We start from the raw sequence: 57,671 nt of genomic DNA, 5'->3' as shown, positions 1-57,671 counted from the left end.
AAGGCGAAACTGGTCCTTATGTGCAATACACAAGAGCACGTGCGGAAAGTATTTTAAGAAAGTCGGATCATAAAGTGAAAATTACCGACTTGAACTTAGCAGATCCTAATGCTTGGGAAACATTGAAGTTCTTGCAAGCATTTCCAGAGACTATTTTACGGGCAGTAAAGGAATATGAACCTTCAGTTATTGCTAAATATGCGCTACATTTAGCTAAATCTTTCAACCAATACTATGCCAATTCAAAAGTGTTAGTTGAAGACGACGATTTAAATGCGCGCCTTGCACTTGTTCAAAGTGTCAGTGTTGTGCTAGAAATTGCTTTGAGCCTTTTGGGTGTCCAAGCACCATCAGAAATGTAATTTACAAAAAATCGTAAGTTAGGTAAAAGTGAGGATATTGATCATGTTTTACCTAATGAAATTCATAAAAAAGAAGAGGTTGGGGAAAAAGTTTCCTCAACCTCTTAAATATAGGCCAAAATAGCCGAAAATGAGAAGAATTTCTCATTTCAAAAGTAGGGAATCTCGAAGCATGCAAAATTAAGACCTGATACAATAGATATGTTGAGGTATTAATTGAGTCGAATTATATTTGAGGAGGAAACAAAGATGGAAATCAAAGGCTTTGGTGTCGAAGAATGGCTAAACAAAAATGAAAAAGCGGCTCAATTTGATATCTCGCAGAGCACAATTAGTTCACTAACTTTGGGGGAATTACTTAGTTTTGATAGCCAGGATCCGACAGCGACATTTACTAAATATTTAAACACTAAATTAAATTATGGTTGGATCGAAGGATCACCAGAATTTAAAAAATTAGTTGCGCAACTATACGACCAGGTTGATAGTCAAAATATTTTACAGACAAATGGTGCTACCGGTGGAAACTTTTTGGCACTCTTCAGTTTATTGAACCCCGGAGATCACATCATTTCCTTATATCCCAGTTACCAGCAACTGTATGATTTGCCCAAGTCTTTGGGCGTGAAAGTTGATGAGTGGGATTTAAAAGAGAGTTTAAATTGGCAACCTGATTTGGCTCAATTACGACAGCTTATTTCGCCAAAAACCAAGATGATTTGTTTAAATAATGCTCAAAATCCAACTGGCAGCCTCCTCAATAAGGCGTTGTTGGAGCAGGTCGTTTTGTTGGCTAGAAAAGTTGGCGCTTATGTCTTAGCTGATGAAGTCTATCAGCCGGTGGATAAAATTGATGAATTTCCAGATATCGCTGATTTATATGAAAAGGGAATTTCTGTAAATAGCCTTTCAAAAACGTATTCTGTTCCTGGATTACGAATTGGTTGGATTGCAACTCAGTCTAAAGAACTTGCCGACATATTTAGAAAATATCGGGATTATACAATGATTTCAGGCGGTGTGGTTAATGATACATTGGCTTGTATGACATTGCGAAACCGAAAGGCCATTTTACAGCGTAACGGAAAATTAGTACAAAGAAATCATAAAATTTTAGAGCAGTGGGTCAAGAATCAACCCAAAGTAGAAATAATTATGCCAGAACAAGTTTCAACAGCCTGTGTCAAACTAAATATTCAAATGCATGATGAAGAATTCTGCGAAGAGTTGTTGCAAAAGACTGGCGTATTAATTGTTCCTGGATCTAGATTCGATATGCCAGGGCATGCTCGTATTGGCTACTGTACAGATACAGAAACGTTAAAGATTGGATTGAAAAAATTAGGTGATTTCTTAAATCAGTGTGAGTAAAAATCACGTCAAACTATTTTAAGAATAATTCTTGGCTTTTATATCTGTTTCTGGGATAATAGATACATTATATTTTTTTGAAAAGAGGCTAACTATATGATTAACCCCAAGCAACAAAGAATTTTTGAGCGTCATCTAGCACATGTCCCAGGAAGTCATATTCTTAAAGCTTCCGAATATAAAAAGGTGGTAAGTTGTCTGCATTACAAGAAGATTGCCAAGGGTCAGAATTTGGTTGATCAGCACGATGATCGAAATTACACGTTTATATTAAAAAAGGGTTTTTTAAAAATCAGATCATTCGATGCCAAAGAGGACGCGTCCTACGTGAGCTTTCTCAGTCCCAATATGCTGTTTCCGTTACGGGGGATGTTTGTTGACAGTCGTTATTGTTATACAGTTACAGCGTTGACTAACGCAGAAGTCATTTTTATCCCAACAAAAACGTTTGAGGGCTTGCTGAAAAGTAATCACAAATTTTCATTAATGATTATTAAAAAGATGCAAGAAGTCGTTTCAGAAGAGGAGATTTTTATTCAGAGGGCGTTGACTCCATCTGCAACAAAAAGAGTGGAGCAGGTATTAAAGTACTTGAATAATCATCATGGTATAGAATTGGAAGGCGGCAGACAAATCCCGTTTCCGTTAACAATTAAAGAAATTGCCACAATTGCGGGCACTACCCGAGAAACAGCTGGCCAAGTTATTCACGAATTAGTTGATGAAACTGAGCTGGAGTATTCACGTAAATATCTTTTCTTTCCAGAAATCTATACCGAAGAAGCCTAGACTGTTATGTGTTTTTGAATTTTGGTATACTTGAGAAAGTTAATACGGGAGTGAAGTGCAGTTATGAAAAAAAGTGAACGTCAAAAGATCATTAAAGACCTTATTGCAAATCAACTAGTTGCGAAGCAAGATGATTTGATGACCTTGTTGAAAACTCATCAAGTTGTGGCAACGCAGGCTACTATTTCTCGTGATATGCGCGAAATGCATATTGTAAAGGGAACCGATCATGAAGGTCATCAAAGGTATATGATTTTTGAAACCAATGATGAAGATCCAGCAGAAGCTCTTTTTAAAACCTTTAAGCAAACGGCACAACAAATTGATCAAATTCAGTTTGTTAATATTATTAAAACAACACCAAATGATGGTAATCGATTGGCAGCTGTTTTTGATGATACACAGATGCCAGAAATCGTTGGAACTTTAGCGGGATTTGATACGATTGTGGTTTTTAGTCCCGATGAAGCATTAGCAACTCAATTACATCAAAAGTTAGCTCATTATTTATCTGCTGAAGGCTAATAAGAATACAGAGTAAAACCAGAAGCTTTGACGACGGCTCAATTATCGTTAAAATCTAGTTTTGCTCTGTTTTTGTGGTTTCAAAAAGAAAAATTATTCAGCCGCTTTTTAAGGGTCTTTTAAAATTCGATGAGGATTTAAAAGGGGTTCTTAAACTGTGATACAATACAGCTAACATTCTATTTAAACGGAGACTTTTATGAAAACTAATAATTTCCTTTCTTCGGTTTTAACGGTAATTAAACGAATTGGTCATTTTTTAGCGCCATATTGGCGTCAATTTAGAGTCCTTTTTGGTCGTTACTGGCGAAGATTTCAATTAACGCGATGGTTGATTATTTTGTTCTTAAGCTTTTTTTTGGTGATGAGTGGTTATCTGACTTACCGGGCCAAAACGGCTAATGTTGCTGACCTAAAGACAGAATTAGAAAAACCAACGGTCGTATATGATGCAAAAAATAAAAAAGCCGGCTCCTTGTATTCTCAAAAGGGAACTTGGGTCAGCTTAAGCAAGATGTCAATCAATGTGCAAAATGCAGTAATATCAACTGAAGATAGAGGCTTTTATAAAGAGTATGGTTTCTCTGTTAAAGGAATTGGTAGGGCGGCATTGTTGTATGCAGTGAATAAAGTATTAAGGCGGAATTATATAAGTGGTGGTGGTAGTACGTTAACTCAACAGCTGGTTAAAAACGCTCTATTATCACAACAACAGACCTTTACGCGCAAGGCAAAAGAACTGTTTTTGTCGATTGAAGTCGAAAATGTATACACTAAATCAGAAATTTTAGAAATGTACTTGAATAATGCTTACTTTGGGAACGGTGTCTGGGGTGTTCAAGATGCTTCTAAACGCTATTTGGGGGTTTCTGCAAGTCAATTAACAGTCCCCCAAGCAGCTGTTTTAGCGGGGATATTGAAGTCACCTAGTGCATATAATCCGGCCGATCACCCCGCGGCTTCAAAACAACGACGGAATGTCGTTTTAAGCTTGATGGCCGAAAATAAAAAAATAACGACTTCTCAAGCAAAAACGTATGAAAGAACGGCTTTAACAACCGCGAATACTTTTTCAGATACCAGTGGCTATAAGTATCCGTATTACTTTGATGCCGTAATCAACGAGGCAATTAGTCGCTATGGTTTGACTGAATCTGATATCATGAATCGTGGTTACAAAATTTACACGTACTTGAATCAGAGCGATCAAACAAGTATGCAGGAAAAATTCAAGAATTCTAGTTATTTTCCTGCGAATGCATCAGATGGGACAAAAGTACAAGCGGCTTCAATTGCGATCAACCCTAAAACGGGGGGAGTGGCCGCTGTAGTCGGCGGACGTGGCAAGCACGTTTTCAGGGGCTTTAATCGTGCAACCCAGATGAAACGTCAACCTGGATCAACATTGAAGCCGATTGCCGTTTATGCACCAGCATTGTCTAGCGGATATTCCTACGATTCTACTTTGACGGACAAGTTACAATCCTACGGGACAAACAAGTATCGCCCAGAAAATTATAACAATGAGTATGTGGGTTCGTTGCCAATGTATAAGGCGTTGGCGGAGAGTCGTAATGCCCCAGCAGTCTGGTTACTTAATAAGATTGGTGTGGCTAAAGGGTATGCGTCTGTTCAAAAGTTCGGTTTGAATATTGATAAAAGTGATAAGAACTTGGCATTAGCTCTGGGTGGATTAACGACAGGTATTTCGCCTTACCAGTTGGCAAGTGCTTACACGGCTTTTGCGAATAATGGTGAACTGGCGCAAACCGGTTTTATTCGAAAGATTGTGGATTCTTCTGGAAAAACTATTGTGAATAATACGACACAAACCAAACGTGTGATTTCCAAAAAAGTGGCTAAAGAAATGACAAGTATGATGATAGGTGTTTATAGTGATTCATATGGGACTGGCGTGAATGCGAAACCTGCTGGGTACACAATTGCCGGTAAGACCGGTAGTACTGAGGTAGATGGTGCCTCAACTAGCGACGCAACCACTGATGAATGGATGATTGGCTATACGCCAGATACGGTGGTAGCCACATGGGAAGGCTTTGACGATACCACCAAAACGAACCATTTGGAAAACCTAAGTGGAGTTGGTTTAAGCTCCTTGTTTAAGGCGGAGATGGAAGGCATTTTACCAAATACTGCTGGCACGAGTTTCAATACCACCAATGCGTCTACTTTAGCTACCGCGGAAAGTTCCAGTTCAGGTTCTAGTATTTGGGACAGTATTCAAAATGGTACTTCTAGCGCAGAAAAAAGCTTTTCAAAAGGAACAGAATCCTTTAAGCAAAAGGCAAGTGAATGGGTTGATAAAGCCAAGAATTTTCTTGGTGGTAATTAAACTTTATTGAATGCGCGTATCAAACCGGCTTTGGTATGATACAATATCAGTATAAAAGCGTAAACATCTAGGAGGAAGACAATGGCTGTTAATATTTACGATACTGCAAACAAAATGGAAGAAGAAATTCGCCAAACAACTGAGTATACGAGTTTGAGTGCAGCATATGCAGAAATGAAGAAAGATCCTAAGGCATATGAACTTTTTAAAGATTTTCAAGAAGTTCAAGTTAATTTGCAGCAAAAACAGATGAATGGTGAAGATCTAACTGACGATGAGATGAAGCATGCACGCGAAGTTGCGAGTCAAGTTGGCAACGTGGATGTCATTAAGGCGTTGATGGACAAAGAACGCAATTTGAACCAACTTTTAAATGATATCAATCAAATTATTACTAAACCGATACAAGAATTGTATCAAAATTAAGATGAATAACGCTTCAAAAAGCGTATTTTAAATACAAACAGGGTTAGTGCAAATGATGATTTGTTCTGGCCCTTTTTTATGAATCAAGGAGTTAAACTATGAAATTTATTCATTCAGCAGATATTCATTTGGATAGTCCGTTTAAAGGATTACGAAAAGCACCAGATCAAGTGTGGCAGCTTATTCATGATTCTACGTATCGGGCGTTTTCTAATTTAGTCACGACGGCCATTAAGGAAAATGTGGATTTTGTCTTAATTGTAGGAGACTTATTTGACCAAGTTCAACACAGCATTAGGGCGGATTTGTTTGTTAACGAACAATTCGAACGCTTAAATCAAAAACAAATTCCGGTCTATTTGAGTTATGGTAATCATGATTATTTAAATGACAATACGGAAATTATTAATTATCCGAAAAATGTGCATGTCTTTTCAAGTAATCCTCAAAAAGAGCAGTTGACGCTAAAGGATGGGACGACCGTTTCTATCATTGGCTTTAGCTATGATAAACAGGCTGTGAAAGAAGATATTGTGGCCGAATTTCCAGGACGTGATCAAGCTGATTTCGAAATTGGTACGGTTCACGGTAGTTTGGATTCTTTAAATGCACCAGAAGCGAACTACGCTCCCTTTTCCGAAACCGAATTATTAAACTTACACTATGATTATTGGGCGCTTGGCCATATTCACAAACGTCAGGTTCTAAATGAAGATCCGGCCATTATTTATTCTGGTAATTTACAAGGACGGCATAAAAATGAACCAGGAACGAAGGGCTTTTATTTGGTTTCAAGTGAGGGGGAAAAACTCATTCCGAAATTTAAGGAAGCCTCAGTGATTAATTGGCAAAAACTCACGATTGAGGTGACGGCGGCCGACACGTTTGATGAGATTGTGAAAACAATTTTACATCACATCGAAATTCTGCTTGATAAGCAACCTAACTTTATTGATGTCAAAATAAAAAATGTCCAGACCTTATCTGGAGCGGTTTTAACAAGAATTAAAGATGGTAGTTTATTAGAAGTTGTTCAGCAAAAGCTTCTTAAAAATAGCCAATCTTGGGTTTATGAAATTACACCAGTACCAGCTCAAGAACTATCCAATTTGAGTGCTTTGGATAGTGGGTTTTGGGAGCAAAGTCGCAAAAAGATTTTTACTGAAGAAAACGTGACTCAAATTGCGGGGAAATTACTGAATTATTCATTTATTACTGAAGCCCTAAATGAAAAGTCTCAAGATACACAACTCCAGGATTTAGCGGAAACTTTACTACTTGAAAATGGTGGTCGTGAGGAGCAAAACGATGAAGATACTAAAGATTAATGTTTATGGGTTTGGCAAATGGCAAGACCAACAGTTTGATTTAACGAATGGCTTAACTGTGTTTTCAGGTCCCAACGAGGCCGGAAAATCTACCTTACGCCAGTTTATTTTAAGTGTTTTGTTTGGCTTTCGCACCAAAAGAGGAGCTGACCGTTATTTGAGGTATGAACCCAAAAATGGGTCCAAATACGGCGGTGAGCTATTAATTGAGAACCATGATGAGCAGTACTTGTTGACCCGTGTAAAGGGAAAAAGTGGCGGCAAGCTAACCATAACAAATGTGGCAACACAAGAAGTTTTGGCAAATGATGAGTTGAGCAATTTGTTGGGTTCGGTTGATGAAACACTTTTCAATGAGATGTTTAGTTTTAGTCAAAGCGAATTAGCCGAGGTGCGCCAATTAGATCGGGATGAATTTCGTAAACGAGTTTTAAAAATTGGGGCAGTTGGCAGCGATGAATGGATTGGCCTCCAGAGTTCCTTTGAAAAGAGTGCCGATAAAATTTATGCTCCTAAAGGACGAGTGCGGCCATTAAATAAGTTACTCAAAGAATATGATTCACTTAGTCAGTCGGTTCAAAAAGCGGCAAATGAAACTGAATTGTATAAACAATACGCGACTGATATGAATTTGAACCAAACTAAGTTGTCGCAATTGCAGGTAAAAATTGAAACTAGCAAAGCCCAACTAGATAAGCTAAAACATGATTTGTCTGGCTGGGATGCTTATCAAAAATATCTTGAGCTTGCGCCTAAACTAAACAGCCATTTTGTGGAAATATCTTCCGATTTAATGCAGGCTGTTGAACATAATCACCAGCAGATTAGTGAAGCAGCACAAACACTTCAAACTCTGCAAGAAAAAATTTCCGACCTAAAACAAAAGGAACAACAAAATCCGCGAATCTTATTTTATAGTAGCCATGAACAAGAATTTGAGAACATTCGTCAGGATTTAAATAAGATTGAAAATGTTGTGATTCAAGATGAGCAGTTGGGAAAAAAGCAGGTTGAAATTGATGCGGAACAAAATCAAATTCGGCGTCAACTGGGGATTCAAGAAACAGTTCCGGAGCCTTTTAGTGAAGAGGAGTTTGATCAGCTTCAACGTGATTTAAAGCAAAAAAGTGAGCGAACTCGCGAAAAGCAAAATCTGCAAAACCAAGTTGTTGAATTACAAGACAAGCTGCTTAAAACGTCCAATCCTAACTCAAATAACTCAAAAGACAAGCTAAAAATGAGCTTTTCAGTAATTGGTTTTATAATTATCATTTTGCCTTGGGCGCTTAGTTTGTCAATGGGTGTCAAAATAGGTTTATTAGTGTTAGGATTACTCATCATTCTAGGTGGATGGTTGATCAATCCAAATGAGAACAAGACAGATCATGCTGAAGACGATTTACAAACTCAAGTGACAAGTTTGCAAAAACAGCTACAAGAAATCACAGAGCAAAGCAAGGACGTGAACGAGCGGATTCAAAAATTTGGTGTGGCTAAAGGGATCTCGCAGACTGATCCACAAACCTGGTTGGCAATGCAAAATGATTTAAAACGATTTGAGAGATTATCTGAAGATCAGCGAGCTAATCAAAGTCAGCAACATAACAATCAAGAAATCATTGCGGTGTTTAATGAAAGAACGAAAATATTGGCCGATTGGGTAGTTTTAACAGGATCAATTAATCAGCAATTAAAGAACCTAGCAGACTATTTCAAAAAAATTGAACAAGAACAAAAGATTACTCACCAAAATAAACAAGATCTAAAATATTATCAGGATCGTTTTAATCAAGTTGAACTGGAAAGTAAAAAAGCTAAGCAAGCTGAATCAGAATATCTCCAGAAACTTTCTTTGAAAAATTGGGAAAGTTTTGAGACTGCTAAGAAAGCCCAGTTTGATCAAGAGGCTATGATAGGACAAGTTGCCCAGCTTAAACAGCAATTAGGGGAAAGTACTTTAACAGACTTGCAACACTTTTCTGATCAGGAAGAAATTCAATCCCAATTGCACAGGCAAGAAAATAATTTGACCCAGTTGCGTGATGAACAGGAAAAATTAGTTGAACAAAAGACAGTTTTGAACACACAAATGCAACAATTAGCAAATGATGAAACCTACGCTAATTTGCAACAACAACAGGCTAACTTAGAGGCTGAGATCTTGGCCCAAACACGTGATTGGTTGACCGAAAAATTAGCAGCTCAATGGATTGATGAAACTTTATCAGTAGCTAGTCAAGGCCGATTACCAAAGATTATGAACTATGCTGAACAATATTTTTCTTTGTTAACCAATAAACGGTACAATAAGATTAGTTTCGATGACGAGACAATTGTTGTATTTGATTCCGATCACCAAAGCTCCGAAGTGGGGGAACTTTCTCAAGGAACCGCCGAACAGTTGTATGTTTCAATTCGGTTGGCGTTTGTAAAAGTGATGGCTGATTTAGTCAGTTTGCCAATTATTATCGATGATGGTTTTGTCAACTTTGACTCAAACCGGAAGCAAAATGTGATGGCGCTACTTAATCAGATTAGTGAAGAACATCAAGTTATTTATTTTACAGCTGATGATCAAATTGATGATTTAGATACAAAGTCTCAAGTAATTCGGCTTAAATAAGCATAAGGAGCGGTTAATAATGGATAGTAAAAAACTTTTTGACTTTGCAGTTGATGATACCTTAAACATTTTTGTTTTGATTAAGAGTGCTGAGGTACGTGTGGCCAAAAATGGTAAAGATTTTCTCGCAATGGTTTTTGAAGACCGATCCGGCGATATTGGTGGTAAATTTTGGGATGCTAGTTCCCAAGATATTAAGAACTTTGAAGCTGGAAAAGTTATTTTTTTAAATGGTAAACGAGAAAACTACAAGGGAACACCGCAAATTAAGATTTTGGGTATGAGACTGGCAACAGAAACAGAACCTAGTAACCCCAGTTTGTATACAAAAAAAGCACCAATGACGGTTGCTGATATGAAAGAAGAGGTCAGCAAACTTCTCTTTGACATCACTAACCCAAATTGGAATAGAGTCGTCCGCTTTTTACTCCAGAAGTATGATGAACAATTTTATACGTATCCGGCCGCAAAAACAAATCACCATGCCTTTCAGGGTGGACTAGCATTTCATACAATATCTATTTTGCGACTTGCCAAAAGTGTCAGTGATCAATATCCTCAAGTGGATCGGTCGTTATTATACGCCGGAGCCATTTTACATGATTTAGGTAAAACAATTGAATTATCAGGGCCAGTTTCCACAACCTATACCGTTGAGGGAAATCTGTTAGGTCATATTGTTATCATGGACGGCGAAATTGTCAAAGCCTGCCAAGAACTGAAAATTAGTGATAGTAGTGAGGACATCTTACTGTTACGGCACATGATCGTTTCGCATCATGGGTTGAAAGAATATGGCTCACCAATTGAACCCTTATTATTAGAAGCGGTTGTCTTACATGCGTTAGATGATTTGGATGCGTCCATTCAGATGGTCACCGGGGCACTTAGCCATACTAAAGACGGCACTTTCTCAGAACGTATTTTTGGAATGGACGGACGTAACTTCTATAAACGAATTGGCCATCAATCAGAATAAGCGCAAAAAAAGATCAACCAAACTTCAAAACTTGAAGTTGGTTGATCTTTTTACTTTGGAACTTATTTAGATGAAGAACTTGAACTTGATAGATAATCTGAAAGTACATTCTTCAAATCGCTATCTTTGATTGAAACATTACCCTTTTTGAGAACCTTAGCAACAACAGCTTTTAACTTAGAGCTACTGCTCATATCAGCAGTCCAGATACGTTCTTTAAGTGCCTTAGTATGATCACTCATCTTACCTTTAGAAGGATAGTCGAGCATCTTGATTACTTGGTAACCATAAGTTGTCTTAACAGGAGTAGTGGTGTATTCGCCTTCTTTAAGAGCAAATGCAGCTTTAGTAAAGCTGGAATCTAAAGAAGTATTAGTATCGTCAAATGCTGAAAGTTTTCCGCCTTTGTTCTTAGTAGAACTGTCGGTAGAATATTGTTTGGCTAGCTTAGTAAAGCTTTCGCCCTTTTTAAGCTTTTTGATAACTGTTTCTGCAGTTGATTTCTTTGAAACAAGGATTTGCGCGACCGTAACTTTTGGTTCATAGGTCTTCCATTCTTTCTTAAGATCAGCATTAGTGATTGTAGCATTATCTTTTACGGCTTCCTTCAAAAGTAAATTAGAACGAATTTCTTGTCTAAAACTTGAAGCTGTCATTCCGTTTTGTGTCAAAACACTCTTGAATGAGGTACCGTATTCTGTCTTATAAGCATTGTATTGCTTAGTAACAGTTTTCTTAGAAACTTTGCTACCATAGTCCTTTTCGAGAACTTTATTCAAGATCATTTGTTGAAGCACTTGTTTACCACTTGAAGTTGACTTCAAGCTACTATAATAAGCACTTTCGGTGATCTTACCACCCTTTGTTGTTGCAACTGTTTTACTACATGCAGCTAAACTCACTGCCATAAAAACGCTGGCTAATGCAATTAACCATTTCTTCATCCATAAACACATCCTAACTAAATTGTTTGAAAAACTTCAATTACCATCATAACATACAAACCGTTTGTTTTATAAGCCTACATGAATCTTTAATAAAAATTCAAACTATATTCATGAATCATTATTTTGTTGGTTTATCAGAACCAATAGAATCTAGTTGTTTATTAATATCTTGAGTCAGCTTTTCAATTCTTTCTAATCGGGGCTGTAATTTATATTGAAAGTGGTCAACATCTTTTTGAATGGCATTTAAAGTGGGTTGACTGTCGGCAACAGCTTGCTGTAATTTTTGAGTGCTGTCCTTTAATTTGGTGACTGCTTGGCCGAAATGATGGATACTTTCAATGGTTTCTGTAAAACTTTGCTTAATACTAGTTAAAAAATCGGGGTGGGACAGAACATATTTACCACCACGATATCCTAGCAGGGACAAAATGGTGAACTTGAGTAAACGGTGGTTCTTTTTTTTGGCCATTTTTAAGCCTCCAGTTCAGATTTTATTTTTGTTTGAATAGCAACAAGTTGTTCTTTCGAGTAGGAATCTGTGTTGTCACCGAAGATCATTTTGAAATCATCATTTTCAGAGTAACGAGGAATAAGATGAAAATGAGAGTGAAAAACTGATTGGTAGGCGATTGACCCATTATTGTTAACAATGTTCATACCAATGATGTTGGGGTTACTAGCCTTAATAGCTTGTGCAATTAAAGGAATCTTAGCAAAAGTTTTAGAAGCTAACTCGGGATCGTATTCGAAAATGTCCTTTACGTGAGTTTTGGGGACAATGAGTGTATGACCTGGAGTTGCTTGAGAAATGTCTAGAAAGGCCTTAATGTTTTCGTCTTCGTAGATTGTATAACTAGGAATTTCACCATCAATAATTTTACAAAAAATACAAGATGCATCACGTTTGTTAGCCATATTGATTACCTCTTTTTCTTAATTGATTTCATTATACCAATATTTAGAGGTAAGCCCAAAAGAACATTGCTCATGAAACCTGTGAAAACGGGAAGATCATGATATAATCGAATCAAATCAAGTATTGAAAGAGGAAGAAACTAGAATGGTTTTAAAAATTGAGCATTTAGTCGGCGGATATTCACAAATCCCTGTTTTAAAAGACATTAATTTTGAGGTCCACGAGGGTGAACTAGTTGGATTGATCGGGTTAAATGGAGCCGGAAAATCAACAACTATAAATCACATCATTGGGTTGTTGACGCCACAGAAGGGTAGAATCACGATTGATGGGAAAACAGTTTATCAAGATAGTGATGCCTATAAAAAACAAATTGCTTATATTCCCGAATTACCCGTTTTATACCCAGAATTGACTTTAAAAGAACATATCAACCTTACGATTATGGCATATCGTTTAGATGCAGCTCGAGCTTGGCAACGGTCAACCGAATTGCTTAAGACATTCCGGCTTGCTAACAAATTGGATTGGTTTCCTGATAATTTTTCCAAAGGAATGAAACAAAAAGTGATGATTGTTTGTGCATTTTTGACAGATGCCAAACTCTACATTATTGACGAGCCTTTTTTAGGACTTGATCCATTAGCAACCGATGATTTATTGAAATTAATTAATGATAGAAAATCGCATGGTGCAGCTGTGTTGATGTCCACCCATGTTTTGGATACGGCAGAGAAATACTGTGATCGATTTATCTTGCTTCATAGCGGTAAAATTCAAACTCAAGGTGATTTGGCTTCCTTAAGAAAACAGAATCCAACTTTAGGACAATCTTTGACAGATATCTATCTTGGATTGGCAAGAGAGGGTGAATCACATGACTGATCTTTGGAAGAAAAGACAACGTGCTCACTTTCTGGAGATGCTGAAATATTTACGATACGTTTTAAATGATCATTTTGTGATTGCTTTGATGTTTTTGGTAGGTGGTCTTGGATATGGATATTCCAATTTCTTGAAAGGTTTTAAAACAACAAGTTGGTGGGCAGGACCGGTTACCATTTTATGTTTAGTGGTAATTCTGCAAATAGGCAATTTAGCGACCTTATTAAAAAAAGCTGACCCAGTTTTTTTGCTTCCTAGAGAACATGACATGCATGCTTACCTAAAACAAGCCCGTGTGCATAGTGCAATTTTTAGTGCCTGTGTTGAAATTGTTGGAATAGCAGTTTTATTTCCATTTATGGCTATTGCGTTTCATCTTTCCGGCTGGCAAATTTTGGGCTTTGGGATTACCGTGGTTATTCTAAAATTTGGTCAACTTTCTATGGCATTAAATCAGTTATATCAAAATCAAGTTTTTTTGTGGTGGCAACGCCTAGTAATGGACTGGATTTTACCCATATTATGGATGATCATGGGCATTTATTTGAACGTTTGGATTGCTATTGGTTTGTCAATTGTACAGAGCCTGATTGAAGTACTTAGAGAAAACAGTCAGTGGCAACAAAGATCGTTAAGCTGGAATTTAGCCGTTAACGTTGAAGAGCAGCGAATGTTAAGGATTTATCGTTTCTTTAACTTGTTTACAGATGTACCGAATGTCCACGGAACGGTTCATCGGCGTAAATATTTAGACCGGCTGCTCACTATGGTCGATCGTCATTCAAAAAATCCATATGTTTATTTGTTTTCCCGCGCACTCATGCGGAGTACGATTTATAGTGGCTTATATTTTCGTTTGACTATTTTGGGAATGGTGCTATTGATTTTTGTGCCAAATATGTATTTGTCGCTGTTTTTGCAAATCCTGTTTATCTATTTAATCAGTTTTCAATTGTTACCTTTGTTAGTCAATTATAATGAAAATGTCTTCACACATTTATATCCCATTAAGAATGCAATCAAAAATGCAGGTTTTAATTGGTTAGTCAGTCGTTTGCTGGTGGGGACAGTTATTTTATTTGCGTTGGTTGTCGGCATCGCAAATACTTCTATAGTGCAAGCCGGCTTGAGTTTTGTACTAGGAGTAATTGAAGTTTGGCTCTTAGTTAAGCTTTATTTTCCTAGTCGAATTAAGAAAATGAATTCTTGACGCGTGTGGGGACAATCTATAGAATTAATTGATGACGGAATTTTGAAGAGAAACTTGAGGAAAAATAATGAGAGTTAGAAATAAACCATGGGCTGAACCGCTGATTGCGGCTCACCCTGAAGTGATAAGTACCAATCCTATTGAATTTAAGGGAAATTGGCAGGCTCGATTTAAAAAGCCACAACCAATTCGGATTGAAATCGGCATGGGGAAGGGCCATTTTATTGTCGAAATGGCTTTAAAATATCCGGAAATTAATTTTATTGGTATTGAAATTCAACGTTCAGTGGCAGCAATTGCCTTGAAAAAAGCCTTGGCCAATGGCTTACCAAACCTACAATTGGTTTTAGCTGATGGGGCCGATTTGAATGAATATTTTGAGGATGGTGAAATTGACCGTATTTATTTGAATTTTTCTGATCCTTGGCCAAAAACAAGGCACGAAAAAAGACGACTGACTTACAAAACCTTCTTGCAAGTTTATCGCACAATTTTGGTGGAACATGGAGCTATTGAGTTAAAAACTGATAATCAGGGCTTATTCGAATACTCCCTTTTAAGTATGAATAATTTTGGCCTGGTATTTGACGGTGTTTATTTAGATTTGCATCATAGTGATGAAGCACTGGAGAACGTTGAAACCGAGTATGAACACAAATTTAGTGAAAAAGGACAGCGCATTTACAAACTAAAAAGTCATTTTTAGAGACGATAAATATCAATAATTGTGCCTGTTTTTGCGTCTGCTAAAAACTCGTATTGAATTAGGTCCCCGTCTTCATAGCGAGTAATCCCGCCATAATAGACGTTTGTTTTGATTGCAAATTTTTGCAAGGGTGCTTGTTTCATTTCTATCCAGGAACCTTCAATCGGACCTTCTTTTAAGAAAGCCTTGCGAACAGTTTCCAAAATAGCGTTGGCGGAAACCCGTTTTTTATGAAATAAAAACCAGCTTGCCAAGGCGCCAGTTGTTAAACCAATTGAGCCGATTGCAACTTGTGTAATGACGGTTTCTTTTTTGGACATTATGAGTCACTCCTCTTTTAGTTCCTATTTATAGTTATAGTATACCAAGATCGTTTAAAATAATATATCAGAATGAGTTAAAACAGAAAGGAAACGCTATGTTAATCAGTAGTTATAATCCCACAGAGTTAGGCGACGTCTTAGTTTGCATTTTAAATCCAGATACAGAAACGCAATCGGTTGCCACAAAAGAAAATGTCACCCGGATTTATGATCCCAAAACCAATAACACTTTAGGTTTTAATTTTAAAGCAATCTCTGAGCTATTAGGTAATTTAAAGACCCGGGGTCAAGTTTTTCTAACAGTTGCACAAGTTGAAAAATTAAATGCGTATTTAAAGTCAGTTGGTTTTGATCCAGAGTTAAAAGCAGATACTAAAAGCAAATTTATAGTTGGGTTTGTTGAAACGGCTGAGCCACATCCAGATTCAGATCACTTGCTGGTTACCCAAACTCTTGTTGACCATGATGAAAAGGTTCAGATCGTAAGTGGGTCTCCTAATATGAAATCCCAAATTAAAGTTGTCGTAGCTAAAGTGGGGGCAATGATGCCGGACGGATTAATTATTTGGCCTGGTAGTCTCCGTGGGGTTGATAGTTTTGGCATGATTTGTTCTGGTAGAGAATTACATCTGCCAAACGCTCCTCAAAAGAAGGGCGCATTAATTTTACCCGATAATGGTGAATTTAAAGTTGGGGCGCCGTTTGATTTTTCACAGGGTGCCAAGTTGTTTAAGACTAAATAAAGTTGGGTGAACGAAATTATGAGGCATTATGATGGTCCTGCTTTTTTTCGAAAAGATCAGGATTCGCTAAATAAACAAGTGAATAAGAAACACGGAAAACGACGGAAACCATTAATTGAAAAGCATTCAAAAACGAATATTCCCTTTTTAAATAATCAGGATGCTAGATCGGCGGTTAATTTAGAGCAGCCAAAAGCCATAGATAAACGCACAATTTTGCGTTCTGCGGCAATGGCAAATGATCGATCGGAAGATCAAAGTGAAGCTGTGAAGGCAGCACCAACGGTTCAACCTGATTCGGCCCCTGAGACGAATTATTCGCCAGCTAGTGAAGAACCTTCGATAAGTGAAGATCACGGTTCATCGGCGGAAATTAAGATGTCCATGAGTTCAAGTGTGGCACCAGTCCAGATGGCGCATTCACAAATTGATAATGAAGCAGACCCGGCATTTTCCAGTGAGCGTCAGTTTGAATCACGTCAGATGACACCACAAAAGCCGACAACCACAGCACTTGGATCTTCAGAAAATTCAACGGCGATGGGATATCAATTTCCGTCAGTTGACTTGTTGAAACCTCCTGTTAAACTGGATGCGGACTCCCAATCAGAGTGGTTAAAGGATCAGGTGCAAAGTTTGGACAGCGCTTTAAACGCTTTTGGGGTAGATGCAAAGGTTGTGGATTGGACGGTCGGGCCAACTGTCACCCAGTTTCAGATTGAACTGGGACGGGGAGTAAAAGTTAATAAGATTACCAACCTAACGGACGATTTGAAATTACAGTTAGCAGCTAAAGACATCCGAATTGAGGCCCCAATACCAGGTAAAAGTACCGTTGGTATTGAGGTGCCAAATTTTAAATCGCGACCAGTTATGTTGTCAGAAGTATTAAACTCAGCTGCCTTTAAGGAAAGTCAGTCACCGTTAACAATTGCCTTAGGGGTGGACTTGTTTGGTCAACCACGCGTTTATGACTTGAGAAAAATGCCGCACGGCTTAATTGCGGGGGCAACTGGTTCAGGTAAAAGTGTGTTTATCAACAGTTTATTGATTTCAATTCTTTATAAGGCGACGCCACGGCAAGTACGGTTACTCTTGATTGATCCCAAAACAGTTGAATTGGCACCATATAATGAATTGCCGCATTTGCTTGCTCCTGTCATTTCGGATCCTAAGTCGGCGTCAGCAGCTTTAAAATGGGTCACCAACGAAATGGATGAGCGCTATGAAAAGTTAGCAGCCGCTGGAGTGCGTAATATTGAACAATTCAATAAGAAAGCTGAAACATCAGGTCATGCTGCAGATTATTTGCCTTACATCGTAGTTGTCATTGATGAATTAGCTGATTTGATGATGGTCGCTTCCTCTGAAGTTCAAGATTATATTGTCCGGATTACCCAAAAGGCTAGAGCAGCAGGAATTCATTTAATCATCGCGACGCAACGACCTAGTGTGGACGTGGTCACCGGGTTGATTAAGAATAATATCCCAACGCGAGTGGCATTCATGGTTTCTAGCCAAATTGATTCGCGCACAATTTTGGATCATAGTGGGGCAGAACGGTTGTTGGGCCGTGGAGATATGTTATTTCTGGGTAATGGGGCAAGTACGCCGATTCGGCTGCAGGGATCTTATGTCGATGGCGAAATTGATGAAATTACTGAGTTTATTCGTTCTGAATCGCAACCCCATTATGAATTCGATCTAGATTTATTGAAAAAGCAGGTTGAACAAATTGATGAACAAGATGAGTTACTACCAGACGTTTTAGAGTATCTGGCTGATGAGGATACCATCTCCACATCCAAGTTGCAGCGGGTCTTTTCGATTGGTTATAATCACGCGGCAACCATTATTGACCAACTTGAAAGTCAGAATTACGTTTCGGAAGCTCGCGGGTCAAAACCACGTGAAGTTTATTTTACTCAAACAGATTTGAAAAAGATTCATGATGAACAGCCCTGATTTCGATAAAAAACGGGTTTTTATTGTGGTAAACTGTTAACAAAACTGATAAAGAGGAAGAGAAAAATTGGATAACAAGACGACATATTACTTTATAGGTATTAAAGGTTCGGGAATGAGCTCGCTAGCGTTAATTCTTCATGATGAAGGGTATACAGTAAAAGGGTCTGACATCGAAAAATATACTTTTACACAGCGCGGATTAGAGCAGGCCGGCATTGAGGTTCTTCCTTTTGATGAAGCTAATATTAAAGAAGGATTGACGGTCATTGCAGGTAATGCATTTACAGATGATCATCCTGAGATTAAAAAAGCAAGAGCAATGGGATTGTCCGTCACTCGATATCATGACTTCTTAGGAAAAATGCTGTCTGGATATACCAGTATCGGTGTTGCTGGTGCTCATGGCAAAACAAGTACGACAGGCTTACTTTCTCATGTGCTAAGCGGTGTGGCCCCAACCAGTTACTTGATTGGGGATGGAACTGGTAAGGGAACTCCGAATGCCCGCTTCTTTGTTTTTGAAGCTGATGAGTATCGGCGGCACTTTATGGCCTACCATCCAGATTATATGATCATGACCAACATTGATTTTGATCATCCAGATTACTATACCGGTATTGAAGATGTTTATCATGCTTTCCAAGACGTTTCTCAACAAGTCAAAAAAGGAATTTTTGCATGGGGTGACGATGCAAATTTACGTCGCTTAAAGGCTGATGTCCCAATTTATTATTACGGGACTGGCAAGAATGATGATTTCCAAGCTCGTGATATTAAACGGACAACGCTGGGTTCTGAGTTTGACGTTTATCATGAAGATGAATTTTTAGGTCATTATCAAATTCATTTATATGGCGAACATAACGTGTTAAACAGTTTAGCTGTCATTGCAGTGGCTTACTTTGAAAAAGTGGATTTAAACGAAATTAAAGATGAATTACTAGATTTTAAGGGTGTTAAACGGCGTTTCTCTGAGAAAAAAGTGGCTGATATGACAATTATTGACGATTATGCCCATCATCCATCGGAAATTAAAGCAACACTTGATGCTGCCCGACAAAAATATCCTGAAAAAGAAATTATCGCCGTTTTCCAGCCACATACTTTTAGTCGGACAATTGCTTTGTTGGACGATTTTGCCAAAAGCTTGAATTTAGCTGACAAAGTTTATTTGACCGACATCTTTAGTTCTGTTCGTGAAAAGAATGGTAAAGTCTCATCAGCAGATTTGGGTGCCAAAATTAATAAAGGCGGCGAGATTCTAAAGGTCGATAATATGTCGCCACTTTTAGATTATCATGATGCGGTAGTTGTATTCATGGGTGCTGGGGATGTACAACGCTATGAAAAGGCTTATGAGGAACTCCTTAGCAATTTAAGTTTTAAAAATAATTAAATAATTTGACTAATTCTGACCTTTTTCCTTGATTGAAATTTTTAATCTGATAGAATGTATTCAAAATGAAAGAAAGAGGGAGTTTGGTATGCAAGAACCACGAAATCTTGTTAACACTGAAGTAGGTCTCAGTACCTTTATGACAAGAATGTATGGATTTATGGGATATGCCGTTGCGCTTTCAGCACTTATTGCCTATCTGAGTGGCGTTGTGTTTAGAGCACAGATGATGCCAATCCTTTCAGGACATCCGTTTATTTTCATAATCGTCTTAATTGGGCTATTGGTTTTCAGTGGCACGGCAAGTAGAAAAGCTCTTCAAAATGCTAAGACTGGCTTTTTGATGTTAACGTTGTTTGCTTTATTCTTTGGGTTAGAATTTTCGGTTATCTTTTTAACCTTTAATTTACCCACCATTGCTTCGGCGTTTATTGCGGCCGCAATTACTTTTGTTTCCATGTCGGTAATTGGCGCAACTACACACAAAGACATGACACGAATTGGCAATCAATTGTTTGCCGCATTTATTGCGTTGTTTGTCGTGATGATTATAAACATCTTCTTACGAAGTGCAGTGATTGATTATCTTTTTTCGTTTATTGGCGTGATCATCTTTGCCGGGCTATCAATGACGGACACTAACAAAATGAAGGCTATTTATTTACAATATGGGGATCGGGTTTCCATGAACGGATTAGCTACTCAAGGTGCTTTGCAGCTTTATGTAGACTTTTTGAACCTATTCCAATTCTTATTACAAATCTTTGGTGGATTTGGTAGTCGTGATTAACAGTTTTTAGAAAAAGCAACTAACTTGTGCGTTATTACAGGTTGGTTGTTTTTTTTAGAAAATTTTTAAAACGGCTGGAATCAATCTAAATTAAAGAAACGATTCGTAACAATAAGTGTCTGGAATTTGTTAAAATAAAGCTATGAATATAAAAGGAGAATAAAATGGCCAATAAAAAATTACTTTTGATTGATGGAAACAGTGTGGCCTTTCGTGCGTTTTTTGCGCTCCATAATGCTTTAAGCAAATTCACAAATCAGGATGGGCTCCATACTAATGCGATTTATGGATTCAATAAAATGTTGGATCATATTTTAGAAATTGTCCAGCCAACCGATGCGTTGGTTGCATTCGATGCAGGCAAAACAACCTTTAGAACTGAAATGTATGACAATTACAAGGGTGGTCGGTCAAAGACACCACCAGAGCTTTCTGAACAGATGCCTTATTTGCGTGAACTGTTAAAAGGATATGGCATTAAAACATATGAGTTGGCTAATTATGAAGCTGATGATATTATTGGGACCCTTTCAAAGCAAGCAGAAGATGCCGGCTATCAAGTAACTGTGGTCACTGGTGATCGAGACTTAACGCAACTATCAAGTGAAAAGACCACGGTTTCGGTTACAATTAAAGGGGTTAGTGAAGTTGAGGATTACACCCCCGAGCATGTTCAAGAAAAGTTAGGCTTGAAACCAGCTCAAATTATTGATATGAAGGGCCTTGCTGGCGACACTTCGGATAATTACCCTGGTGTCACTAAAGTGGGCGAAAAAACAGCAATAAAACTGCTTCAACAATACGACTCGGTTGAGGGTGTTTATGAACATGTTGATGAGATGAAAACTTCCAAACTTAAGGAGCATTTGATTGAGGATCAAGATAATGCTTTTCTCAGTAAAAAACTCGCAACAATTAACCGGCAGGCGCCAATTAAAGTGACTTTGGCAGACTTGAAATATACTGGGAAGAATACGGCTAATTTAGTTGATTTTTATGAACGCATGAATTTTCAATCATTTTTAAAACAAATGCGATCTACAGAAGGATTTGAGGATTCGCAAACTCTTCAAGATATATCATACGTTGAATTGACAAAAGAAGATTTGACTGAAGTGGCCAAGTTACAGGGTGAAATTTCGTTTTACTTAGAATTGCCTGATAAGAATTATCATACTTCAGCATTTGCCGGTTTTGGCATTGGGTGTGATGAAAAATGGTACGTTACGCGTAATGTTGACTTGTTATCAGAGCCGGTGATTAAAGACATTTTTACAAATTCCGATAAACAACTCAACGTTTTCGATCTCAAACGGACTTATGTTGGCTTGAATCGTTTGGGAATTTTATTTACAAATGGTAAAAATGATATTTTGCTGCAATCCTATCTTTTGGATACCAACGATAATTCCAATGATTTGGGTGCATTAGCGCACCGCCATGGCTACCAAGACATTCAAACTGATGAAGAAGTATATGGAACGGGAGTCAAACGGGGTATTCCTGAAGATGATACTGTCTTTTTTAAACATTTGGCAACTAAATTGCGGGCAATTCAAAAATTAGTACCCCAATTACAAACAGAACTTAAGCAAAATGAACAAAGTGAGTTGTATACCACTATTGAATTACCATTAGCTTTAGTTCTTGCTAAGATGGAAATTGCGGGGATCAAGGTTGATACTGGCCGTTTAGAACAGATGCAAAGTGAATTTACGGAACGCTTGAGTGAAATTGAACAGACCATTTACAATGAAGCTGGCGAAAAGTTTAATATTAAGTCCACCAAGCAATTAGGCACCATTTTATTTGATAAACTCGGGTTACCAAGTTCTAAAAAAACAAAAACTGGGTATTCAACTGCCGTGAGTGTTCTGGAAGGCTTACGTGGACAAGCTCCGATCATTGACAACATTTTAGCTTATCGACAAATTTCAAAAATTCAATCCACTTATGTGAAGGGGTTATTGAAAGTTGTCCATTCTACTGATCAAAAGGTGCACACAACCTATTTACAGACATTGACGCAGACAGGACGGCTTTCTTCAATTGATCCTAATTTACAAAACATTCCGATTCGGTTAGAAGAAGGACGCAAGATTCGGCAGGCATTTGTACCTAGCCAAGCAGATTCACAAATCTTTTCGTCTGATTATTCTCAAATTGAACTCCGTGTTTTGGCTCATATTACAGGAGATAAGAATCTCCAAGCGGCGTTTCAAAACGATGAAGACATTCATGCAAGTACGGCTGTCCGAATCTTCGGATTGAAGGATGCTTCAGAAGTAACTCCTAATATTCGGCGCCAGGCCAAAGCGGTGAACTTCGGAATTGTTTATGGAATTAGTGACTATGGATTGTCACAAAATATTGGTATTTCACGAAAACAAGCCAAGACATTCATTGATACGTATTTTCAAGAATTTCCTGGTGTCAAAAATTATATTGAAACGATTGTACAAAGTGCAAAAGAAAAAGGTTACGTTGAAACCATTGCACATCGTCGGCGTTATTTACCTGACATTAATTCCAGCAATCATAATCAACGTTCATTTGCAGAACGAACCGCAATGAACACCCCCATTCAGGGAAGCGCGGCTGATATTATTAAAATTGCCATGATTAGAATGCAAAAAGAGTTAGAAACACGGAAACTTAAGACAAAGATGCTGTTACAGGTCCATGATGAATTGATTTTTGATGTTCCTAATGATGAGTTAGAAGAAATTAAGAAATTAGTTCCTAGTGTGATGGACTCCGCAATTAAACTTGATGTTCCGCTGAAAGTTGAAAGTGCTTATGGCAAAAGTTGGTATACTGCTAAAAAGTAAAAGTTAGAAGGATTGCTATGCCTGAATTACCGGAAGTTGAAACAGTGAGACGTGGGTTAACTGCGCTTGTAGTTGATAAAAAAATAAACAAAATTGATATTTATTATCCAAAAATGGTTCTGCCAAATGAAAAAGAATTTGTTAAAGCATTGACGGGAAAAACAATTGTAGAAATTCAGCGGCGTGGAAAATACTTGATTTTTCATTTTGACCAAGGTATTTCAATGGTTTCACATCTACGCATGGAGGGGAAATACTCGGTTCAAGCGCATGAAATGCCTCTCAACAAACATGATCATGTGGTTTTTGAGTTTACTGATGGGACGGAATTACGGTACAACGATACAAGAAAATTTGGTCGAATGGTGGTAGTGCCTACTGGCGAAGAATATTCGGTTGCTGGACTTAAAACGATTGGTCCCGAACCGACGCCGGAAACGTTGAGCATTGATTATTTAACAACCACAATGAGAAAGCATCACAAGGCAATTAAAGCATTTTTACTTGATCAAAATATGATTGCCGGGTTAGGAAATATTTACTGTGATGAGGTTTTGTGGTTGGCCAAAATTCACCCTTTACAACCGACTAATACAGTACCGGTTGGCAAAATTGTGACTCTTAGGCAAAAAATCTTTGATGAACTGGACTTAGCCATTAAAGCAAAGGGAACAACCGTTTTTTCATATTTGGATGCTAGTGGTCATGCAGGAAGCTTTCAAAATCAACTCCATGTTTATCAACGTACTGGCGAACCTTGTGAACGTTGCGGAACGCTAATTAAACGAATTAAGGTTTCTCAACGTGGTACCCATTTTTGTCCGTTTTGTCAAAAATTGATTGAAGTTGATAACTAATGGCAATTGTATTAGGTCTAACTGGTAGCATTGCTACAGGTAAATCCACCGTCAGCCAGTATTTGAAAGAATTAGGTTTCCCGGTCATTGATGCAGATATAGTTGCGCGCAAGATTGTGGCACCGGGGCAGCCAGTAACACAAAGATTGCGACAAACTTTTGGAAATCAAATTTTTGAAGGCGATGTCCTCAATCGAAAGAAACTTGGAAATCTAGTTTTTTCTGATTCTGAAGCTCTGAAAAAACTAAATGAGCTTATGCAACCAGCAATCAGAGTTGGAATTGAATTTCAAATTCGAACGCTCAAAAAAGGCTCCGACAACCTAATTGTTTTAGATGCTCCGTTACTTTTAGAGCAAGGGTACCAATCATTAGTTGATCAAATCATGGTTGTCACCAGTTCGTCAGCTGTTCAGTTGGAGCGGTTGAAACAACGGGATGGTCTTTCAGATAAAGAAGCTCGGCAAAGAGTTTTGAGTCAATGGTCACAAAAAAAGAAGATTGAAATGGCTGATATTGTGATTGACAACGGTCGGTCTATTGAAGAAACCCACCGTCAAGTGTTAAAATGGCTTGACAATAGGAAGTTACGTTAGTAAGTGGAGGTAAAAGGTTCATGAGATGTCCACACTGTCACCATAATGGTTCACGTGTCGTTGATAGCCGTCCTACTGATGATGGACGAGTTATTCGGCGTCGAAGAGAATGTGAAGCATGCGGATTTAGATTTACAACATTTGAACGAATTGAAGCTTCACCGTTATTGGTGATTAAGAAAAATGGTACCCGAGAAGAATTTAATCGAGAGAAGATTCTTCGTGGGCTTATTCGTGCGGCTGAGAAACGACCAGTCGGTGCGGATGAAATGTCGAAAATTGTTGATGAGGTTGAAAATAAAGTTCGTGGTTTAGGCGAAAATGAAGTTTCTAGTCAAATCATTGGTGAGTATGTGATGAATATACTTGCTAAAGTAGATGAAATTGCCTATATCCGGTTTGCGAGCGTTTATCGACAATTTAAAGATATGAATGTGTTTATGAAAGAACTTAAAGATATGATGGCAAAGGACAAGAAAGTGAAGAAACCAACCACGCATAAAGATAAAGATGATGGTGGCGAGGCGTAATGAATGAGGGATGGGCAAATTTAAGTCCTAAGGATGGCTTTTTAGTTACCCAGCAGGCGTATTTGAGTAATTTTGATCAAAAAGTGCTCACTTATTTATATCAACCAATTATTGGTGCCAAGGCGTTTAGTCTGTTTTTAACTCTCTGGACTGAAATGAATCCAGTTGGAATGCGTTCAGAAAGAAAGTCTCATTTGGAATTATTAGACATTCTGAACTGTGATTTGCCAGAGTTCTATACAAGTCGGCAAAAGCTTGAAGGAATTGGTTTATTGAAGTCCTATGAGGGTGAAGACTCGCTTGGACACTTTTTTGTATACCAACTTGGAAAACCGGTTTTGCCGGATAGTTTTTTCAAAGATGATTTATTAAGTAGCCTACTGCTAGAAGCAGTGGGAGAACGTCGCTTTTCTGAATTGGCTGATCACTTTAAGTTAATTCAAACGAATGTCAAAGACTTAAAGAATGTTTCAACCGATTTTTTAACCGCGTTTCATATTTCTGAACAAGCACTTAAGGAACCAAACTCTTTGATTCGTGAAACACAAGCTGAATTTAAGAAGGCGGGCCAAGATAGTAAGCCAGCACAAATAAATTTGGGCAATCCAAATTTTGATTTTAGCTTATTAAAAGAGTTACTCAGCAAGGGATTTACCAAGTGGGACTCTGTAGATGAGGCGCAGAAACTAATTTTAAGTGAGCATCTTTTGTATGGACTTGATGAAGTGGAAATGGCGCGTCAAATCGGACAAGCAACTGATTTGGTAACGGCTGAATTAAATACCAAAAAACTGCAACAACAGATTGCCAAAAATTTTACTGCCCATCAGAGTCAAAATCAAAAATATGTCGATACTCCAGGGCCATTGGAAAAAGCAAAAGCTAATAATAACACCGGTTTAACTAAGGAAGATCAAGAACTTATCAAGGCCGCAAAAGCCTATGCACCGGCCACTTATTTGGAAAATTTGAAACGCTCGATTCACGGGGGCTATGTCACGTATAGTGAACGTCAATTATTGAAAAACTTAATTGATCGTAATCTGTTTCCGATTAGTGTGATCAATATTTTGATCTCATACATTGTTATTGATCGAGAAATTACCACATTACCAAATAAATTGGTAGATACGATGGCCAATAACTGGAGTCGGGCACATGTGACTACACCTGAAGGAGCAATTCTACAAATTAAGAATTTTGCCAGTGCTAAGGCCACAACCAGAAAACAAGTTACTCAATCAAGAAGGGTTGTGGCTAAAGAAACGCTTCCTGACTGGGCCAAAAGTGACAATACAGCAACTACTACTAAGGTTAATAAGGATGATCAAGCGCGGCTTAATAAGCGTTTAAATGAGCTTCGCAAGCAGCATAAGGAGGATAAGTAGATATGGAAAACGTACGCAAGGTCTTAACAGAACTTATGAGCAAGCGCAAATTAGATACTAAGTTTCAGAATCTGATGTCCTCCGTATATGAAGACGCCGATGTTTTAGCTTTCTGTGAGGCCCACAAAGCAGAATTATCCTCTGATAGTGTGGCACGATCAGCTTCTAAATTATATGAGTATGTGCAAGAAAGAGATAAATTTAACCGCCATGAACCCACGCTAATGCCGGGATATCAGCCAGTTTTGATTGTGAATAATCATATGATTGAAGTTTCGTATAAGCCTAGTAAACAGCTTTTGGCAGATGAAAAGCAACGAGAATTCAATTCACGTGTCAAATCGGTTAATATGCCTAAAATGATTAGACGAGCTCACTTTGAAGATTTTTACCCAGATGAAAATCGGCAAAGCGCATTGAATGCTGCATTAGATTTTGTTCAAGCTTATGAGACTGATCCACATCACTTTCACAAGGCACTTTATTTATCGGGCAGTTTTGGAGTTGGTAAAACTTATTTGCTGGGGGCAATTGCCAACGAATTGGCTTCGCAGGAATTTGTGTCTACCTTAGTTCATTTTCCGAGTTTTGCGGTGGAAATGAAGAACGCCATTGGTGAAAATAATTTGGCAGAAAAACTAAATATAATTAAAGAAGCCCCAATTTTAATGTTAGATGATGTTGGGGCAGATGCCATGTCCAGCTGGGTGCGAGATGAAGTTTTAGGCGTGATTTTGGAATATCGTATGCAAAATGAATTACCTACTTTTTTCAGTTCAAATTTTTCAATGGATCAATTGGAAAAAGAACATTTGCAGATTAATCAGCGCGGTGAATCAGAACCGCTGAAGGCTAAACGGCTGATGGAGCGGATTAAGTTTTTAGCTACTGAAGTGACAATGGTTGGTGTCAATCGGCGCCAATCGTAAATTTAAAATTATTAAAGAAAAATGTGAGTTTGGTTGTTGACATTTTTTCAGAGTGTGGTTTAATTAGTTTTGAAATCAAAGAAAAGACATGATCATTGTGAATTCATTCAGGGAATGGTGACTATAGCTGGAAGTCACCTATGAAGCGCCAATGACTACCACTTTTCTGAGCCTGGTGGAAATATCAGGACGGATTGTTCCCGTTATCGAACCCAATGAGATACAGGCCTTGGTCTGTAATCTTGGGTGGAACCGCGTTAATAACGTCCCGAGTGCATACTTGTGTACTCGGGATTTTTTTATACAAAAAATTAGAAAGAAGAGAAGAGAATATGGCAGATATTGAAATTACATTAGCTGATGGTGCAAAACGTGCAGTTGCAGCTGGCTCAAGTGTATTAGATGTTGCAAAAGATATTAGTGTCAGTTTGGCAAAGAAGGCTGTTGCCGGTAAAGTTAACGATCAGTTAGTATCTTTAGACCAAGAATTGGATGGGGATGCTAAACTTGAAATTGTAACTAAGGATTCTGAAGAAGGATTACAGGTTATTTGGAATACTGCAGCTGTTGTCTTGGAAGCTGCAGTCCACGAAATCTACTCAGATATTCATTTTGGTACCAAAGGTAATGTTGAACATGGATTCTATTGTGATACTGACAATGGTAGTGAACAAATTAGTGTAGATAGTTTACCCGCCATTGAAGACAAGATGGCTGAATTAATTAAAGCAAAATTGCCATTGGAGCAAGAATTTTTGTCTGAAGAAGAAGCACTTAAGGTTGTAGATGGTGATCCTTACCGTGCTAAATTAGTTCATGCTCAAGCAAAAGATGGCAAGGTCAGCGTTTATAAAATTAATGACAATGTTATTTTGAACAGTGGTGTGGTACTTGAAAATACGAGCGAAGTAAAAGTATTCAAACTATTATCCGTTGCTGGTGCTTATTGGGAGGGTAAATCAAGTAACCCAATGCTTCAACGGATCTACGGAACAGCTTTCTTGAAGCAAAAAGATTTGGATGCTGAATTAGCACGCCAACAAGAAGCTCATGATCGTGATCATCGTGTCATTGGTAATAACTTGGACCTATTCTTTGTTGATCCAAAGGTCGGTGCCGGATTACCTTACTGGATGCCAAAAGGTGCCACAATTCGTCGCACCATCGAACGTTACATCATTGACAAGGAGGTTGCCAATGGCTATCAACACGTTTATACTCCCGTTTTGATGAACTTGGATGCTTACAAGACATCAGGTCACTGGGAGCATTATCGTGAAGATATGTTCCCACCAATGGACATGGGTGATGGTGAAATGTTGGAATTACGTCCAATGAACTGTCCTTCACATATTCAGGTTTACAAACATCATATTCGTTCATATCGTGAATTACCAATTCGAATTGCTGAACTTGGTATGATGCATCGTTACGAAAAATCTGGCGCTTTATCCGGATTACAACGAGTTCGTGAAATGACTTTGAATGATGGTCATACTTTCGTGGCTCCAGATCAAATTCAAGATGAATTTAAAAAGATTCTTAGTTTGATGGTGGAAGTGTACGATGATTTTGATATTACAGACTACACATTCCGTTTAAGTTACCGTGATCCTAAGAACACTAAGAAGTACTTTGATGATGATGAGATGTGGAATAAATCTCAAGCTATGTTAAAAGCTGCAATGGATGATCTTGGTTTGGATTATGTTGAGGCTGAAGGTGAAGCTGCGTTCTATGGTCCAAAGCTGGATGTTCAAACTAAGACGGCACTTGGCAACGAAGAAACACTTTCAACGATTCAATTAGACTTCATGCTTCCTGAAAGATTTGATTTGCACTATGTTGGTGCCGATGGTGAAGATCATCGTCCAGTTATGATTCACCGTGGTTTAGTTTCAACAATGGAACGATTCACTGCTTACTTAACAGAAATTTACAAGGGTGCATTCCCAACTTGGTTGGCGCCTAAACAAGTGACAATTATTCCAGTTAATCCTAAATTCCATGGTGATTATGCTGAAAAACTACGGGCTAAAATGGCTGCTAAACAGATCAGAGTTGATGTTGACAACCGTAATGAAAAGATGGGTTACAAGATCCGTGAAGCTCAAACACAAAAAGTTCCTTATGTTTTAGTTGTAGGTGACCAAGAGCTTGAAGCTGGTACCGTAAGTGTTCGTAAGTATGGTCAAAAGGAATCTGAAAGTGAAAATAACAATATGTTCATCGATAGTTTGTTGGCTGAAATTCAGAATTATAGTCGGACCGGTGACAGTGGCAAGAATGATAGCTTAATTAAGTAAGCATTCTTGACAGAAACTCTGGAATCTGATATTCTGGACAAGTTGAGAAATTAAGCAGAGGCACCCGCTTCTCGCCTTAGTAATTAAGATTGCTGGGCTAAAACGATGAATAGACTAGGAATAGTCTTAATGGCGGGGTGTGTATGCACCTCGTTTTTTTCTGCCTTTTTCTTAAAATAATTTGGAGGTGAATTGCCATAGCTGTTGATATGATGGTTAATAACGGTATTCGTGCTCGCGAGGTACGATTAATCGGTGATGATGGCACACAATTGGGTGTGAAGTCGAAACGAGAGGCTATAGAGTTAGCTGAACAAGCAGAACTTGATTTGGTATTGGTTTCCCCAAAAGCTAAACCGCCAGTTGCCAAGATCATGGATTATGGAAAATACCGTTTTGAGCTTCAAAAAAAGCAACGTGAAGCTCGCAAACGACAAAAAACAGTTAGCATTAAGGAAGTTCGTCTGAGTCCTACGATTGATACGAATGATTTCAATACTAAGCTTAAGAATGCTAAAAAGTTCTTAGCAAAGGGTGATAAAGTTCGTGTATCAATTCGTTTCAAGGGCCGTGCCATTACACATAAGGATATTGGTCGTGACGTATTGAATCGGATGGCAAAAGCTGTATCTGATGTTGCAACGATTGAACAATATCCTAAAATGGAAGGACGAAGCATGTTTTTGATGCTGGCTCCAATTTCAGAAAAGTAAAGTAGGAGGAACATATTATGCCAAAAATGAAGACAAATCGCGCTGCTGCAAAGCGTTTTAAACGAACTGCTAATGGTGGTTTTAAGAGTGCAAATGCCTATACAAGTCACCGATTCCATGGAAAGACAAAGAAACAACGTCGTCAATTACGTGGATTGAGCATGATGGATCATACGAGCGTTAAGCGTTATCGTAAGATGCTAGCTCCAATCAGCAAATAGTCTAATTTAAAGAATAAAATGCTGGGTGACCAGTTCTAGGAGGAATTATTATGCCACGAGTAAAGGGTGGAACAGTAACACGTCGTCGTCGTAAACGCGTATTGAAACTTGCTAAAGGTTATCGCGGACCAAAACATACTAACTTTAAGGTTGCTAAAGACCAAGTTATGAAGTCTGGTTTGTATGCCTTTCGTGATCGTCGTAACCGTAAAGGTGAATTTCGTAAGATCTGGATTGCACGTATTAATGCTGCAGCTCGTTTGAATGATATGAGTTATAGCCAATTAATGCACGGTTTAAAAGTTGCTAACATTGATATGAACCGTAAGATGCTTGCAGATCTCGCAGTTAGTGATGCAGCAGCATTTACAGCTTTAGTTGAGTCAGCTAAAAAGGCTTTGGCTTAGTAAAAAATCCTCGAATTGTTAGGTTATTTCATTTTGAAATAGTTAACAAGAATCGAGGATTTTTTTTGTAAAAATTAGATAAACAGTTAAGCGTTGCCTTAATTTAATTCTTTGGAAACAACAATTTTACCTGGTTTATGATGGTCGTCCAAGAGAGTCTGGCCTTGAACGACGCCTTCAAGTGAAAAAGGGAAAGTTTGTGCAATTGATGCGTGTAACTGATTGTGCATGATTAATTCAGTGAGATAAACTAAGGCTTTTTTATTTTGGTGGTAAGTAGCATCGTTAAAATCGGTAATGGATTGTGTTTCAAATTGGACTTTGAATTCTTTCGAAAACCCGTTCAAGCTAACTAATTGACCTTCAGGTTTTAACCATCTGTAACCATTTTTTTCTGTGAACTCGGTTGGAGTGGCATTGATTAAAACGTCAACCGGTGCGTGATCTAAAAAATTTCTTTGCATCACTTGATCTGAAGAAATAAATAAGTCGGCACCCAGTTGATTGACAAAATCCGCGTTTTTAAGTGAGGCAGTAGCTGCAACAAACAAACCCATTGCTTTTGCAATTTGGACAATCATTGAACCCACAGCTCCAGATGCACCTAACACTAAAATGGAAGTCACGTTTTCTAAATGGACTGCCCCTTTGAGCACATCATAAGCAGTCACACCAGCACTGGGTATCCCAGCGGCTTCTGCAAACGACAGCTCCTTTGGTTTGGCGATAAGTTTTAAATGAGGGACGGACACAAATTCTGAATAAGCACCACGAACGACACGACCCATCACTGAGTCGCCAATTTTAAATTCCGTGACATCGGGTGCTGCATCAACAACGGTTCCAGCGACGTCACTTCCAGGGACGAATGGCAGTTGGGGAGCATTTTTAAATGAAATTTTTCCCTGACGCAGTTTGCTATCAAAAGGGTTCATCGCAAAAGCTTGGGTTTTAACAATGACTCGTCCTTTTTCAGGAGTGGGCTGGGTAAGGTTGAATTCTTCAAAAACACTAGGGCTACCATATTTTTCAAATCCAAATGCCTTCATATTGAGTAAACTCCTTTAAAGTGAATTAATATTTATTGTTTATGTGAGTAAATTAGTTTATGACTAATATTAACTCAACAAGGTTAAAAACCTTAAACAATTTGATTTTATTTAGGCAATTAAAAATCTTAATGAGATTCTAGCGACTTTGAATGCAAAAATTGTGAAAATCAACTATAATGATGGGATAGTGTGTTTTAAGGAGAGTAGGATGATTGAAAAGTTTAAGCCAACTTGGCGATTGAAAAAGATTTATAGTTTAACGCCAAACGAGCTCAAAAAAGCAGGAATAAAAGCGGTTTTAACTGATCTAGACAATACTTTGATTGCTTGGGATAATCCAGATGGCACAAGTGAATTAAGGACATGGATCACACAAATGGAATTAGCTGGGATCCCGGTTATCGTTGTTTCTAACAATAGTCATTCACGGGTTAAACGGGCACTAAGAAACATACAGTTACCATTTGTTTCCAGAGCATTGAAGCCATTAGGTTTTGGAATTCACCGGGCACTAAGAAAATTAAATCTCAATGCCGATCAAGTGGTTATGGTTGGGGATCAATTACTTACTGATATTTTAGCGGCAAATTCAGCAGGGACACGCAGTATACTAGTGAAACCACTATTAAATTCGGATGCATGGAATACTAAGATAAATCGTTTTTTTGAATATTTTATTCAGAAAAGGTTAACAAAAAAATACCCAGATATGAACTGGCAGGAGGAAATTAAATAAATGGATCAAGCCGAAGATGAAGTTTATTGCATTGGTTGTGGCGCAAAAATTCAAACAACAGATAAAAACCAACTGGGATATACGCCTCAGAGTGCGTTAGATAAGGGATTAGAAAAGGGCGAAGTTTATTGCCAGCGTTGCTTCCGTTTACGCCACTACAATGAAATTGCACCTGTGTCATTGACGGATGACGACTTTTTACGTTTATTGAGCCAAATTCGCGATGATGATGCTTTGATTGTCTACGTTGTCGATATGTTTGATTTTAATGGAAGTATGATTCCTGGGATTCATCGTTTCGTTGGTGATAATCCAGTTTTGCTGGTTGGAAATAAGGAAGATATTTTTCCTAAGTCTTTGAAACGAAACAAAATGAAAGAATGGCTGAAACAACAGGCCAACTTACAAGGGATTCGGCCTCTTGATGTCCTCTTAACGAGTGCAAAAAATCTTGATGAAATTGAAATTTTATTAAATACGATTGAAAAGTATCGTAAAAATCGTAATGCCTATGTTGTTGGTGTGACAAATGTTGGAAAGTCTACCCTGATTAATCAAATTATTCGGTTAAACAACGGGACCCAGGATTTGATTACCACTTCTCGTTTTCCTGGTACAACTCTTGATAAAATTGAAATACCTTTCGAAGACGGTAAAATGTTAATTGACACACCAGGAATTGTCCATGAGGATCAGATGGCCCATGTGTTAACCGGAAAAGACTTGAAATACGTCTCACCACAAAAGACAATCAAACCAAGTACATTCCAATTGGATGATCAACAAACACTTTTCTTTGGTGGTCTAGGTCGATTTGATTATATAAGTGGCCATGGCGCAGTAATTACCTATTTTGAAAATAATTTAATGATTCATCGGACGAAGTTAAGCAACGCAGAAAACTTTTATACCAAGCATGTGGGTGAACTTTTAACACCGCCGGATAAAGAAGGTTTGGAGAAATTGCCAGAGTTACAACGCCATGAATTTCATTTGGATGAAAAGAGTGATGTTGTGATTGAGGGATTGGGATGGATTACGGTTCCTGGTCATTCAACGATTGCTATTTGGGCGCCAAGAGGCATCTCAACTGTCGTCCGTCGCCCACTGGTTTAAAAATGAAAGAGGAAAATATGAATTTAAGAGGAAAACAAAAAAGATTTTTACGTAGTAAGGCTCAACGCTTTCGCTCGAAATTTTCAGTTGGTAAAAATGGCTTAACTCAAGCATGGGTCGATCAGCTAGATGGTGCCATGAATAACTATGAATTAATTAAAATTAATTTGCAACAAAGTGCAGACGTTACTCCTGAAGAGGTTAAGGATTTCATTGAAAGTCATACTGCTATTCAGGTTGTTCAAATCATTGGTCATGTCTTAGTGTTGTTTAAAGAGTCTGATGACGAAGACAAACGCAATATTTCGTTGCAGGTTAAAGATATTTAAGTTTAATCAACGGAGTGTGAAAGATTTTGACGCGGACAAAAACCGTTCAACAGACAAAAGTTACTGTCGAAACAGAATTAGTTAGTGATATTGTGCATAAACGAATTGGTTTATTGGGAGGAACATTTAATCCGCCTCATTTGGGACATTTAATCATGGCAGAACAGGTTTGTTCGCAACTCGGACTTGATCGAGTGGATTTTATGCCTGATTTTATTCCACCTCATGTGGATACTAAATCTGCAATTGAAGCCAAGCATCGAGTGGCGATGGTCAAACTTGCAGTTGAAGATAATCCGAATTTCGGTGTTGAACTTGCCGAAATCAATCGAGGTGGGAAAAGCTATAGTTATGATACATTGATAGCTTTGAAACGTGCTCATCCGGAAAATCAATATTATTTTATTATTGGCGCTGACATGGTTGCTTATTTACCAAAATGGTATCGGATTGCTGATTTGGCAAAAATGGTTCAATTCGTGGGTGTTAAACGGCCCGGAGTGAAAGTGCATAGTGCCTATCCAATTTTATGGGTTGATACCCCCACAATTGATTTGAGTTCAACACTAATTCGCCACAAGATTGCTAAACGGCATTCAATAAGGTATCTTGTTCCACAGCAAGTTTGCGAATACATTAGGGAGCATAAATTATATGGAAAAAAATGACACAATTGAGTATTCAGAAAATTTAATTCCTTATACAAGAAAACAATTAGTAGATAAAGTTCAAGAAAAGTTAGATGACAAACGCTTTCAGCATTGTTTACGGGTTGAAAAGCAAGCAATGGAATTAGCAAATGAAAACAATGTAGATCCTGAAAAAGCTGCTATTGCTGGCCTTTTACATGATTATGCCAAGCAACGATCTGATCATGATTTTATTAAAGTGATTAATGATAAACAGATGAATCCGGTTCTTTTGGATTATGGTAATGCAATTTGGCACGGTGTGGTTGGGGCTGAGCTCATCAAAGATGAATTGCATATCTATGACGAAGATATATTGAACGCTGTGCGCCGTCACACAGTTGGCGCAGCCTATATGACTAAACTTGATCAAATTGTTTATATGGCCGATTATATCGAGCCTGGTCGAGATTTCCCTGGTGTTGACAAAGCTCGCCAGATCACACATGAAAGTTTAAAAAAGGGTGTCTTTTTTCAAACACAACAGACGCTAAGTTATTTAGTTGAAAATGCAAAGCCCATTTATCCGGGTACCATTGCCACATATAACGCATGGCAGAACGAAAAATAGGAGGAAATTCATTGACAGAAAGTAAAACAATCTTAGAAACGACTGTGAAAGCAGCAAGTAGTAAACGGGCAGAAAACATCATTGCCTTAGACATGGAAAATGTGAGTTTGTTGGCAGATTATTTTGTGATTATGAGTGCTAATTCAAATCGACAAGTGGCCGCTATTGCAGATGAAATTGTTGACCAAAATGAAAAAAACGGTGTGTCCGTCCGCCACGTAGAAGGCCAACGTGCCGCTGAATGGATCCTAATTGATTTGGGCGACGTTATTGTAAATGTTTTCCAGACTGATCAACGTAAATTCTATAATTTGGAAAAGCTTTGGTCACAGGCCAATCCTGTTGATGTTCAAAAATGGGTTGAAGCATGATTTATCAGACCTTTGCTAAACTATATGATGATTTGATGGACCCAGCCATGTATGATCAGTGGCTGGATTTTGTTTCCAAACGGCAGTCTGACAAAACAGTTGACTGGTTGGATCTTGCTTGTGGCAGTGGAAGATTAGCGGTTAAACTCATTCAAGATGGCTATCAGGTTTCAGGGTTCGATTTATCTGATGAAATGTTGGCTTTGGCGGATGAACATGCACAAGAGGCCAAAGTTACTTTGCCATTGATGCAAGGTAACATGTTAGATTTGAGTGAACTTGGAAATTACGATGTGGTGTCATGTTTTGCAGATTCTTTTTGCTATCTACCAAATAAACAGAATTTGAAAACCTGTTTTGCTCAGGTTTTTCAGCATTTGAACGCGGATGGAAAATTCTTGTTTGATGTGATTTCGCCGTATCAAACAGATGAGATCTATCCTGGCTATATGTATAACTATGTGGATGACGAGCAGGCGTTTTTATGGACAACCTATCAGACTGAGGAACCACATAGTGTAGAGCACGACTTGACCTTTTTTGTGAAAAATGACGCCACAAACACTTATAGTAAAATTAATGAATTACATCATGAACGCACTTATGAATTGGAAACGTATTTGAGTTTGCTTAATGAAGTTGGCTTTAAGAATGTGAAAACTTCAAGCAATTTTGGCAGAGATGCTATCAACGACAAAAGTACGCGGTGGTTTTTCGAGTGTTCAAAGTAGGTGACTAAATGACAGTTTGCAGTGTAATTGCAGAATTTGATCCGTTTCATAACGGACATGCCTATCTTTTAAACAAAGCCCGTGAATTAACGCACGCTGATGTGTTAGTGGTGCTAATGAGTGGCAATTTTTTACAGCGAGGAGAACCTGCCATCATTGATAAGTGGAAACGCGCGAAAGAGGCTTTGAGTAGTCAGGCTGATTTGGTTATCGAACTGCCAATCAATGTTTCCATGCAAGCTGCTCATTTATTTGCGCAAGGTGCGGTTTCAATGGCAGCACAGCTGGGTAGTGATTATTTGGTTTTTGGAAGTGAGCACCCAGAGTTAAACTATAATTATTTAGTTGAAAAAGCGCAGAATCTTAAATTTGAAGGTTCGAATCATGCTCAAAGCTTTGCTGCGCAGCTATTTAAAACACTCGCTCAACAAACCGGGACTGAATTAAAGACTGCCAATGATATTTTGGCCTTTAATTATTTTTTGGCCAATCAAAAAGTGGAAACTTCTAAAATGAAGTTAGTCCCTGTACAAAGACTAGAAAGCGATCATTCGGATCGATCTTTAAATTTTGCACATTTTGCGAGTGCTTCGGCGATTCGGCAGGCTCGTTTTAAAAAAAATAAAAATTATGAGATTTTTATTCCGGAACAAACGAAAAAGGATTTGGCAGGTCCTGTAGTTAGTTGGAACGATTTATGGCCCTACCTGAAGTATCGGGTATTAACTACTTCGGCAGAAGAAATAGGTCAAATTTATGGTGTTTCAGAAGGAATTGAAAATCGAATTAAAGCTATCATTCAGAAAACTACTGATTTTACAACTTTTATACAAGCGTTAAAAACAAAACGGTATACGTATACCCATTTGCAGCGCTTGTGTTTGGCTATTACGTTAAATCTTAAGAAAGGGCAAATGCTTAACCAAAAATCAGTGTTTCGAGTTCTTGGATTTAATCCAATTGGACAACAGTATTTACATCAAATGCAGGTTTTGAATTTGTTGGTGCTGAGTAGAATTGGAAAAGAAGAAAGTGATTCTGTTTACCGAATTACTTGTCAAGCTGACCAAATTTATAGTTTATTAACAGGTCAAGAACAAACAATTGGACGAAAACCAATTATTTTAGTGTGACTGTCAAGGAATTTCCATTGACAAAGATTTTTTGCACAGGTATAATTACATTCGTTGCATTAGGAGGTTTTTAAATGAATTGGTCACTTTCTGATCTTATGAAACACAAGGAACCCCTCCATTTTAATGAAAATCTTGATTTAAAAGAGGACTTAATCAGTCGCACGTCGGAAGTTTTGGATGTGAAACTGGTTAAAGTCGATGGGTATGCAATTAAGGATCGGGATGCAGTGTTAGTTTCAGCTAAAGTTACTGGAGAAATCGTGGTACCGTCTTCACGGTCATTACAGCCAGTAAATTTTCAGTTAGACTTTCCCGTGAATGAATATTATGTTGAAGCAGGTACAAGTTTAGATCGATTTGACGCAACCGAAACGGTTTTGCCGGTTCAGGATGACCAAATTGATTTTTCAAAGGCTGTTGCGGATAATATTATTTTACAAATTCCGATGCAAATCTTTTCACCTGATGAAGAAAATGGCAAAGTTCCAATGCCCGCTGGGGATGATTGGGAAGTTATTTCCGAGGAAGATGAAAAAGATGCGCAAATTAAACAAGTTGATCCACGTCTTGCTAAACTAAAAGATCTATTTAACTCAGAAGATTCTGATCCTAAGTAGTATTAATATAGTGTAAGACATAAAATTAGCGGGAAACCGTAATTCTCTTAAAGGAGGTGCTATTGATGGCCGTACCAGCAAGAAAAACATCAAAATCACGCAAACGTAATCGTCGTGGACATATCAAATTACAAACTCCAGGTTTGGCACCATGTCCAAATTGTGGTGAATTACGAGTTTCACATCGTGTTTGCCCAAGCTGTGGATATTACGATGGTAAACAAGTATTAGATGTTAAAAGTAAATAATTCGTTTATTTAACAAAAGGTAGGAAAAAGCCATGGTTTTTCCTGCTTTTTGTTTGCGCTAAAATCAAATTTAGTTTTAAAAACTTTAACTTTGTTAGCGTTTTTGTTACGATTAGTAAGAACTAAAAAATAGGAGGCAGCAACATGGATAAACCACAAATTGGCGTAGTCGGTATGGCAGTTATGGGCAAGAACCTAGCTCTTAACATTGAAAGTCGCGGCTACACAGTTGCAATATACAATCGGACTGGTTCGAAAACAGAAAAGGTCGTTTCCGACCATCCAGAAAAGCACCTAGTACCTAGCTATACAATTGAAGACTTCGTAAATTCACTTGAAAAACCTCGTCGAATCATGATGATGGTAAAAGCTGGTAAGGCAACTGATGCTGTGATTGCTGAGTTACTTCCACATTTGGACAAAGGTGATGTCTTGATTGATGGTGGTAACACCTTCTTTGAAGACACAATGCGTCGAAATGCTGAATTAGATAATTCAGGAATCAACTTTATCGGCACTGGTGTTTCTGGTGGTGAATTGGGAGCTCTTGAAGGTCCCTCAATGATGCCTGGTGGTCAAAAAGAGGCGTATGATTTGGTTGCACCTATTTTTGAAAAAATGGCTGCAAAGGCCGAAGATGGGACACCATGTGTAACCTACATTGGACCTAATGGTGCTGGTCACTACGTCAAAATGATTCATAACGGAATTGAATATGGCGATGAAGAGCTCATTGACGAAAGTTACAACTTGCTACGTAATATGGTTGGTCTTTCAGTTGATGAAATTGCTGATATTTTCTCCGACTGGAACAAAGGGGAACTGGATAGTTACCTCATTGACATTACCGCTGATATCTTAACTCGCAAAGATGATTTAGGCTCTGATAAGCCAATCGTTGATTTGATTATGGATAAGGGTGGTAATAAAGGGACTGGTAAATGGAGTTCACAAAATGCACTTGCGTTAGGCGTTCCTCAATCCCTCATCACAGAATCCGTTTATGCGCGTTATATTTCTGTTTTGAAAGATGAGCGAGTTGCTGCAAGTAAAGTTCTACCTAAACCAGAAGGCAAAGTTGAATTTGATAAAGATGCTGTGATTGAAAAAATTCGTCAGGCGCTATACTTCAGTAAGATCATGAGTTATGCGCAAGGCTTTGAACAAATGAAAGTTGCTTCAAAGCATTATGATTGGAATTTACAATTTGGTGAAATTGCTAAAATTTGGCGTGCTGGTTGTATCATCCGTGCGCAGTTCTTGCAAAATATCACTGATGCATTTGATAAAGATCCTGAATTGGATAACTTATTGTTGGATGACTACTTCAAAGATATTGCTAAAAAGTATCAAGAATCGATTCGAGACATCGTTGGATTAGGGGTTAAAGCTGGTGTTCCAATGCCTGGATTTACTGCTGCCATTTCTTATTACGATTCTTATCGTTCTGCCGTTTTGCCTGCTAACTTGTTACAGGCTCAACGAGATTACTTTGGCGCACATACGTATGAACGTGTCGACCGCGAAGGTACTTTCCATTATTCATGGTATAAAGAACAATAAATAGTAAAAAGGAATCTTTTTTAGGCACATTAATGCTTAAAATTGATTTTTTTTTGTCCTCAAAGTTATTTTTTCTTATAAAGAAGTGAGTGCTTCTAGGCAAAATCTCATTTTAATGTTAAACTTTGTCTTGTATGAATTTAGCACGATTAAGATAATTTTAACTTTTAACAACTAGGAGTGGGAGAATGAGTCGGATATTAATTATTGAAGATGAAAAAAGTTTATCGCGGTTTGTTGAACTAGAGCTTCAACATGAAGGTTATGAAACAGAAGTTCAATTTAACGGACGAACAGGTTTAGAAGCAGCACTAAATAAGAATTTTGATGCCATTTTGCTAGATTTAATGTTACCGGAGTTAAACGGGATTGAAGTTTGCCGACGAGTTCGGGAAGCAAAAACAACACCAATTATTATGATGACTGCCAGAGATTCAGTGATTGACCGTGTTTCTGGATTAGATCATGGTGCGGATGATTATATTGTTAAACCATTTGCAATTGAAGAACTGTTAGCACGTTTACGCGCGTTACTACGTCGAATTGATATTGAAAGTGAACAAAAAGCCTTTCAGCAAACAACTGTAACCTATCGTGATATTACGATTGAAAAGGAAAATCAGGTTGCCCGTCGTGACGGCAAAATTATTAATTTGACAAAACGTGAATATCAACTCTTATTGTTATTAATGGAAAACATTAACGTTGTCCAATCTCGGGATGCACTTTTAGACGAGGTTTGGGGCATTGATAATGAAGTTGAAACGAATGTTGTCGATGTTTATGTTCGTTATTTACGGAATAAGATTGATCGTCCGGGTGAGCAGTCTTACATTCAGACAGTTAGAGGAACAGGGTACGTGATGCGATCGTGAGCCAAGCGCAAACAAAACAACAACCATATATGCAAACCGGTTTAGCTAAACGAAGAATATCTTTGAAATGGAAATGGGCGATTGGAACAGGAGTTGGCGTTCTCCTTATCTTTTTCGTATTTTCATTTTTTGTCTTTAATAGTATTTCACAAGTGATGTTGAATCAAGAGCGAGAGCAAGTTAACACAACCATTAATTCTGTTGATTCCCGTTTACAGAAAGTTTCCAAAATTGATGGGATTACCGTGGGTAAGTATTTACGACCTGACAGTGCGGCAGGTAATTCTGAGCAAAGTGAACAACCATACAGCAATCAATTGTTAACTAACCTTGCTCGCCGCGATATCGTGGTTTCCGTTTATGATTTAAAAGGAGAGCAAGTCTTTGCTACACGGCGAAGTTCAGAGAAATTTGTGGTTCCAAGTAAACGAACAATTGCAAGGGAGAAAGAAGACAATTTTGATGGGTTGATAGGTAGGGCACCCATTAAAAATAGTAAAGGTAAGTTAATTGGGTACATTCAGGTTGTGGATACGCTAACCAGCGTGAAACGCACACAGCAAAAAGTAATCTGGATTATTATTTTGTTAACGATCATTGCTTTTGCGTTAATTTCGCTTTTTGGATACTTACTGGCTACTTATTTATTACGGCCAATTAATGTGATGAACAATACCATGAAGCAAGTCACAGAGGATCCTCAAACTGAATTACGAATTCCTGATCTTGAACGAAATGATGAGTTATCAGATTTAGCAATTGTTTTTAATGATATGCTAGATCGTATGCAGCGATATATTGATCAACAGCATCAGTTTGTTGAAGACGTATCCCATGAACTCCGAACGCCTGTAGCCGTTATTCAGGGCCATATGGAGATGCTAAATCGATGGGGTAAAGATGACCCGAAGATTTTAAATGAGTCTCTGCAGGCTTCTTTGGATGAAACGAAGCGCATGCAAAGCCTAGTTCAAGAAATGTTGGACTTAACAAGAGCTGATCAATTGGAAATCCATTTTTCAAAGGAAAAGACTCCTGTGATGAAGGTAGTTAATCAAGTATTTAATGATTTTAAGATGATTCATCCTGAATTTACATTTACTCTAGATAGTGATGTGTATTCAAATCCAATTGTCCAGATTTATCGGAATCATTTGGAACAAGTTTTAATTATCCTACTAGATAATGCGGTTAAGTATTCAACTAAACGAAAAGAGATTCATATTTCGGCGGCCGAAGATGCTCGAACCATTCAAATTGCGATTCAAGACTTTGGTGAGGGTATTTCTGAAGAAGATGTTAAAAAAGTTTTTAATAGATTCTATCGTGTAGATAAAGCTCGAAGTCGGGACAAGGGAGGCAATGGTTTAGGTTTATCAATTGCTCAACGGCTGGTAGAAGGATATCATGGAAAAATTTCGCTTGAAAGCTCAGTTGGGTATGGTTCCATTTTTAGAATTACATTACCGATTGTCAAAGATGAACCTAGTGATGATGACGATGATAAATCACCTGATCATGATTTAGGGGATTAAAAAAGGATTGGAAAATTAAATTTCCAATCCTTTTTTCGATTTGCATTTATTTATGATGCTGCTGTTTGCCAGCATTTCGTTTTCGATTCTCGTCATGTTCTTGTGCAATCGTTGTTGTTTTTGGCTGAGCAGGTGTGACTGGTGCTGGTGGAACTACCACTTTTGGTGGGTTCTTCTTCATTTCTGCTTCAACTGAGGCACGAATTCTTGGCCGATATAGATAAATAATTAAGGTCTGAATACATGCAAAGATTCCACCAACAAAGAAGTATAGGCCTAAACCGGCAGGAGCTCTAAATGAGATGAAGAAAATCATTAACGGACTAACAATCATCATCGACATCATCGATTTTTTCTGATCTGCGGGGATTCCTAAAGTTCCTAACCAACCTTGCAATAGATAAACGATAAAGGAAAGGCCAGCAAGAATTAAATTAGGTTTACCAAGGCTGAATCCCATAAATAAGCTTCCTGTACCACTGGCTAATTCTGGTGAATATTGAATTGCGGCATACAGGGCAGCAAAAATTGGAAATTGGATCAGAATTGGTAAGCAGCCCATTCCACCAGTCATACTGATGCCATTGTCGCGATAAAGAGACATCATTTGTTGACTGACAGCTGCCTTTTCTTCGTTTGTAGTGGCTTCTTTTTGACGTTTCTGAATGGCAGTCATTTGTGGTTTCACATAAGCCATTTTTTCCTGTTGGACAGTTGCTTTACGTGACTGTTCAATCATCATTGGAAGGAGAACCATTCGAATGATGAAAGTTACGGCAATAATTGCCCAACCATAACTACCACCAAGCAGGCTAGCAATCCAGTTCATGATGTGTTGCGTTGGAACGGCTAAATAATCGTAGATAATGCCATACGGTTTTCCTGACTTTGTTCGTTGAACGCATCCGGTCAATAGCAACGCTAAACTAGCAATAGCTGTGAGCGTGCCCAGGTGTTTTATTTTCTTCAATTAATACATTCCCTTTCAAATTAAACTGACAATCGCTACTATACGTTATAATCGTTGGTTTTTCAATGGTTGTTTAGTATGTAACCCGAAAATCAGTGAAATTTTGAAGCGTTTGTTCCGTAATGGTGGTTTTTTCAACATGGCCACTGGGAGATGGAGACATTTTTACTGCATTAATGAATTCATTTAAGTGATCGTTTTCACCTTCAGCCTCAATAAAAACAGAACCATCATTGCGATTAGCTACGGTACCCTTAATATTTAGTTTATCGGCAACCATTTTGGTTAAATAACGAAAGCCGACTCCTTGAACACGACCAAAAACTTGAATTGTAACTGATTTCATAAATCATCTTCCTTTCAAATGTGTTATCTCCATTTTAGCATTTCTCATGCAAAAGAAATAATATGGTATACTAACATTAAATAAGGAGATAAATTATGGAAACAATTTTATCAACACAGAACAATCGAGTTAAAGAATGGGAAAAGTTAAAAACCAAAAAGGGACGTAAAAAGACGGGCTTATATTTAATTGAAGGCCGTCATTTAGTCACCGAGGTTTTACAAAGTGATGCAATTACAGATTATATTGTCAGTACGCAAGAAGAGTTGGATGCCATTAGTTTTGACATTCCCGAAGATAAGTTAGTGATCGTTTCAGACAAAGTTGCGGATCGTTTGAGTGATACTGTGACGACGCAGGGTATTTTTGCCGTTGTCCAAATCCCTAACAAGCAGCGGCAAATTCAAGATCCAATTCCTGATGAAAAGGGATCCTGGCTATTTTTAGATAACATTCAAGACCCAGGTAATATCGGGACAATGGTTCGAACAGCAGATGCAGCCGATTTTGCGGGAGTTGTGTTTGGTAAAGGGACGGCTGATGTATTCAATCCAAAAGTGCAACGTGCTATGCAGGGAAGTCAGTTTCATATTCGGCTAGTACTGGGCAACCTTGATGAATGGACTCAAAGCTTTAAACAGGCGAAAATTCCGGTTTATGGAACAGAACTAAATCCGCAAGCTAAAAACTACCAAACTATTGAAAAAGCGGATGATTTTGCTTTGATCATGGGTAATGAAGGAAATGGGATGTCACCAGAGTTATTGACCCAAACAACTGCTAATTTATACATCCCAATCAAAGGAAAAGCTGAGTCTTTAAACGTGGCTGTTGCGGCTGGAATTTTGATGTTTTCTTTGAAAGATATTTAGTTTTTGTTACATTTTATATTTGGTTAGTGTTTCCTTTGCTTTTTAGCGCAAAAGTAGGTATTATATTGGTAATTCAAAATTAGTTAACTACTAAATTTAATATAAAAAAGGAAGTATTTAATGAAAATAAATGCTTGGGAACAGGATCAGGATTATCTTGAGATCGTTTCAGATTTATTAAACACTAAAGAAGTCCAAAAATTAGACCAGTTTACACAACATCATAATTACACGCGGTTGCAGCATTCTATTTCAGTATCCTATCAAAGCTATTTGATTGCCAAAAAATGGCATTTAAATGATCGTGCAGTGGCTAGAGCTGGATTATTACATGATTTGTTTTATTATGACTGGCGTACCACTAAATTTGATTTGGGATCACATGCGTACATTCATCCACGAGTGGCTTTGCGTAATGCTGAAAAATTGACACCATTAACACCAATGGAAAAGGATATTATTCTTAAACATATGTGGGGCGCAACACTTGCGTTTCCCAAGTACAGAGAAAGTATTATTGTCTCGGTAGTTGATGATTATGCGGCCACACAAGAGTATTTAGGACATGTTCACAAGAAAGCCCGGTTTATGTTGAATAAAATGCAACAACGGATTTCTTCTGAGAAATAAAGAGTTATAAGGAGGAAGAGCAATGTCAGAAGCACTAAAGGTTTACGAGCCAGTCGACAATTTTTCACTATGTCCAAAGTTTAGCCGGACATTTTCCGTCCTCGGTCAAAAATGGAACGGATTAATTATCGAAGTTTTATTAAATGAAGGTTCACAACGATTCAAGGATTTAGCACACAATGTGCCTAAGTGTAGTGATCGTGTATTGGTAGAACGACTAAAAAATTTGGAGACTGAGGGAATTGTGAATCGATTAACTCATCCAAATTCATCTTTGATTGAATATCAGCTCACTCAAAAGGGGGAAGCCTTGCGTCCAGTTATGAATGCGGTTCATGAATTTGCAGATTGTTGGTACGCAACTGAAAAGTAAAAAGTTGTTGACTATCATGCAATTTTAATCTAATATTTAAGTCGGAAAAACTATGAGGAAGAATAGTAGCTAGTGATGTTTGAAAGGAAGTATCTGCCTTAGACTGAAAGCAGATATCCAAACTAAGGCTGGTGAATTCACTTCGGAGTTATTTATTTGAAAGAATGAATCGGTAAGTCGCCGTTATTGATGCCAAGTGTGCTAACCTATTTTGTTAGTGAACCAGGGTGGTAACGCGATAACTCGTCCCTTTTTGGAGGCGAGTTTTTTTGTGCATTTTTTTAAAAAATTAGGAGGTCAGGTTATGGGATTACATGAACAGTTAGAAGAATTAAAAAAGAAATCTTTACATGAGATTTCACGTACAGATGGTCTTAAAGGCTTAGATGCCATTCGAGTCAATGTATTGGGTAAAAAGGGTCCTTTGACTGAAATTTTACGGGGGATGCGTGACATTCCCAAGACTGAACGTCCTAAAGTTGGTGAACTGTCTAACCGAGTGAGGGATAATATTACAGCAGCTATTGAAGAAAAACGGGCTGAACTGGAAAAAGCAGTAATTGCTAAAAAATTAGAAAATGAAAAAATCGATGTCACATTACCTGGAAAACCCGTTTTGCAAGGGCAACCACATGTGATTCAACAAATTATTGATAATATTGAAGACTTGTTCTTAGGGATGGGTTATCAAGTGGTTCAGGGTCCAGAGGTTGAAACTGATAAATATAACTTCGAAATGTTGAATTTGCCTAAGGATCATCCCGCTCGTGACATGCAGGATACTTTTTACATAACTGACGAAATTTTGATGCGTAGTCAAACTTCGCCAGTCCAGGCACGGACGATGGAAAAACATGATTTTTCTAAAGGCCCATTAAAAATGATTTCACCAGGTGTTGTTTATCGTCGTGATACTGATGACGCCACCCATTCCCATCAATTCCATCAAGTTGAGGGACTTGTGATCGATAAACACATTACAATGGGCGATTTAAAGGGAACTTTGGAAACTCTGGCAAAAGAACTTTTTGGTGACCGTTTTGAAGTCCGCTTACGTCCTAGTTATTTTCCATTTACGGAACCTTCTGTAGAAGCTGACGTAACTTGTTTTAATTGTATGGGTAAGGGCTGTTCAGTATGTAAGCAAACTGGTTGGATTGAAGTGTTAGGAGCCGGAATGGTTCATCCAAATGTGTTAAGAATGGCTGGTGTTGATCCTGAGGTGTACGGTGGTTATGCATTTGGCCTTGGTCCCGATCGGTTTGCGATGTTACGTTATGGTGTTGATGATATTCGGAACTTCTATCAAAATGATGTCCGTTTCTTATCACAGTTTTCAAAGAAAGGATAACAATAAAAATGAAAGTTTCTTATAACTGGTTAAAAGAATATTTTGATCTCGATGTTGATCCGAAAGTATTGGCGGAAAAGATTGAACGGACTGCAGTTGAAGTGGATGAAGTTACACGTGCTGCTGACGGCCTTAAAAAAATTATTGTGGGTTATACACTTGACGTACAGCCGCATCCAGATTCTGACCATTTGAATATTTGTCAGGTAGATGTTGGGGAAGATGAGCCCATTCAAATCGTTTGTGGTGCTCCAAATGTTGCAAAAGGTCAATATGTCATTGTGGCTATGCATGGGGCTCGAATCAAGGATAATGTCAAAATTAAACGTAGCAAAATGCGTGGACAACAATCAAATGGAATGATTTGTGCACTACAAGAAATTGGCTTTGAGGAAAAAGTCGTGCCTAAGGACTATGTCAATGGTATTTATGTTTTTCCTGAGGATAGCCATGTTAAACCTGGGGAACCCGTTTATGAATATCTGGGCATGGATGACAATGTGATTGACACTTCAGTTACACCTAATCGTGGTGACTTATTTAGCATGGATGGCAACGCCTATGAAATCGGGGCGATTTATAACAAAAAGCCGGTTATTCATCATCGTAAACTTGAAACTATCGACGAAACAACGGACATTAAAGATTTGTTGGACATTAAAATTGATGCACCAGATGATGTTCAGGCCTATCAAATGGGAATCGTTAAAAATGTAAAGATTATGCCAAGTCCATTTTGGCTTCAAGTGCGTTTAATGACAGCTGGAATTCGTCCGATTAATAACGTGGTTGATGTTACCAACTATGTTATGTTGAAATATGGGCAACCCTTACATGCATTTGATTATGATAAATTAAATACTAAAGAAATCCGTGTTGGCTATTCAGCGCAAGGAACAAAGTTTGTCACTTTAGATGGTGAGAAGCGAGAACTGCGTAGCCAAGATTTAATGATTAAAGATGGAGATAAAAACATTGCAATGGCCGGTGTTATGGGTGGCTTAGCAACGGAAATTACTGATGAAACAAAGACCATTGTCATTGAATCAGCAATTTTTGATTCCATTAAAATTCGTAAAACTGCACGTCATCATGTGCTCCACAGTGAAGCTTCAATGCGATTTGAACGGGGTATTAATCCTGCGACTGTTACAGATGCGTTGAATGAAGCACTTCAGTTAACTGCTCAATTTGGAGAAGGAAAAGCGGTTAAAAATCATCTTTCACCAGTTGATCCTAATCCCCAAAGTGTGGAAGTTACGCTTGATTTGACGCGAATTAATCATGTTTTGGGAACCGCACTTAATGTTGATGAAGTGACAAATGTTCTTCACCGATTACAGTTTAATGTTCAGGTTTCTGATGAAGTCTTCAAGGTGACCGTTCCGGCTCGACGGTGGGATATTCATATTCCGGCTGACATTTTGGAAGAAATTGCGCGAATTTATGGTTATGACAACTTACCCTCAACGTTACCAACTGGTCCAACCACAATTGGTCGGTTAACAACTAGTCAGCAGGCTATTCGTGGGATCCGTGAGCTTTTGCAAGGTAGCGGCTTAAATCAAGCCATGAGCTACGGTTTAACAACTGTTCAGAAAGCAAAAATGTTCATGATGCAGGAAAGTGAAGAAACGAAGCTTGATTTTCCAATGAGTCAGGATCATGCTGTTTTACGAATGAATTTAATCAGTGGTTTGTTGGATGATGTGGCTTATAACGTTGCTCGTAAGGTAGCTAACGTTGCCTTATATGAACAAGGACGTGTCTTTTATCGTACGGCTGGCGTGGATCGCCCTAGCGAAGTTGAACATTTGGCGGGTGCAATTACCGGTTCCATGATTTCTAAGAGTTGGTATGGAAAAGAAGTTCCCGTTGATTTTTATCAGTTAAAGGGGATTGTGTCGTTACTTTTACATGACATGAACTTTGAAAAATCTGTAAGTTATGTTGCTAATCAGGATCGTCCAGAAATGCATCCAGGAAGAACGGCTGATATTTATTTAGGAGATCAGGTTATTGGTTTTATTGGTCAAGTTCATCCACAATTGGAAAAAGAATTTAAGATTCCTGAAACCTATGTCTTTGAACTTAATTTACAGGCAATCTTGGATGCACCAAAGAAGATTCAACATTATGAGCCAATTTCTAAATATCCAGCAATTACTCGGGACGTTGCCTTAGTAATTGATAAAGAGGTTTCAAATACAGAAATTGAAGCTACCTTAAGAGAAAAATCCAATCACCATTTAGAACAGATTCAACTATTTGATGTTTATTCAGGAAAACACATTCCAGAAAACAAAAAATCTGTTGCTTATACTTTAACGTATCGAGATAAACATAACACCTTAACGGAAGATGAGGTTAATAAAGAATTTGAACAAGCAATTGCGGCATTAAAAGCAGCATTTGAGATTGAAATTCGATAGTCTCTTTGAAAGTTATAGAACTTGATAGCTGATTAAAAAAATCGGCAGAGTAAACTCATTTTTAGTATAATTACAGATAATGTTTTAGGAACGGAGGAAAAAATCTTGAATAATCAAGATCAAAATGGGCAAGACAAAACGACTAGACAAAGAAAACAAACACAAGGGCACTCAATTATTAGGTGGGTCACTATTGTATTAGCCGTTGTCATCGTAGCAACTGGATTTATTGTTTATCATTATTTTTCAGGCGCTCTGGAGCCACTAAATCCAGATAGTAAGCAACAAATCCAGATTAACGTACCAGAAGGATCTTCGACACGTCAAATTGGTTCAATCTTACAAGAAAAAAAAGTCGTTAAAAGTGGTGCAGTGTTTAGTTACTATGTTAAATCTCATAACATAACTAATTTTAAAGCTGGCTATTACGTCTTAAAACCATCGATGACTTTAAATAAAATTGCCAAAAAATTACAAAAAGGCGGCAGTGCGACACCAGTTTTACTTGGTAAATATGTCTTGATTAAAGAGGGAGAAACAATTGATGAAGTTGGTAGTACGATTGAAAAATCGTCTAATTTTACGCAAAAGCAATTTATTGCGTTAATGAATGACAAAGACTTTATCAATAGTCTATATAAGAAGTATCCCGATTTGTTAGGATCAGCTATGAAGGCTTCTAACGTGCGTTACCGACTTGAAGGATATCTTTACCCAGCTACTTATTCTTTGGGAAAGAAGACTACCTTGAAGTCCGTTGTCACCCAAATGGTGGCTAAGGAAAACGATGTATTAAAGCCCTACTATGCAAAAATTAAAAAGCAAAAAATGACAGTGCAAGAAGTTCTTTCTTTGGCTGCCTTAGTTGAACGTGAAGGAAATACAACTTCTGATCGACAAAAGATTGCTGGTGTTTTTTTGAATCGTCTAGCGATTAAGATGCCATTACAATCTGATGTTTCTGTTTATTATGCGGTTAAGAAAAGCTTTGGTTCTGATTTAACAACAACTGATTTAAAAGATAAGTCACTTTACAATTTGCGGCTTCATAAGGGTTATGGTCCAGGACCAGTTAATAATCCTAGTGAAAAATCGGTTTTAGCCGTTTTGCACCCTAAGGACCGCAGTAAGGATTATTTATATTTTGTTGCTAATTTAAAAACCGGAAAAATTTACTTTTCAAAAACGTACGATGAACATTTGGCAAATGCAGCCAGTCAGGATCCAAGTAATAAATAACGGATGAGGAGTAATTCATGAATACAAATGACAAACGACCCATTTTAATTGGTGTGACTGGCGGATCTGGTAGTGGGAAAACTACTGTCAGTCGAAAAATCTATCAAAATCTATCTGGTCATTCAATTATGACGCTCCAACAAGATTCTTACTATAAGGATCAAGCCGACATGTCCATGGAGGAACGGACGGCTGTAAATTATGATCACCCGTTGGCGTTTGATACTGATTTATTAATTAAGCAATTAAAACAGTTGTTGAACTACGAAGCAATTGAAAAACCGGTCTATGATTACACAAAATTAACACGGAGTACCAAAACGGTGCATCAAGAGCCTCGCGATGTGATTATTTTAGAAGGAATTCTTATCCTTGATGATCAAAGACTCCGTGATTTGATGGATATTAAAGTTTATGTAGATACGGATGATGATATTCGTATTATCCGCCGTATTGAACGGGATATCAAAGAACGGGAACGGACGTTAGATTCAGTGATTACCCAATATTTAGCAACCGTTAAGCCTATGTTTCATCAGTTTGTGGAACCAACCAAGCGCTATGCTGATATTATTGTCCCAGAAGGTGGTCAAAACACAGTGGCAATTGATTTGTTGACGACGAAAATTAAAGATATTCTTTCTCAAGATGGCAGAGATGGCATTTTTCGTGAGTAAGTCTATTTACAAGCCGTTTACTTCATGGTACGCTGTAAATCGTTATATTTTCATCATAAATAAGAGGTGTCTAAAAAGTGGCAAATGAAAAAACATATCCGATGACTGAAGCGGGAAGAAAAAAATTAGAAGATGAGTTGAATGAAAAAAAGACAAAAACTCGTCCAGAGGTAATTGAACGAATTAAGATTGCCCGTGGTTTTGGTGATTTGTCAGAAAATTCAGAATATGAATCTGCTAAAGATGAACAAAGTATGGTTGAAAGTCGAATCAGTACGATTGAACATATGCTTCAAAATGCAGAAATTATTGATAATAATGCAGTTGCTAAAGATGTTGTGTCTTTAGGAAAAACTGTTGAATTCAAAGAATTACCTGATGAAGAACCAGAAGCTTATACAATTGTGGGGGCTGCTGAGGCTGATCCAATGTCTGGCAAGATTTCCAATGACTCACCAATTGCTAAGGCCTTGTTAGATCACAAAGTGGGCGACCAAGTTGTGATTGCAACTCCAGGTGGCGATATGAACGTCGAAATTTTGAGTGTCAAAGCTGAATAAGCAAAAGTGAGAGGAAAAGGCGGGTAGTTCTGAACTTAGCCAAGATTTGTGAATGGTCCGTACTTTGGATTATTTGTTAACCGTGGCTAAGTGGAAAAATTCGCCTTTTTTCATATTTTAGAAATAATATTAGAAATAATATTAGAAATAATAAATAAAGAGACCTAACAAAAACTGATTTTGTCAGGTCTCTTTTTATTTTGGTCACAAATTTTTAGCAAAAAAGAAACTTACCAAAGCCTTTAATCACTTTTGATAAGTTCTTTTATAGAATTTCAACCTATTCTTTTGTTTGCCTAAGTCGCCGCTTATTTAACCAGAGATAACAAAGGACAATGAGCAACGCTACTAAAGTCACAATGAGACCGGTAAAGAGATAAGGTGGCCAGTAAGTAAGTACAATTTTATGCGTACCGGGGGTCAATTGAATACCACAGAATGTCTTAGCAATTTTGATAACCTTAGCTGATTTACCATCCACCGTTGCATGCCAGCCTTTTCCATAAGGAACGGTTGTCATTAAGAAATCATTTTTCTTAGTCACCGTAATTTTTCCCTTAATTTGGTGGCTGTTGTGTTGTGTAACCTTTAATGGGGATGTGCTCAACGTTTTTTGAATCTTGGTAAATTTCGTTTGATTTAAGTGATATAAAGTGAAATTTTCAAGCCATAAACTCATTTTTTTGAGTTGAATTTTCAAAGTCACGGTTTTCCCTTTACTATGATTTGCAAAGTTGACCACTACTGTATTCCGATAAGGCGAATACTGAGTGAGTGACTTTCCATTGATTGTAAAGGTTGCATTATCCGGATTTAAATCCTGACCAAACGTAAGATAATACGCACCGTTTGTTTTTGGGGTAAACTTAAAAGTTACAATTCCGGGTTTTGATAAACTGTTTTTCTTCAAAACACTACCAGTCAACTTAGTCGTTTGATTAATATTCTGGAAAATAACTTCATTAAAGTTTTCTGAAGTGAAAAGTTTAGAACTTGTGTGGCCAGCTAGTGTACTGTAAAGTTGTGACTGATACTGAATGGTATCTAACTTGCTTCCATCAAAGTTTTTCACCAAACTTGAGGCACCAAAGCCAACAGACAAGGCGTATGGGTTTTTATACGTTTGGGTCAAACTGTCTTGGCCAACTAATTTATAGGCAGATAAATCTGGTCGATAAGTTAGTGCCGGTAAAGTTGGATCAGTTGTTGAAGCTGCTGATGAACCGGGGAGAGTCGATTCAATATTTTTAGACCAGTATTTCATTCCTAGCAAGCTGTCCGTAATCAAAGTTCCGTTGGAGTACGTGACAAAACCATCTCCATCTGGTTGACCAATTTTTTGCATAAAGTTTGGAATTTGAGTTTCAAAGGTTGAACTAAAGTGAGAACCACCATTATATGCGGCCTGCATCGAATCGTCTTTAGTTCGCATATAGGTTGTCCCGATCCGATAGAAGCCTGAGTCTTTGTTTTGAATTTTGCTGGTTGTTTTATCAATTTCTGTTGTATAGTTACCAAATTCAGATTGAGAAACATATGATAAGTTATTTAATGATAAACAAGCGTTAACGAAGACATCTAGCACAATTAAAACGGTGATTAACCAGCCAGACTTAGGCCTTTGTCGAAGAAGCACAAAGGCCAGTAACCCTAGTGCAACGAATAAGCAGCCAATTAAGAAATTATTTTGATCGACATATTTTTTGAAACTAGATAAATTCAAGTAGAGGTAAACTAAACCGCTTAAGAAGATAAGGCTTGTGATGATTAGGCTACGATCACTAAATGTTGGTTTCGAGAATAAGTATCTGGCTGCTAAAAAGATAATCCAGAAACAAACAAGAAAACTAAAACGGTATGGATACCACCATGGAAATTGCATGGCATGCCAAAACAGATCTAAAGGCTGAAAACAAAGCGACAAAAGCAGGAATAACGTAATGATTCCCGAAGTAATTCGTTCCCGTAGTTTTAAGTTGTGATTTGTAAAATAGAGCGCGAAACCAATTAAACAAAAGGCGCCTACAAAAATGTTTGGTAAACCACTTGGCATCTGTTCAAAATTGAAGGTTCCGGGTAATAATTTACTGAGCATTTTAAATGGAAAGTACTCAAATTTAAACTTCACACTTGTTTCAGTGTACTGGACCTTGCTTTGTGTCAAGATGTAAAAGGTAGGCATCAATATCCAAGAAGCGAAACCACCCGAGAGGAGGGCGCCACCCACAAATCGTTTCAAAGCTGTGAAGGTCGTTTTAAATGAGGTATAATGTTGTGCGCTAGCAAAGGCAAAATATAAGACACTAAAAATACATATCATGTATGCCATATAGTAGTTAATGATTAACATTAGCGATAACCACAAAACAAACCAACGAATTTTACCCGTTTTAAAAATTTGTTCAATTCCTAAAATAATTAAAGGTAAAAGGATGGGGGCATCCAGCCAAATCAAGTTTAGTTGATTGGCAATGCTGAATCCCATTAAGGCATAGGCAGTTGACAATCCGGGCACAAGCCAAGAAACTTTTGGATACATTCCTTGAAGCAAAATTGCAAAAGTAAGACCGGCAAATGCGTATTTTAAGATGGTAATAATAAAAATTCCAGTTGTGATGGTTTTCCCTGGGAAAAATAGCAAGATGAGGTTAAATGGGCTCATTAAATAATAGGCCCACGTTCCCGTCATGTCTCCACCAATTGCTTTTGAAAAAGAATAGAAAAAAGCAGTTGGGTCATGGAGAATCGTGTGACGGAAATAGGCAAAGAGGTCAACATATTGCTGACCTAGGTCAACAGTTAATAAACTGCTTGAGCCAAATGGCGCCATTTTCCGATAAATAAAATAACCAGCCATCAAAATTAGCGGAATTAAAAAACTAACTAGAAGTTGCTGTTTATGTGAGTTAACAAGGTGTTTGGTGTGTTTGAGACTAGTTCTTTGCATCATATTCCTCTTTTCGCAATTACTTTTCTTAGCATACCACATTGACTAAGATAATCTAAAAATGTGAACAAGTTATAGAAGCAGTTTGATTTTTTTGTTAGAATGATGAAGTAGCGTGAAGGAGCTTAAGATTTTGAAATCAAATAAAGAATCATCTAAAATTCGTAAAACGAAATCAGAACTACCATTTCGGCTCAATCTCATTTTTATTATTGTTGTTATTCTGCTAGTCACCTTAATTGGGCGACTTGCCTATTTGCAGATCTTTAATGGATCCAAATATGTGGCGGATGTTGATCGAACTGATACTACAGTCGAAACTAGCAATGTGCAACGAGGTGAAATTTATGACTCAACCGGAAAAGTTCTGGTGGGAAATAAATCGCACCAAGCTATTCAATATACCAAGGGGGTTAATGTTTTATCCTCAACATTGAGAAAGACAGCTAATCGATTAGGCCGGTATATGAAGGTCTCAACCTCGACACTTTCCGCTCAAGATGAAGCGGATTACTATTTGGCCAAAACTTCTAATTTAAAAAAAGTAGAAAATAGTATAAAGAATCACAGTGATTATGGAAGCAAAGCCCTTTATAATTTAGCGGTTGAGAAGGTTAAAAAGACTGTCAATTTAACAAAAACAGAACAAAACGCGGCCAAAATTTTTAGTCTCATGAATGGTGCCTATGAATTATCAACGGTTTATCTGAAAGAATCCGGTGTTTCTACTAAGGAAGTTGCAGAAATTGGTGAACATTTATCAGAACTACCTGGGGTTAAAGTGGGAACCAGCTGGTCTCGTGATTATCCACAAGGAAGTTCGATTAAGAGTATTGCCGGAACGGTTTCGAGTGCTAAGGTTGGTTTGCCAAGTGACGAGGTGAACATTCTCTTGGCGCAGGGCTATTCGCGTAACGATAGTGTCGGCCAGAGCTATTTGGAAAAAGAATATGATTCTATTCTGAAAGGAACCAAATTGCAAACACGAGTCGAAGTTAGCGGAAACAGCACGATTAAAAAAGAAGTTAAACAATATGCTGGTAAAAAGGGTGATAATCTTGTTCTTTCTATCAATGCTGCTTTTCAGCAAAAGATTCAACAGTATGTTCGCTCAGCCACATCAAGTGCTGGTGGAAAGTCAACTGGCGCATACGCGGTTGTCATGAATCCAAATACTGGAGCGGTTATTGCTTTAGCTGGTGCTGATCGTAATACAAGTACAGGAAAGCTGACAAATAATGCGCTGGGAACGATCAATGAGCCAATCGTCATGGGGTCCGTTGTCAAGGGTGCTATGGTGTCTGGCGCCTTGATGGACGGTGTAATTACACCAACGAATAGCACTTTAACTGATCAGCCAATTAAACTTGCTGGTACGAGTGCAAAGGCATCGTGGTTTAATAAAACAGGGAGCGCCAACATGAAGGTAACGGCTTCAACAGCGCTAGAAGTATCTTCTAACTCGTACATGATGCAGTTGGCAATGAAAGAAGCTGGCTTTAATTATTCTTCAGGAACAAGTTTATTAGGGATGAAATCAAGTATTTTTACAAAAATGCGGGGTTATTTTGAACAATTTGGTTTAGGTACTTACACAGGAATTGATATTCCAGGGGAATCATCTGGATATCAAGGACCAAGTGGTGAAAGCAATATAGGTAAAGCGCTAGATTTATCTTTTGGAAACTACGATGCTTATACCACAATTCAAGTTGCACAATATATGTCTACCATTGCAAATGGCGGATATCGTTTGGCGCCGCATGTTGTTTCTCAAGTTAGAGGCACAAATTCTAAAGGTGGTTTGGGAACAGTTGAGGAAACGATTGAACCAAAGACGTTAAATTACATTGATGATACAGCTGCTGAAAAGAAAGTTGTTACTGATGGCTTATATAAAGTTGTCCACGGAAAAAATACCTATAAAACTGGTGGTTCGCTGGCAAGTATTAGTCCTGAGATTTCTGCAAAGACAGGTACAGCCGAAACAACTACAAATGGTAAAACGACCGTCACACTAAGTTTGGCTTCTTATGCACCATCAAAAAATCCAAAAGTAGTTGTGGCAATTGCAATGCCAGGTTTAGGAGAAAGTGCTGAGAGCAATAATATTGCCCTTGCTAAGAAGGTCTATGCAGCCTATTGGAAGATGGTTGAAAGTACTTCAACAACAAAGAGTAGTTCCAAATAAATTAGATTTTGACAATTGGTTATAAGTCAATAGGCTGTTTGATTAAGCGGTTTTGGGGGAATCTTTGAGTTAGTGTAAAGTTTTAGTAGAAAA

The 57,671-nt window shown here is 37.9% G+C and carries 56 protein-coding genes and 2 other annotated features (1 of these 58 running past the window's edge); of the genes, 48 read left to right on the top strand and 8 right to left on the bottom strand.

What is annotated here, in order from left to right:
• The 9 genes from argS to PPA04_RS03035 form a co-directional block, all read left to right on the top strand.
• Window positions 1–362 carry the 3' end of an arginine--tRNA ligase gene (gene argS, locus PPA04_RS03075; protein ID WP_057783051.1) on the top strand. The gene continues 1,327 nt to the left of window position 1, outside the view, so 362 of the gene's 1,689 nt are visible here — the last part of the coding sequence; its start codon lies beyond the left edge, outside the window; it ends in the stop codon at window positions 360–362.
• Window positions 363–611: 249 nt separating this feature from the next.
• The gene (locus PPA04_RS03070) at window positions 612–1,733 is read left to right on the top strand and encodes an aminotransferase (RefSeq protein ID WP_057783053.1); all 1,122 of its coding nucleotides are present in this window, start codon (window positions 612–614) and stop codon (window positions 1,731–1,733) included.
• A gap of 96 nt (window positions 1,734–1,829) precedes the next feature.
• The gene (locus tag PPA04_RS03065; RefSeq protein ID WP_057783055.1) at window positions 1,830–2,522 is read left to right on the top strand and encodes a Crp/Fnr family transcriptional regulator; all 693 of its coding nucleotides are present in this window, start codon (window positions 1,830–1,832) and stop codon (window positions 2,520–2,522) included.
• 63 nt (window positions 2,523–2,585) lie between these two features.
• Complete coding sequence (locus PPA04_RS03060; protein WP_057783057.1) at window positions 2,586–3,047, top strand: arginine repressor; 462 nt, start codon at window positions 2,586–2,588, stop codon at window positions 3,045–3,047.
• Window positions 3,048–3,246: 199 nt separating this feature from the next.
• Window positions 3,247–5,400 carry a PBP1A family penicillin-binding protein gene (locus PPA04_RS03055; RefSeq protein ID WP_057783059.1) on the top strand — a complete coding sequence of 718 codons (2,154 nt, stop codon included), beginning with the start codon at window positions 3,247–3,249 and terminating at the stop codon, window positions 5,398–5,400.
• An 81-nt stretch (window positions 5,401–5,481) separates the two neighbouring features.
• Entirely contained in the window at window positions 5,482–5,826 is a 345-nt protein-coding gene (locus tag PPA04_RS03050; protein ID WP_057783061.1) for a YlbF/YmcA family competence regulator, read from the top strand.
• 98 nt (window positions 5,827–5,924) lie between these two features.
• Window positions 5,925–7,154, top strand: coding sequence for a metallophosphoesterase family protein (locus PPA04_RS03045; protein WP_057783063.1), 1,230 nt, complete (start codon window positions 5,925–5,927; stop codon window positions 7,152–7,154).
• Window positions 7,135–9,777: an ATP-binding protein gene (locus PPA04_RS03040; protein WP_057783065.1), complete on the top strand. Its 2,643-nt coding sequence runs from the start codon at window positions 7,135–7,137 to the stop codon at window positions 9,775–9,777. Before PPA04_RS03045 ends, PPA04_RS03040 begins: the two co-directional genes overlap by 20 nt.
• A gap of 19 nt (window positions 9,778–9,796) precedes the next feature.
• Window positions 9,797–10,756: a 3'-5' exoribonuclease YhaM family protein gene (locus tag PPA04_RS03035; RefSeq protein ID WP_057783067.1), complete on the top strand. Its 960-nt coding sequence runs from the start codon at window positions 9,797–9,799 to the stop codon at window positions 10,754–10,756.
• A gap of 62 nt (window positions 10,757–10,818) precedes the next feature.
• On the opposite strand, the gene PPA04_RS03030 is transcribed toward PPA04_RS03035, so the two are convergent.
• The 3 genes from PPA04_RS03030 to PPA04_RS03020 all read right to left on the bottom strand — a co-directional run bounded on the left by PPA04_RS03030 (window position 10,819) and on the right by PPA04_RS03020 (window position 12,621).
• The gene (locus tag PPA04_RS03030) at window positions 10,819–11,700 is read right to left on the bottom strand and encodes a peptidylprolyl isomerase PrsA (RefSeq protein ID WP_057783069.1); all 882 of its coding nucleotides are present in this window, start codon (window positions 11,698–11,700) and stop codon (window positions 10,819–10,821) included.
• 121 nt (window positions 11,701–11,821) lie between these two features.
• Window positions 11,822–12,175 (bottom strand): hypothetical protein, encoded by a 354-nt coding sequence (locus PPA04_RS03025; RefSeq protein ID WP_057783071.1) that lies wholly within the window; start codon window positions 12,173–12,175, stop codon window positions 11,822–11,824.
• Between the two features lie 2 nt (window positions 12,176–12,177).
• The gene (locus PPA04_RS03020; protein ID WP_057783073.1) at window positions 12,178–12,621 is read right to left on the bottom strand and encodes an HIT family protein; all 444 of its coding nucleotides are present in this window, start codon (window positions 12,619–12,621) and stop codon (window positions 12,178–12,180) included.
• 145 nt (window positions 12,622–12,766) lie between these two features.
• Here PPA04_RS03020 and PPA04_RS03015 point away from each other — a divergent pair, with 145 nt between their 5' ends.
• From PPA04_RS03015 to trmB, 3 genes are all read left to right on the top strand, one after another.
• On the top strand, window positions 12,767–13,507 hold the full coding sequence (locus PPA04_RS03015) for an ABC transporter ATP-binding protein (RefSeq protein WP_057783075.1): 741 nt from the start codon (window positions 12,767–12,769) through the stop codon (window positions 13,505–13,507).
• A complete protein-coding gene (locus PPA04_RS03010; protein WP_057783077.1) occupies window positions 13,500–14,717 on the top strand; it encodes an ABC transporter permease in 1,218 nt (405 codons plus the stop codon). Before PPA04_RS03015 ends, PPA04_RS03010 begins: the two co-directional genes overlap by 8 nt.
• Window positions 14,718–14,784: 67 nt before the next feature.
• Window positions 14,785–15,423, top strand: a complete 639-nt coding sequence (gene trmB, locus PPA04_RS03005) for a tRNA (guanosine(46)-N7)-methyltransferase TrmB (protein WP_057783078.1) — start codon at window positions 14,785–14,787, stop codon at window positions 15,421–15,423.
• On the opposite strand, the gene PPA04_RS03000 is transcribed toward trmB, so the two are convergent.
• Window positions 15,420–15,743 (bottom strand): PepSY domain-containing protein, encoded by a 324-nt coding sequence (locus tag PPA04_RS03000; RefSeq protein WP_057783080.1) that lies wholly within the window; start codon window positions 15,741–15,743, stop codon window positions 15,420–15,422. The two genes, trmB and PPA04_RS03000, sit on opposite strands and share 4 nt — an antisense overlap.
• 98 nt (window positions 15,744–15,841) lie before the next feature.
• Between PPA04_RS03000 and ytpR the strand changes: the two genes are divergently transcribed.
• The 14 genes from ytpR to rplT all read left to right on the top strand — a co-directional run bounded on the left by ytpR (window position 15,842) and on the right by rplT (window position 31,421).
• Window positions 15,842–16,489 (top strand): YtpR family tRNA-binding protein, encoded by a 648-nt coding sequence (gene ytpR, locus PPA04_RS02995; RefSeq protein ID WP_057783083.1) that lies wholly within the window; start codon window positions 15,842–15,844, stop codon window positions 16,487–16,489.
• An 18-nt stretch (window positions 16,490–16,507) separates the two neighbouring features.
• Complete coding sequence (locus tag PPA04_RS02990) at window positions 16,508–18,454, top strand: DNA translocase FtsK (protein WP_057783085.1); 1,947 nt, start codon at window positions 16,508–16,510, stop codon at window positions 18,452–18,454.
• Between the two features lie 67 nt (window positions 18,455–18,521).
• Window positions 18,522–19,853, top strand: a complete 1,332-nt coding sequence (gene murC / locus PPA04_RS02985; RefSeq protein ID WP_057783087.1) for a UDP-N-acetylmuramate--L-alanine ligase — start codon at window positions 18,522–18,524, stop codon at window positions 19,851–19,853.
• An 88-nt stretch (window positions 19,854–19,941) separates the two neighbouring features.
• On the top strand, window positions 19,942–20,643 hold the full coding sequence (locus PPA04_RS02980) for a Bax inhibitor-1/YccA family protein (protein WP_057783089.1): 702 nt from the start codon (window positions 19,942–19,944) through the stop codon (window positions 20,641–20,643).
• Window positions 20,644–20,807: 164 nt separating this feature from the next.
• Window positions 20,808–23,474: a DNA polymerase I gene (gene polA, locus PPA04_RS02975; RefSeq protein WP_057783091.1), complete on the top strand. Its 2,667-nt coding sequence runs from the start codon at window positions 20,808–20,810 to the stop codon at window positions 23,472–23,474.
• A gap of 17 nt (window positions 23,475–23,491) precedes the next feature.
• Window positions 23,492–24,331 (top strand): bifunctional DNA-formamidopyrimidine glycosylase/DNA-(apurinic or apyrimidinic site) lyase, encoded by an 840-nt coding sequence (gene mutM / locus PPA04_RS02970; protein WP_057783092.1) that lies wholly within the window; start codon window positions 23,492–23,494, stop codon window positions 24,329–24,331.
• Window positions 24,331–24,927, top strand: a complete 597-nt coding sequence (coaE, locus tag PPA04_RS02965; protein WP_057783094.1) for a dephospho-CoA kinase — start codon at window positions 24,331–24,333, stop codon at window positions 24,925–24,927. The genes mutM and coaE overlap by 1 nt, the downstream gene beginning before the upstream one ends.
• A 20-nt stretch (window positions 24,928–24,947) precedes the next feature.
• Complete coding sequence (gene nrdR / locus PPA04_RS02960; protein ID WP_057783096.1) at window positions 24,948–25,457, top strand: transcriptional regulator NrdR; 510 nt, start codon at window positions 24,948–24,950, stop codon at window positions 25,455–25,457.
• Window positions 25,457–26,845 carry a replication initiation and membrane attachment family protein gene (locus tag PPA04_RS02955; protein WP_057783098.1) on the top strand — a complete coding sequence of 463 codons (1,389 nt, stop codon included), beginning with the start codon at window positions 25,457–25,459 and terminating at the stop codon, window positions 26,843–26,845. Before nrdR ends, PPA04_RS02955 begins: the two co-directional genes overlap by 1 nt.
• Before the next feature lie 2 nt (window positions 26,846–26,847).
• Window positions 26,848–27,774: a primosomal protein DnaI gene (gene dnaI, locus PPA04_RS02950; protein ID WP_057783100.1), complete on the top strand. Its 927-nt coding sequence runs from the start codon at window positions 26,848–26,850 to the stop codon at window positions 27,772–27,774.
• 332 nt (window positions 27,775–28,106) lie between these two features.
• Entirely contained in the window at window positions 28,107–30,080 is a 1,974-nt protein-coding gene (gene thrS, locus PPA04_RS02945; protein WP_057783102.1) for a threonine--tRNA ligase, read from the top strand.
• Window positions 30,081–30,126: 46 nt separating this feature from the next.
• Window positions 30,127–30,247: a sequence feature (ribosomal protein L20 leader region), on the top strand.
• Between the two features lie 45 nt (window positions 30,248–30,292).
• Entirely contained in the window at window positions 30,293–30,793 is a 501-nt protein-coding gene (gene infC, locus PPA04_RS02940) for a translation initiation factor IF-3 (RefSeq protein WP_057783160.1), read from the top strand.
• 17 nt (window positions 30,794–30,810) lie between these two features.
• Complete coding sequence (gene rpmI, locus PPA04_RS02935; protein WP_057783104.1) at window positions 30,811–31,014, top strand: 50S ribosomal protein L35; 204 nt, start codon at window positions 30,811–30,813, stop codon at window positions 31,012–31,014.
• A gap of 50 nt (window positions 31,015–31,064) precedes the next feature.
• Window positions 31,065–31,421, top strand: a complete 357-nt coding sequence (gene rplT / locus PPA04_RS02930; RefSeq protein ID WP_057783106.1) for a 50S ribosomal protein L20 — start codon at window positions 31,065–31,067, stop codon at window positions 31,419–31,421.
• Between the two features lie 98 nt (window positions 31,422–31,519).
• Here rplT and PPA04_RS02925 read toward each other — a convergent pair whose 3' ends face one another.
• Window positions 31,520–32,470 carry an NADP-dependent oxidoreductase gene (locus PPA04_RS02925; RefSeq protein ID WP_057783108.1) on the bottom strand — a complete coding sequence of 317 codons (951 nt, stop codon included), beginning with the start codon at window positions 32,468–32,470 and terminating at the stop codon, window positions 31,520–31,522.
• 211 nt (window positions 32,471–32,681) lie between these two features.
• On the opposite strand from PPA04_RS02925, the gene PPA04_RS09545 reads away from it, so the two are divergent.
• From PPA04_RS09545 to PPA04_RS02865, 13 genes are all read left to right on the top strand, one after another.
• Window positions 32,682–33,209 (top strand): YqeG family HAD IIIA-type phosphatase, encoded by a 528-nt coding sequence (locus tag PPA04_RS09545; RefSeq protein WP_057783110.1) that lies wholly within the window; start codon window positions 32,682–32,684, stop codon window positions 33,207–33,209.
• Window positions 33,210–34,325, top strand: coding sequence for a ribosome biogenesis GTPase YqeH (gene yqeH / locus PPA04_RS02920; protein WP_057783112.1), 1,116 nt, complete (start codon window positions 33,210–33,212; stop codon window positions 34,323–34,325).
• Between the two features lie 17 nt (window positions 34,326–34,342).
• Entirely contained in the window at window positions 34,343–34,654 is a 312-nt protein-coding gene (locus PPA04_RS02915; RefSeq protein WP_057783114.1) for a YhbY family RNA-binding protein, read from the top strand.
• A 23-nt stretch (window positions 34,655–34,677) separates the two neighbouring features.
• Window positions 34,678–35,322: a nicotinate-nucleotide adenylyltransferase gene (locus PPA04_RS02910; RefSeq protein ID WP_057783116.1), complete on the top strand. Its 645-nt coding sequence runs from the start codon at window positions 34,678–34,680 to the stop codon at window positions 35,320–35,322.
• Window positions 35,309–35,914 (top strand): bis(5'-nucleosyl)-tetraphosphatase (symmetrical) YqeK, encoded by a 606-nt coding sequence (yqeK, locus tag PPA04_RS02905; RefSeq protein ID WP_057783118.1) that lies wholly within the window; start codon window positions 35,309–35,311, stop codon window positions 35,912–35,914. The genes PPA04_RS02910 and yqeK overlap by 14 nt, the downstream gene beginning before the upstream one ends.
• An 11-nt stretch (window positions 35,915–35,925) precedes the next feature.
• Window positions 35,926–36,285, top strand: a complete 360-nt coding sequence (gene rsfS / locus PPA04_RS02900) for a ribosome silencing factor (protein WP_057783120.1) — start codon at window positions 35,926–35,928, stop codon at window positions 36,283–36,285.
• Entirely contained in the window at window positions 36,282–37,016 is a 735-nt protein-coding gene (locus PPA04_RS02895; RefSeq protein ID WP_057783122.1) for a class I SAM-dependent DNA methyltransferase, read from the top strand. Before rsfS ends, PPA04_RS02895 begins: the two co-directional genes overlap by 4 nt.
• Before the next feature lie 8 nt (window positions 37,017–37,024).
• Window positions 37,025–38,149 carry a nucleotidyltransferase gene (locus tag PPA04_RS02890; protein ID WP_057783124.1) on the top strand — a complete coding sequence of 375 codons (1,125 nt, stop codon included), beginning with the start codon at window positions 37,025–37,027 and terminating at the stop codon, window positions 38,147–38,149.
• A gap of 74 nt (window positions 38,150–38,223) precedes the next feature.
• Window positions 38,224–38,769 carry a YceD family protein gene (locus PPA04_RS02885; RefSeq protein ID WP_057783126.1) on the top strand — a complete coding sequence of 182 codons (546 nt, stop codon included), beginning with the start codon at window positions 38,224–38,226 and terminating at the stop codon, window positions 38,767–38,769.
• A gap of 65 nt (window positions 38,770–38,834) precedes the next feature.
• Window positions 38,835–39,017: a 50S ribosomal protein L32 gene (gene rpmF / locus PPA04_RS02880; protein ID WP_057748399.1), complete on the top strand. Its 183-nt coding sequence runs from the start codon at window positions 38,835–38,837 to the stop codon at window positions 39,015–39,017.
• Window positions 39,018–39,161: 144 nt separating this feature from the next.
• Entirely contained in the window at window positions 39,162–40,580 is a 1,419-nt protein-coding gene (gnd, locus tag PPA04_RS02875) for an NADP-dependent phosphogluconate dehydrogenase (protein WP_057783128.1), read from the top strand.
• A gap of 188 nt (window positions 40,581–40,768) precedes the next feature.
• Window positions 40,769–41,455, top strand: a complete 687-nt coding sequence (locus PPA04_RS02870) for a response regulator transcription factor (RefSeq protein WP_057783130.1) — start codon at window positions 40,769–40,771, stop codon at window positions 41,453–41,455.
• Window positions 41,452–42,990: a HAMP domain-containing sensor histidine kinase gene (locus PPA04_RS02865; protein ID WP_373295131.1), complete on the top strand. Its 1,539-nt coding sequence runs from the start codon at window positions 41,452–41,454 to the stop codon at window positions 42,988–42,990. Before PPA04_RS02870 ends, PPA04_RS02865 begins: the two co-directional genes overlap by 4 nt.
• A 46-nt stretch (window positions 42,991–43,036) precedes the next feature.
• Here PPA04_RS02865 and yidC read toward each other — a convergent pair whose 3' ends face one another.
• Window positions 43,037–43,960 (bottom strand): membrane protein insertase YidC, encoded by a 924-nt coding sequence (yidC, locus tag PPA04_RS02860; protein ID WP_057783133.1) that lies wholly within the window; start codon window positions 43,958–43,960, stop codon window positions 43,037–43,039.
• 73 nt (window positions 43,961–44,033) lie between these two features.
• Window positions 44,034–44,306, bottom strand: a complete 273-nt coding sequence (locus tag PPA04_RS02855) for an acylphosphatase (protein WP_057783135.1) — start codon at window positions 44,304–44,306, stop codon at window positions 44,034–44,036.
• Window positions 44,307–44,401: 95 nt separating this feature from the next.
• On the opposite strand from PPA04_RS02855, the gene PPA04_RS02850 reads away from it, so the two are divergent.
• The 8 genes from PPA04_RS02850 (at window position 44,402) to greA (ending at window position 52,440) form a co-directional block, all read left to right on the top strand.
• The gene (locus PPA04_RS02850; RefSeq protein WP_057783137.1) at window positions 44,402–45,178 is read left to right on the top strand and encodes a TrmH family RNA methyltransferase; all 777 of its coding nucleotides are present in this window, start codon (window positions 44,402–44,404) and stop codon (window positions 45,176–45,178) included.
• 120 nt (window positions 45,179–45,298) lie between these two features.
• On the top strand, window positions 45,299–45,808 hold the full coding sequence (locus PPA04_RS02845; protein ID WP_057783139.1) for an HD domain-containing protein: 510 nt from the start codon (window positions 45,299–45,301) through the stop codon (window positions 45,806–45,808).
• Window positions 45,809–45,830: 22 nt separating this feature from the next.
• Entirely contained in the window at window positions 45,831–46,181 is a 351-nt protein-coding gene (locus tag PPA04_RS02840) for a winged helix-turn-helix transcriptional regulator (protein WP_057783141.1), read from the top strand.
• Window positions 46,182–46,224: 43 nt separating this feature from the next.
• Window positions 46,225–46,435, top strand: a binding site (T-box leader).
• Window positions 46,436–46,485: 50 nt separating this feature from the next.
• Entirely contained in the window at window positions 46,486–47,532 is a 1,047-nt protein-coding gene (gene pheS, locus PPA04_RS02835) for a phenylalanine--tRNA ligase subunit alpha (RefSeq protein ID WP_057783143.1), read from the top strand.
• An 8-nt stretch (window positions 47,533–47,540) separates the two neighbouring features.
• Complete coding sequence (gene pheT, locus PPA04_RS02830; RefSeq protein WP_057783145.1) at window positions 47,541–49,964, top strand: phenylalanine--tRNA ligase subunit beta; 2,424 nt, start codon at window positions 47,541–47,543, stop codon at window positions 49,962–49,964.
• A 102-nt stretch (window positions 49,965–50,066) separates the two neighbouring features.
• Entirely contained in the window at window positions 50,067–51,203 is a 1,137-nt protein-coding gene (mltG, locus tag PPA04_RS02825; RefSeq protein ID WP_436976126.1) for an endolytic transglycosylase MltG, read from the top strand.
• A 17-nt stretch (window positions 51,204–51,220) separates the two neighbouring features.
• Window positions 51,221–51,880 (top strand): uridine kinase, encoded by a 660-nt coding sequence (gene udk, locus PPA04_RS02820; RefSeq protein ID WP_057783151.1) that lies wholly within the window; start codon window positions 51,221–51,223, stop codon window positions 51,878–51,880.
• Between the two features lie 77 nt (window positions 51,881–51,957).
• Window positions 51,958–52,440 (top strand): transcription elongation factor GreA, encoded by a 483-nt coding sequence (gene greA, locus PPA04_RS02815; protein WP_057783154.1) that lies wholly within the window; start codon window positions 51,958–51,960, stop codon window positions 52,438–52,440.
• Between the two features lie 280 nt (window positions 52,441–52,720).
• Here the strand turns inward: greA and PPA04_RS02810 are convergent, their stop codons facing one another.
• A complete protein-coding gene (locus PPA04_RS02810; RefSeq protein ID WP_057783156.1) occupies window positions 52,721–55,387 on the bottom strand; it encodes a YfhO family protein in 2,667 nt (888 codons plus the stop codon).
• A 133-nt stretch (window positions 55,388–55,520) separates the two neighbouring features.
• Between PPA04_RS02810 and PPA04_RS02805 the strand changes: the two genes are divergently transcribed.
• Window positions 55,521–57,578 carry a peptidoglycan D,D-transpeptidase FtsI family protein gene (locus PPA04_RS02805; protein WP_057783158.1) on the top strand — a complete coding sequence of 686 codons (2,058 nt, stop codon included), beginning with the start codon at window positions 55,521–55,523 and terminating at the stop codon, window positions 57,576–57,578.
• Window positions 57,579–57,671 lie beyond the last annotated feature (93 nt).

Source organism: Pediococcus parvulus (assembly GCF_007990205.1).
Classification (GTDB): Bacteria; Bacillota; Bacilli; order Lactobacillales; family Lactobacillaceae; genus Pediococcus; species Pediococcus parvulus.
The sequence above is the reverse complement of the archived record's forward strand: the minus strand, read 5'-3'. Positions and strand labels throughout refer to the sequence as shown.

Excerpts from the sequence above, each read along its gene's own strand:
- PPA04_RS03070 (WP_057783053.1), top strand. The coding sequence starts at position 612 with ATGGAAATCAAAGGCTTTGGTGTCGAAGAATGGCTAAACAAAAATGAA.
- PPA04_RS03065 (WP_057783055.1), top strand. The coding sequence starts at position 1,830 with ATGATTAACCCCAAGCAACAAAGAATTTTTGAGCGTCATCTAGCACAT.
- PPA04_RS03060 (WP_057783057.1), top strand. The coding sequence starts at position 2,586 with ATGAAAAAAAGTGAACGTCAAAAGATCATTAAAGACCTTATTGCAAAT.
- PPA04_RS03055 (WP_057783059.1), top strand. The coding sequence starts at position 3,247 with ATGAAAACTAATAATTTCCTTTCTTCGGTTTTAACGGTAATTAAACGA.
- PPA04_RS03050 (WP_057783061.1), top strand. The coding sequence starts at position 5,482 with ATGGCTGTTAATATTTACGATACTGCAAACAAAATGGAAGAAGAAATT.
- PPA04_RS03045 (WP_057783063.1), top strand. The coding sequence starts at position 5,925 with ATGAAATTTATTCATTCAGCAGATATTCATTTGGATAGTCCGTTTAAA.
- PPA04_RS03040 (WP_057783065.1), top strand. The coding sequence starts at position 7,135 with ATGAAGATACTAAAGATTAATGTTTATGGGTTTGGCAAATGGCAAGAC.
- PPA04_RS03035 (WP_057783067.1), top strand. The coding sequence starts at position 9,797 with ATGGATAGTAAAAAACTTTTTGACTTTGCAGTTGATGATACCTTAAAC.
- PPA04_RS03030 (WP_057783069.1), bottom strand. The coding sequence starts at position 11,700 with ATGAAGAAATGGTTAATTGCATTAGCCAGCGTTTTTATGGCAGTGAGT.
- PPA04_RS03025 (WP_057783071.1), bottom strand. The coding sequence starts at position 12,175 with ATGGCCAAAAAAAAGAACCACCGTTTACTCAAGTTCACCATTTTGTCC.
- PPA04_RS03020 (WP_057783073.1), bottom strand. The coding sequence starts at position 12,621 with ATGGCTAACAAACGTGATGCATCTTGTATTTTTTGTAAAATTATTGAT.
- PPA04_RS03015 (WP_057783075.1), top strand. The coding sequence starts at position 12,767 with ATGGTTTTAAAAATTGAGCATTTAGTCGGCGGATATTCACAAATCCCT.
- PPA04_RS03010 (WP_057783077.1), top strand. The coding sequence starts at position 13,500 with ATGACTGATCTTTGGAAGAAAAGACAACGTGCTCACTTTCTGGAGATG.
- trmB (WP_057783078.1), top strand. The coding sequence starts at position 14,785 with ATGAGAGTTAGAAATAAACCATGGGCTGAACCGCTGATTGCGGCTCAC.
- PPA04_RS03000 (WP_057783080.1), bottom strand. The coding sequence starts at position 15,743 with ATGTCCAAAAAAGAAACCGTCATTACACAAGTTGCAATCGGCTCAATT.
- ytpR (WP_057783083.1), top strand. The coding sequence starts at position 15,842 with ATGTTAATCAGTAGTTATAATCCCACAGAGTTAGGCGACGTCTTAGTT.
- PPA04_RS02990 (WP_057783085.1), top strand. The coding sequence starts at position 16,508 with ATGAGGCATTATGATGGTCCTGCTTTTTTTCGAAAAGATCAGGATTCG.
- PPA04_RS02980 (WP_057783089.1), top strand. The coding sequence starts at position 19,942 with ATGCAAGAACCACGAAATCTTGTTAACACTGAAGTAGGTCTCAGTACC.
- polA (WP_057783091.1), top strand. The coding sequence starts at position 20,808 with ATGGCCAATAAAAAATTACTTTTGATTGATGGAAACAGTGTGGCCTTT.
- mutM (WP_057783092.1), top strand. The coding sequence starts at position 23,492 with ATGCCTGAATTACCGGAAGTTGAAACAGTGAGACGTGGGTTAACTGCG.
- coaE (WP_057783094.1), top strand. The coding sequence starts at position 24,331 with ATGGCAATTGTATTAGGTCTAACTGGTAGCATTGCTACAGGTAAATCC.
- nrdR (WP_057783096.1), top strand. The coding sequence starts at position 24,948 with ATGAGATGTCCACACTGTCACCATAATGGTTCACGTGTCGTTGATAGC.
- PPA04_RS02955 (WP_057783098.1), top strand. The coding sequence starts at position 25,457 with ATGAATGAGGGATGGGCAAATTTAAGTCCTAAGGATGGCTTTTTAGTT.
- dnaI (WP_057783100.1), top strand. The coding sequence starts at position 26,848 with ATGGAAAACGTACGCAAGGTCTTAACAGAACTTATGAGCAAGCGCAAA.
- thrS (WP_057783102.1), top strand. The coding sequence starts at position 28,107 with ATGGCAGATATTGAAATTACATTAGCTGATGGTGCAAAACGTGCAGTT.
- infC (WP_057783160.1), top strand. The coding sequence starts at position 30,293 with ATGGTTAATAACGGTATTCGTGCTCGCGAGGTACGATTAATCGGTGAT.
- rpmI (WP_057783104.1), top strand. The coding sequence starts at position 30,811 with ATGCCAAAAATGAAGACAAATCGCGCTGCTGCAAAGCGTTTTAAACGA.
- rplT (WP_057783106.1), top strand. The coding sequence starts at position 31,065 with ATGCCACGAGTAAAGGGTGGAACAGTAACACGTCGTCGTCGTAAACGC.
- PPA04_RS02925 (WP_057783108.1), bottom strand. The coding sequence starts at position 32,470 with ATGAAGGCATTTGGATTTGAAAAATATGGTAGCCCTAGTGTTTTTGAA.
- PPA04_RS09545 (WP_057783110.1), top strand. The coding sequence starts at position 32,682 with ATGATTGAAAAGTTTAAGCCAACTTGGCGATTGAAAAAGATTTATAGT.
- yqeH (WP_057783112.1), top strand. The coding sequence starts at position 33,210 with ATGGATCAAGCCGAAGATGAAGTTTATTGCATTGGTTGTGGCGCAAAA.
- PPA04_RS02915 (WP_057783114.1), top strand. The coding sequence starts at position 34,343 with ATGAATTTAAGAGGAAAACAAAAAAGATTTTTACGTAGTAAGGCTCAA.
- yqeK (WP_057783118.1), top strand. The coding sequence starts at position 35,309 with ATGGAAAAAAATGACACAATTGAGTATTCAGAAAATTTAATTCCTTAT.
- PPA04_RS02895 (WP_057783122.1), top strand. The coding sequence starts at position 36,282 with ATGATTTATCAGACCTTTGCTAAACTATATGATGATTTGATGGACCCA.
- PPA04_RS02890 (WP_057783124.1), top strand. The coding sequence starts at position 37,025 with ATGACAGTTTGCAGTGTAATTGCAGAATTTGATCCGTTTCATAACGGA.
- PPA04_RS02885 (WP_057783126.1), top strand. The coding sequence starts at position 38,224 with ATGAATTGGTCACTTTCTGATCTTATGAAACACAAGGAACCCCTCCAT.
- rpmF (WP_057748399.1), top strand. The coding sequence starts at position 38,835 with ATGGCCGTACCAGCAAGAAAAACATCAAAATCACGCAAACGTAATCGT.
- gnd (WP_057783128.1), top strand. The coding sequence starts at position 39,162 with ATGGATAAACCACAAATTGGCGTAGTCGGTATGGCAGTTATGGGCAAG.
- PPA04_RS02870 (WP_057783130.1), top strand. The coding sequence starts at position 40,769 with ATGAGTCGGATATTAATTATTGAAGATGAAAAAAGTTTATCGCGGTTT.
- PPA04_RS02855 (WP_057783135.1), bottom strand. The coding sequence starts at position 44,306 with ATGAAATCAGTTACAATTCAAGTTTTTGGTCGTGTTCAAGGAGTCGGC.
- PPA04_RS02850 (WP_057783137.1), top strand. The coding sequence starts at position 44,402 with ATGGAAACAATTTTATCAACACAGAACAATCGAGTTAAAGAATGGGAA.
- PPA04_RS02845 (WP_057783139.1), top strand. The coding sequence starts at position 45,299 with ATGAAAATAAATGCTTGGGAACAGGATCAGGATTATCTTGAGATCGTT.
- PPA04_RS02840 (WP_057783141.1), top strand. The coding sequence starts at position 45,831 with ATGTCAGAAGCACTAAAGGTTTACGAGCCAGTCGACAATTTTTCACTA.
- pheS (WP_057783143.1), top strand. The coding sequence starts at position 46,486 with ATGGGATTACATGAACAGTTAGAAGAATTAAAAAAGAAATCTTTACAT.
- pheT (WP_057783145.1), top strand. The coding sequence starts at position 47,541 with ATGAAAGTTTCTTATAACTGGTTAAAAGAATATTTTGATCTCGATGTT.
- udk (WP_057783151.1), top strand. The coding sequence starts at position 51,221 with ATGAATACAAATGACAAACGACCCATTTTAATTGGTGTGACTGGCGGA.
- PPA04_RS02810 (WP_057783156.1), bottom strand. The coding sequence starts at position 55,387 with ATGCAAAGAACTAGTCTCAAACACACCAAACACCTTGTTAACTCACAT.